This window comes from Acidithiobacillus sulfurivorans (assembly GCF_018853815.1).
Classification (GTDB): Bacteria; Pseudomonadota; Gammaproteobacteria; order Acidithiobacillales; family Acidithiobacillaceae; genus Acidithiobacillus; species Acidithiobacillus sulfurivorans.
On the sequence record NZ_JAAOMP010000033.1, the window covers coordinates 1 to 57,671 of the forward strand.

The 57,671-nt window shown below is 52.7% G+C and carries 59 protein-coding genes (1 of these 59 running past the window's edge); 12 read left to right on the top strand and 47 right to left on the bottom strand.

All coding sequences use genetic code 11. The features are described from left to right. From HAP95_RS03110 to HAP95_RS03120, 3 genes are all read left to right on the top strand, one after another. On the top strand, positions 1-1,319 hold a 1,319-nt coding region (locus HAP95_RS03110; protein WP_368356541.1), incomplete at its 5' end, for a sensor domain-containing diguanylate cyclase. 139 nt (positions 1,320-1,458) lie between these two features. After that, positions 1,459-2,034, top strand: coding sequence for a lytic transglycosylase domain-containing protein (locus HAP95_RS03115; RefSeq protein WP_215882909.1), 576 nt, complete (start codon positions 1,459-1,461; stop codon positions 2,032-2,034). 65 nt (positions 2,035-2,099) lie between these two features. After that, positions 2,100-2,378, top strand: a complete 279-nt coding sequence (locus tag HAP95_RS03120; protein ID WP_215882910.1) for a YrhK family protein — start codon at positions 2,100-2,102, stop codon at positions 2,376-2,378. An 8-nt stretch (positions 2,379-2,386) separates the two neighbouring features. Here HAP95_RS03120 and HAP95_RS03125 read toward each other — a convergent pair whose 3' ends face one another. The 3 genes from HAP95_RS03125 to HAP95_RS03135 form a co-directional block, all read right to left on the bottom strand. Next, a complete protein-coding gene (locus tag HAP95_RS03125; protein WP_215882911.1) occupies positions 2,387-2,911 on the bottom strand; it encodes a hypothetical protein in 525 nt (174 codons plus the stop codon). A 356-nt stretch (positions 2,912-3,267) separates the two neighbouring features. Next, positions 3,268-5,595, bottom strand: a complete 2,328-nt coding sequence (parC, locus tag HAP95_RS03130; RefSeq protein WP_215882912.1) for a DNA topoisomerase IV subunit A — start codon at positions 5,593-5,595, stop codon at positions 3,268-3,270. Between the two features lie 38 nt (positions 5,596-5,633). Beyond that, the gene (locus HAP95_RS03135; protein ID WP_215882913.1) at positions 5,634-7,604 is read right to left on the bottom strand and encodes a DNA topoisomerase IV subunit B; all 1,971 of its coding nucleotides are present in this window, start codon (positions 7,602-7,604) and stop codon (positions 5,634-5,636) included. 201 nt (positions 7,605-7,805) lie between these two features. Here HAP95_RS03135 and HAP95_RS03140 point away from each other — a divergent pair, with 201 nt between their 5' ends. Beyond that, positions 7,806-8,930, top strand: coding sequence for a glycosyltransferase family 4 protein (locus HAP95_RS03140; RefSeq protein WP_215882914.1), 1,125 nt, complete (start codon positions 7,806-7,808; stop codon positions 8,928-8,930). A gap of 15 nt (positions 8,931-8,945) precedes the next feature. Further along, positions 8,946-10,124 (top strand): glycosyltransferase, encoded by a 1,179-nt coding sequence (locus HAP95_RS03145; protein ID WP_215882915.1) that lies wholly within the window; start codon positions 8,946-8,948, stop codon positions 10,122-10,124. A 36-nt stretch (positions 10,125-10,160) separates the two neighbouring features. Here HAP95_RS03145 and HAP95_RS03150 read toward each other — a convergent pair whose 3' ends face one another. After that, positions 10,161-10,910 carry a PilZ domain-containing protein gene (locus HAP95_RS03150; RefSeq protein ID WP_215882916.1) on the bottom strand — a complete coding sequence of 250 codons (750 nt, stop codon included), beginning with the start codon at positions 10,908-10,910 and terminating at the stop codon, positions 10,161-10,163. Between the two features lie 5 nt (positions 10,911-10,915). Next, positions 10,916-11,860, bottom strand: a complete 945-nt coding sequence (galU, locus tag HAP95_RS03155; RefSeq protein ID WP_215882917.1) for a UTP--glucose-1-phosphate uridylyltransferase GalU — start codon at positions 11,858-11,860, stop codon at positions 10,916-10,918. Between the two features lie 346 nt (positions 11,861-12,206). Here galU and HAP95_RS03160 point away from each other — a divergent pair, with 346 nt between their 5' ends. After that, a complete protein-coding gene (locus tag HAP95_RS03160; protein WP_215882918.1) occupies positions 12,207-12,446 on the top strand; it encodes an HP1242/YdcH family protein in 240 nt (79 codons plus the stop codon). An 89-nt stretch (positions 12,447-12,535) separates the two neighbouring features. On the opposite strand, the gene HAP95_RS03165 is transcribed toward HAP95_RS03160, so the two are convergent. Then, positions 12,536-13,300 carry an HAD-IA family hydrolase gene (locus HAP95_RS03165; protein WP_215882919.1) on the bottom strand — a complete coding sequence of 255 codons (765 nt, stop codon included), beginning with the start codon at positions 13,298-13,300 and terminating at the stop codon, positions 12,536-12,538. Positions 13,301-13,420: 120 nt separating this feature from the next. Between HAP95_RS03165 and dksA the strand changes: the two genes are divergently transcribed. Continuing rightward, positions 13,421-13,885 carry an RNA polymerase-binding protein DksA gene (gene dksA / locus HAP95_RS03170; RefSeq protein WP_215882920.1) on the top strand — a complete coding sequence of 155 codons (465 nt, stop codon included), beginning with the start codon at positions 13,421-13,423 and terminating at the stop codon, positions 13,883-13,885. A gap of 6 nt (positions 13,886-13,891) precedes the next feature. Here the strand turns inward: dksA and tilS are convergent, their stop codons facing one another. From tilS to HAP95_RS03365, 39 genes are all read right to left on the bottom strand, one after another. After that, the gene (gene tilS, locus HAP95_RS03175; protein WP_226832501.1) at positions 13,892-15,235 is read right to left on the bottom strand and encodes a tRNA lysidine(34) synthetase TilS; all 1,344 of its coding nucleotides are present in this window, start codon (positions 15,233-15,235) and stop codon (positions 13,892-13,894) included. Next, positions 15,213-16,163 carry an acetyl-CoA carboxylase carboxyltransferase subunit alpha gene (locus HAP95_RS03180; RefSeq protein ID WP_215882921.1) on the bottom strand — a complete coding sequence of 317 codons (951 nt, stop codon included), beginning with the start codon at positions 16,161-16,163 and terminating at the stop codon, positions 15,213-15,215. The genes tilS and HAP95_RS03180 overlap by 23 nt, the downstream gene beginning before the upstream one ends. Positions 16,164-16,193: 30 nt before the next feature. After that, complete coding sequence (gene dnaE, locus HAP95_RS03185) at positions 16,194-19,700, bottom strand: DNA polymerase III subunit alpha (protein ID WP_215882922.1); 3,507 nt, start codon at positions 19,698-19,700, stop codon at positions 16,194-16,196. Then, the gene (gene rnhB, locus HAP95_RS03190; RefSeq protein ID WP_215882923.1) at positions 19,697-20,299 is read right to left on the bottom strand and encodes a ribonuclease HII; all 603 of its coding nucleotides are present in this window, start codon (positions 20,297-20,299) and stop codon (positions 19,697-19,699) included. Before rnhB ends, dnaE begins: the two co-directional genes overlap by 4 nt. 41 nt (positions 20,300-20,340) lie before the next feature. Then, a complete protein-coding gene (gene lpxB, locus HAP95_RS03195) occupies positions 20,341-21,459 on the bottom strand; it encodes a lipid-A-disaccharide synthase (protein ID WP_368356543.1) in 1,119 nt (372 codons plus the stop codon). Between the two features lie 13 nt (positions 21,460-21,472). Next, positions 21,473-22,582, bottom strand: coding sequence for a DegT/DnrJ/EryC1/StrS family aminotransferase (locus tag HAP95_RS03200; RefSeq protein WP_215882925.1), 1,110 nt, complete (start codon positions 22,580-22,582; stop codon positions 21,473-21,475). 48 nt (positions 22,583-22,630) lie between these two features. After that, complete coding sequence (locus tag HAP95_RS03205) at positions 22,631-23,572, bottom strand: Gfo/Idh/MocA family protein (RefSeq protein WP_215882926.1); 942 nt, start codon at positions 23,570-23,572, stop codon at positions 22,631-22,633. After that, positions 23,569-24,351, bottom strand: coding sequence for an acyl-ACP--UDP-N-acetylglucosamine O-acyltransferase (gene lpxA, locus HAP95_RS03210; RefSeq protein ID WP_215882927.1), 783 nt, complete (start codon positions 24,349-24,351; stop codon positions 23,569-23,571). The genes HAP95_RS03205 and lpxA overlap by 4 nt, the downstream gene beginning before the upstream one ends. Beyond that, positions 24,348-24,797: a 3-hydroxyacyl-ACP dehydratase FabZ gene (fabZ, locus tag HAP95_RS03215; RefSeq protein ID WP_215882928.1), complete on the bottom strand. Its 450-nt coding sequence runs from the start codon at positions 24,795-24,797 to the stop codon at positions 24,348-24,350. The genes lpxA and fabZ overlap by 4 nt, the downstream gene beginning before the upstream one ends. Next, entirely contained in the window at positions 24,787-25,851 is a 1,065-nt protein-coding gene (gene lpxD / locus HAP95_RS03220; RefSeq protein WP_215882929.1) for a UDP-3-O-(3-hydroxymyristoyl)glucosamine N-acyltransferase, read from the bottom strand. The genes fabZ and lpxD overlap by 11 nt, the downstream gene beginning before the upstream one ends. Then, positions 25,851-26,381 carry an OmpH/Skp family outer membrane protein gene (locus tag HAP95_RS03225; protein ID WP_215882930.1) on the bottom strand — a complete coding sequence of 177 codons (531 nt, stop codon included), beginning with the start codon at positions 26,379-26,381 and terminating at the stop codon, positions 25,851-25,853. Before HAP95_RS03225 ends, lpxD begins: the two co-directional genes overlap by 1 nt. 18 nt (positions 26,382-26,399) lie before the next feature. Further along, positions 26,400-28,736, bottom strand: coding sequence for an outer membrane protein assembly factor BamA (gene bamA / locus HAP95_RS03230; protein ID WP_215882931.1), 2,337 nt, complete (start codon positions 28,734-28,736; stop codon positions 26,400-26,402). Continuing rightward, positions 28,733-30,088: an RIP metalloprotease RseP gene (gene rseP, locus HAP95_RS03235; protein WP_215882932.1), complete on the bottom strand. Its 1,356-nt coding sequence runs from the start codon at positions 30,086-30,088 to the stop codon at positions 28,733-28,735. The genes bamA and rseP overlap by 4 nt, the downstream gene beginning before the upstream one ends. A gap of 12 nt (positions 30,089-30,100) precedes the next feature. Beyond that, positions 30,101-31,279, bottom strand: a complete 1,179-nt coding sequence (gene ispC, locus HAP95_RS03240) for a 1-deoxy-D-xylulose-5-phosphate reductoisomerase (RefSeq protein ID WP_215882933.1) — start codon at positions 31,277-31,279, stop codon at positions 30,101-30,103. Then, entirely contained in the window at positions 31,276-32,094 is an 819-nt protein-coding gene (locus tag HAP95_RS03245) for a phosphatidate cytidylyltransferase (RefSeq protein WP_215882934.1), read from the bottom strand. The genes ispC and HAP95_RS03245 overlap by 4 nt, the downstream gene beginning before the upstream one ends. Continuing rightward, positions 32,076-32,840 carry a polyprenyl diphosphate synthase gene (uppS, locus tag HAP95_RS03250; RefSeq protein WP_215882935.1) on the bottom strand — a complete coding sequence of 255 codons (765 nt, stop codon included), beginning with the start codon at positions 32,838-32,840 and terminating at the stop codon, positions 32,076-32,078. The genes HAP95_RS03245 and uppS overlap by 19 nt, the downstream gene beginning before the upstream one ends. A 5-nt stretch (positions 32,841-32,845) precedes the next feature. Further along, the gene (frr, locus tag HAP95_RS03255) at positions 32,846-33,406 is read right to left on the bottom strand and encodes a ribosome recycling factor (protein ID WP_215882936.1); all 561 of its coding nucleotides are present in this window, start codon (positions 33,404-33,406) and stop codon (positions 32,846-32,848) included. Continuing rightward, the gene (gene pyrH / locus HAP95_RS03260; RefSeq protein ID WP_215882937.1) at positions 33,403-34,128 is read right to left on the bottom strand and encodes a UMP kinase; all 726 of its coding nucleotides are present in this window, start codon (positions 34,126-34,128) and stop codon (positions 33,403-33,405) included. Before pyrH ends, frr begins: the two co-directional genes overlap by 4 nt. Next, complete coding sequence (gene tsf, locus HAP95_RS03265; RefSeq protein ID WP_215882938.1) at positions 34,129-35,007, bottom strand: translation elongation factor Ts; 879 nt, start codon at positions 35,005-35,007, stop codon at positions 34,129-34,131. A gap of 29 nt (positions 35,008-35,036) precedes the next feature. Next, positions 35,037-35,789, bottom strand: a complete 753-nt coding sequence (gene rpsB, locus HAP95_RS03270) for a 30S ribosomal protein S2 (protein WP_215863404.1) — start codon at positions 35,787-35,789, stop codon at positions 35,037-35,039. 193 nt (positions 35,790-35,982) lie between these two features. After that, on the bottom strand, positions 35,983-36,582 hold the full coding sequence (locus HAP95_RS03275; protein WP_226832503.1) for a DedA family protein: 600 nt from the start codon (positions 36,580-36,582) through the stop codon (positions 35,983-35,985). Positions 36,583-36,615: 33 nt separating this feature from the next. After that, a complete protein-coding gene (locus HAP95_RS03280; RefSeq protein WP_215882939.1) occupies positions 36,616-38,127 on the bottom strand; it encodes a Ppx/GppA phosphatase family protein in 1,512 nt (503 codons plus the stop codon). A 2-nt stretch (positions 38,128-38,129) separates the two neighbouring features. Next, a complete protein-coding gene (phoU, locus tag HAP95_RS03285; protein ID WP_193649941.1) occupies positions 38,130-38,843 on the bottom strand; it encodes a phosphate signaling complex protein PhoU in 714 nt (237 codons plus the stop codon). Positions 38,844-38,855: 12 nt separating this feature from the next. Then, the gene (pstB, locus tag HAP95_RS03290) at positions 38,856-39,623 is read right to left on the bottom strand and encodes a phosphate ABC transporter ATP-binding protein PstB (RefSeq protein ID WP_215882940.1); all 768 of its coding nucleotides are present in this window, start codon (positions 39,621-39,623) and stop codon (positions 38,856-38,858) included. 256 nt (positions 39,624-39,879) lie between these two features. Then, positions 39,880-41,208 carry a phosphate regulon sensor histidine kinase PhoR gene (gene phoR / locus HAP95_RS03295; protein WP_215882941.1) on the bottom strand — a complete coding sequence of 443 codons (1,329 nt, stop codon included), beginning with the start codon at positions 41,206-41,208 and terminating at the stop codon, positions 39,880-39,882. Positions 41,209-41,251: 43 nt separating this feature from the next. Further along, positions 41,252-41,968: a phosphate regulon transcriptional regulator PhoB gene (gene phoB, locus HAP95_RS03300; protein WP_215882942.1), complete on the bottom strand. Its 717-nt coding sequence runs from the start codon at positions 41,966-41,968 to the stop codon at positions 41,252-41,254. A 114-nt stretch (positions 41,969-42,082) separates the two neighbouring features. Next, positions 42,083-43,345, bottom strand: coding sequence for a DEAD/DEAH box helicase (locus HAP95_RS03305; protein WP_215882943.1), 1,263 nt, complete (start codon positions 43,343-43,345; stop codon positions 42,083-42,085). 160 nt (positions 43,346-43,505) lie between these two features. Further along, the gene (locus tag HAP95_RS03310) at positions 43,506-44,522 is read right to left on the bottom strand and encodes a potassium channel beta subunit family protein (protein ID WP_226832504.1); all 1,017 of its coding nucleotides are present in this window, start codon (positions 44,520-44,522) and stop codon (positions 43,506-43,508) included. Between the two features lie 20 nt (positions 44,523-44,542). Then, positions 44,543-45,607, bottom strand: coding sequence for a tRNA 2-thiouridine(34) synthase MnmA (gene mnmA / locus HAP95_RS03315; RefSeq protein WP_215882944.1), 1,065 nt, complete (start codon positions 45,605-45,607; stop codon positions 44,543-44,545). A 12-nt stretch (positions 45,608-45,619) separates the two neighbouring features. After that, entirely contained in the window at positions 45,620-45,814 is a 195-nt protein-coding gene (iscX, locus tag HAP95_RS03320) for a Fe-S cluster assembly protein IscX (RefSeq protein ID WP_215882945.1), read from the bottom strand. Then, a complete protein-coding gene (gene fdx, locus HAP95_RS03325) occupies positions 45,814-46,152 on the bottom strand; it encodes an ISC system 2Fe-2S type ferredoxin (RefSeq protein WP_215882946.1) in 339 nt (112 codons plus the stop codon). Before fdx ends, iscX begins: the two co-directional genes overlap by 1 nt. Then, entirely contained in the window at positions 46,153-48,018 is a 1,866-nt protein-coding gene (gene hscA / locus HAP95_RS03330; protein WP_215882947.1) for a Fe-S protein assembly chaperone HscA, read from the bottom strand. A 104-nt stretch (positions 48,019-48,122) separates the two neighbouring features. Then, positions 48,123-48,764: a Fe-S protein assembly co-chaperone HscB gene (gene hscB, locus HAP95_RS03335; protein WP_226832505.1), complete on the bottom strand. Its 642-nt coding sequence runs from the start codon at positions 48,762-48,764 to the stop codon at positions 48,123-48,125. Beyond that, the gene (gene iscA, locus HAP95_RS03340) at positions 48,740-49,063 is read right to left on the bottom strand and encodes an iron-sulfur cluster assembly protein IscA (RefSeq protein ID WP_193649934.1); all 324 of its coding nucleotides are present in this window, start codon (positions 49,061-49,063) and stop codon (positions 48,740-48,742) included. Before iscA ends, hscB begins: the two co-directional genes overlap by 25 nt. Positions 49,064-49,073: 10 nt before the next feature. Next, the gene (iscU, locus tag HAP95_RS03345; RefSeq protein ID WP_215882948.1) at positions 49,074-49,499 is read right to left on the bottom strand and encodes a Fe-S cluster assembly scaffold IscU; all 426 of its coding nucleotides are present in this window, start codon (positions 49,497-49,499) and stop codon (positions 49,074-49,076) included. Positions 49,500-49,523: 24 nt separating this feature from the next. Further along, the gene (locus HAP95_RS03350) at positions 49,524-50,789 is read right to left on the bottom strand and encodes an IscS subfamily cysteine desulfurase (RefSeq protein WP_226832507.1); all 1,266 of its coding nucleotides are present in this window, start codon (positions 50,787-50,789) and stop codon (positions 49,524-49,526) included. Between the two features lie 18 nt (positions 50,790-50,807). Continuing rightward, positions 50,808-51,299: an Rrf2 family transcriptional regulator gene (locus tag HAP95_RS03355; RefSeq protein WP_215882949.1), complete on the bottom strand. Its 492-nt coding sequence runs from the start codon at positions 51,297-51,299 to the stop codon at positions 50,808-50,810. A gap of 45 nt (positions 51,300-51,344) precedes the next feature. Next, positions 51,345-52,100, bottom strand: a complete 756-nt coding sequence (cysE, locus tag HAP95_RS03360; RefSeq protein WP_215882950.1) for a serine O-acetyltransferase — start codon at positions 52,098-52,100, stop codon at positions 51,345-51,347. Positions 52,101-52,150: 50 nt separating this feature from the next. Further along, a complete protein-coding gene (locus tag HAP95_RS03365) occupies positions 52,151-52,918 on the bottom strand; it encodes an RNA methyltransferase (protein ID WP_215882951.1) in 768 nt (255 codons plus the stop codon). 121 nt (positions 52,919-53,039) lie between these two features. Between HAP95_RS03365 and HAP95_RS03370 the strand changes: the two genes are divergently transcribed. Next, positions 53,040-53,837, top strand: coding sequence for an inositol monophosphatase family protein (locus tag HAP95_RS03370; RefSeq protein ID WP_215882952.1), 798 nt, complete (start codon positions 53,040-53,042; stop codon positions 53,835-53,837). Between the two features lie 25 nt (positions 53,838-53,862). Here HAP95_RS03370 and HAP95_RS03375 read toward each other — a convergent pair whose 3' ends face one another. Next, positions 53,863-54,726, bottom strand: coding sequence for an ATP-binding protein (locus HAP95_RS03375; protein WP_215882953.1), 864 nt, complete (start codon positions 54,724-54,726; stop codon positions 53,863-53,865). Positions 54,727-54,789: 63 nt separating this feature from the next. Here HAP95_RS03375 and HAP95_RS03380 point away from each other — a divergent pair, with 63 nt between their 5' ends. From HAP95_RS03380 to argA, 4 genes are all read left to right on the top strand, one after another. After that, positions 54,790-55,341: a septation protein A gene (locus HAP95_RS03380; protein ID WP_215882954.1), complete on the top strand. Its 552-nt coding sequence runs from the start codon at positions 54,790-54,792 to the stop codon at positions 55,339-55,341. Positions 55,342-55,392: 51 nt separating this feature from the next. After that, complete coding sequence (locus HAP95_RS03385; protein ID WP_024893514.1) at positions 55,393-55,695, top strand: YciI family protein; 303 nt, start codon at positions 55,393-55,395, stop codon at positions 55,693-55,695. Then, positions 55,692-56,003, top strand: a complete 312-nt coding sequence (locus HAP95_RS03390; protein WP_215882955.1) for a BolA family protein — start codon at positions 55,692-55,694, stop codon at positions 56,001-56,003. The genes HAP95_RS03385 and HAP95_RS03390 overlap by 4 nt, the downstream gene beginning before the upstream one ends. A gap of 67 nt (positions 56,004-56,070) precedes the next feature. Further along, positions 56,071-57,378 carry an amino-acid N-acetyltransferase gene (gene argA, locus HAP95_RS03395; RefSeq protein ID WP_215882956.1) on the top strand — a complete coding sequence of 436 codons (1,308 nt, stop codon included), beginning with the start codon at positions 56,071-56,073 and terminating at the stop codon, positions 57,376-57,378. A gap of 10 nt (positions 57,379-57,388) precedes the next feature. Here the strand turns inward: argA and HAP95_RS03400 are convergent, their stop codons facing one another. After that, a protein-coding gene (locus HAP95_RS03400; RefSeq protein ID WP_215882957.1) for a LabA-like NYN domain-containing protein crosses the window boundary here: on the bottom strand, positions 57,389-57,671 show its final stretch. It continues 674 nt past the right edge of the window; only the last 283 of its 957 coding nucleotides appear in the window; the start codon falls outside the window, past its right edge — the gene reads right to left on this strand; it ends in the stop codon at positions 57,389-57,391.

Here is a 57,671-nt window from a genome sequence, read left to right on the forward strand (position 1 = left end):
GACCATCAGCTAACTCCAATTCAGGGCACGACCGCTCCACAGCATTCTACCCCCTACCCACTCAATCTGACGAAGAGCCAAAAAGTTTCCCCGCATTGGAGTTATTACAGCAACATCCGGCACCTCATGCATTAACACACAACAGAAAGTTACTATTTGTCAATAAATCTGCTGTTAAACTTTTTGATGGAGATAATCCAGATTATTTTTTGGGTAAAGATATCACTTCATTCATACACCCCCTAGATCATGGGCGCATACTTAATCGTCTTGAGGTACTAAACGATGAAAATCCTAAAAATAATCCTACAGAAGCCCGTGTTTACACACTCAATGGCAAAATTAAACACATTATATCCGTCAGCACCTTAATAGAAATCGCAGGATATTCGCTGATTATGTCGACCGCTACCGAGCTCAGCGAAGAAATGGGGCATGAAATCAGCCAATCTGAGCAGAATTTTCAGCGCCTTTTTGAAAATATGCTTGACGTTTTCTATCGGACTGACAGTGAGCAAAACCTGACCTTGGTGGGTCCTGCAGCCTTAGGTCTTTTAGGTTATTTACCTGAAGAAGTTATTGGCCTTCCTGCCTCCAGCTTCTATTGTGATCCGGAAGCACGGGCAAATATCGTAACCGCCATTAAGAAACATGGGAAAGTTCAAAACTTCCCGGCACGCTTGAAACATAAAGATGGACATATTGTGGACGTCGAAATTACCAGCAGCGCAATTTATAGTGAGGATAAGCAATTTCTGGGTATGGAAGGCCTGTTCAGAGATGTGAGCGAACAGGTCAGCATTAAAGAAAAGCTGCATCGCCTCGCTACTATGGATGAATTGACCGGCATATTGAACCGTCGGGCCTTTCTGGAAAAAGCCAATCATCTGATCAAGCATTTGCGTAGACAGCCAGAATATAGCCTGCTCGCCGTGATTGATCTCGATAAATTCAAACCCATTAACGACCGCTATGGACACTTGAGCGGGGATCGCGTTTTGAAAGTTTTTGTATCACTCTTTAAGGAGACCCTTCGGGAAACAGACGTTTTTGGTCGCCTGGGTGGTGATGAATTCGCGATCATTTTCAGGAAATGTACGATGTCAGAAGGCTTGGAAATTCTGGAACGAATCCAGGAAAAAATGCAGAAAATCAGCATTAGACTCTGCGATAACGAAGTTTCCATCTCAGCCAGCATCGGCTTGACCGAGTTGCGTGAAGAAGACCTACCATTTTCTCTGGCACTGGCTAGGGCAGACCGGGCTCTTTATCAGGTCAAACAGAATGGAGGCGCCCATGTCGCGATGCTTTTATCATGAACAAGATAATGAAAACGCAACGGACTGGCCGGGCTTGATAATCGGATACGCCCAAGCATATTAGCATCGGCTAAAACTTGCACCCGCTAAAAAAAACCTGTATAAACTATAGCCCTTGCAGCTATGTGGTTATTTTGATTTGAAAAAACTTTTTGTGGCCGCAGTGACGGCCGGAATCAGCTTCTTGTTCATTATCGCGCCGCAACCTTTGCAGCGCAGTATCTCCGGACTCCCTGCGAATATTTCGCTGTTGAAACCAACGGTCACATCAGCAAGATCCAAATCCAACATAACAGCGCAACCCGCTACTGCAATGGTGAATCCTCTTTCGGGACGTGCATGGCAGAAGCTCGCTGGCATATACAGTAAAGATGTGCTGTATGCTTCCAATCAAACCGGAGTTTCCCGCAAATTGTTGGCCGCCGTGATTCATGTCGAAAGTCGTGCAAGTAATGTCGTCAGCTATGCCGGAGCCGTTGGTCCCATGCAGCTCATGCCCAGCACCGCCTGGCGCATCCTCCATGTCAATCCCTGGAAGCCTCGTCAGAATATCGTGGGTGGCGCTCGCTATTTGCGTCGTCTGCTCGCAATTTTTCATGGACATCTTCGCCTGGCGCTGGAAGCCTATAATGCTGGACCAACCACAGTGGCCCAAGGCGTAATTCCCATACCGGCAAAAGTTTATGCGCGTCAGGTGATGGCGCTGGCGGCTTGAGATCGGCCTGAATGCCAGTCTGTGTTAACATTAAAGTCTATTGTTAACATGATCAGGAGAAGGCATTGTCAGAAAACAGTCCGTCAAACAACAATTTCACTATCTGCATGGGTCACGATGAATTATTGATTCGTAACCGCTACGAAACCATCAGCATCGCCAATGATTTCATGATCGGCATATTATTTCTGGTAGGCAGTTTCTTTTTTTTCTATCCCTCCATGGAAACGGCTGGCGTCTGGCTTTTTGTGATTGGTAGCGCCGAACTGTTAATAAGACCAGTTATCCGTCTCGCCCGCCATATTCACCTACAGAAATTACCCAGTGGCAGTTGGGATATGTAACTGCCCGGTCAGCGAGCGGGCCGCAAATATCGCGCGATGCTTTGCCGCGCAGTGGCTTGCGCGATCAGCTCGTCGTAATTCTCAACCCGATCTCGCGCCCATGCGTTGGCATGCTGATCCGTCTGCTGAATCGTATTTCGCGCGTATAAGCCTCTAAACTGCCAGATAGCCAACCAGAAACATACGGTGGCTATTCCTGCATCGACCAGCCTGGGCATCATTGCCAGGGGAACCTGCATGAGCACAACATCCAGAACCACACAGAGAAGAAAAGCTGCAACCCCCAAACGCCATCTTCTGCTGCGCTTGGGAGCTGTAGCACGCCCCAGTTCCCTGGCCAGGAGTGCCCACCGCCACTCCGGGGGCTGTTGCGCCAGCGCCGGAGATAAAAATACCGATCCGGTAATGGGGTCGTGCAAAGCACTCTCATTATCCGCCAGCGAGCTGTAAAAAACCGGGGTATGCCTATCCCCCAAACCATCGCGCAAGACGTACAACTGGGGATCACGGCGCAGCAAATCTTTTATAGACATTATCGACTCCTGATTCAGCAAAAAAACCTGCCGTTGATAGTCGGCATGCTGATGCCTTTGCAAGAAGCATTCCAGACGGGACCAAGCGCATTTCCAGCGTCGTATTCCATTGAGTTGATCCTGAAAATGGCGATTGGCCAGGAGGCTTTGCCACGACTTTGGCCCGCGCCGTGGTTGTTCTTGGCGAAATCCTGCGCCCGTCAGGAGAGCTGTCTGAGCCCAAAGGGCGAGTTCTCTCCTGACAGCAGGATGAGCCTTAGAACAACAGGCAAGGAACGTTGGAGCAAAAAGCCTCCCGGCAAATTGCACCATCTTAATGCAAATGCACCATATAGGTGCATTTGGCTTGCCCTCCATTAGCGCAATGAACGACCCTTGCCGGCCCGCTTACCACGACAAATCTCCAGGCGATTTTTACGAATAGTGCGCGGCAAAGTCTGTCCCTCGGGATGAATATAAAGGCTTTGCAAATGAGCTTGGGGGGCCAGCGTCATCAATTTGACCCCCTTCCCTTTCGGCAGGCTTTTGATTTCTGCCAGCGAAAATATCAATCCCGCATAATCTGAAGAGACGCACAATATTTCTGCAGACAGATCAGGCACAGGAAGCAGCGGCAAAGGATATTCATCTTTATCCAGAGACAGGAAAGCCTTCCCGGCACGATTACGCCCGGTCATGTTTTCCAGCACGGTGACAAAGCCGTAAGCAGCGCTACTCGCTACCAGCCACAAACTGTCGCCCGGACCACAAGCTGCCGCCTGAAGGGAAGCTCCGGCCTGAAAATCTACCTGACTGGAGGCGGGGACCCCGTCCCCACGGCCACCGGGAATCTGACCGACCGGAACAGAATAAGCACGACCTGTTTGATCCAGCAATACCAGATGGTCCACAGAACGCACTTCAAAAACCTGCAGGAGTTGATCGCCTTCCTTGAAGTTCAGACTCTCCGTGGCAATACCGTGTCCCGTTCGACTGCGTAACCAGCCTTTGCGAGACACAATGACCGTCACCGACTCGTCGGTCACAGCGGCCACAATAGTCTGAGCAGCCTTGCTGGTGATGGCCACATCCGCCTGCAACAAGGTGCGTCGATCATCTCCAAACTTCTGGGCATCGGCGTTGATTTCCTCAACCAGCAAGGCTCTCAGGCGTTCTTCGTGCGCCAGCAGGCCGGTCAGATAATCGGCCACATCCCGCTTATCCTTGAGTTCTTTTTCCAGTTCAATGCCAGCCAGTCTGGCCAATTGACGTAAACGGATTTCAAGAATGTCTTCGGCCTGAATTTCTGTCAGATCAAAGTGCTCGATGAGGTCTATTTTGGGATCATCGGACTCCCGAATGACCCGGATGATGGCATCTATATCCAGAAGAACCCGGAGTCGTCCTTCGAGAATATGGATACGCGCCAAAGTCTTATCCAGACGAAACTGGCTACGGCGGCGAACCGTGCGCAAACGGTAAGTCACCCACTGCCGCAAAATGGCCGTCAGCGGCAGACAGGGTGCGCGGCCTTCCAGGTCCAGCACGGTCAAATTGACGGACTGATTGGATTCCAGAGAAGTGCGCGCCAATAAATAGGTCATCAGTTGCTGGGGGTCCTGATTCCGAGAACGGGGCTCTACCACAATGCGTACTGCGTGATCCTTGCCGGACTCATCGCGCACCGTTTCAATCTGGGAAAGCATGGCCGTTTTAGTGGACTGCTGCTCAGGCGTCAGGGCTTTTTTCTTGCCCTCACCCCTCGGCTGAGGATTGGAGAGATTTTCTATTTCCGAAAGCACCTGTGCCGTGGAAACGCCCGGAGGCAATTCATGAATACTGATGCGCCACTCACCCCGCGCCAGCTTTTCCACTTCCCAGCGGGCCCGTACCCGAATACTGCCCCGCCCCGACAGATAAGCTTCACGAATTTGTTCGGGGGTTGAAATAACCTGTCCTCCCCCAGGGAAATCCGGGCCGGGTATCTGCTCAAGAATAGCGTCATCCGACGTCTCCGGATTTGCTGCCAACTGCGCGCAAACGGCTGCCAGTTCGCGCAGATTATGGGGCGGAATTTCTGTAGCCATGCCGACGGCAATGCCGGAGGCACCATTCATCAACAAAAATGGCAGGCGCGCAGGGAGAGTCACCGGTTCTTCCAGCGTACCATCATAATTACTGCGGAAATCGACCGTACCCTCGTCAATTTCACCCAGCAACAACTCGGAGATAGGGGTCAGATTGGCTTCGGTGTAACGCATGGCTGCAGCAGAATCCCCATCCAGAGAACCAAAATTACCCTGTCCATCCACCACGGGATAACGCAAGGTAAAATGCTGCGCCATGCGCACCATGGCATCATACACAGAACTGTCCCCATGGGGATGCCACTTGCCAATGACCTCACCCACCACCCGGGCAGATTTGACGTGCTTGGGAGAACGCTGCAGGCCCATATCGCGCATGGCATATAAGATTCGTCTTTGCACCGGCTTTTGTCCATCGGCAAGCGCCGGAATGGCGCGCCCGGTCACCACGCTCATCGCATAGGCCAGATAGGCTTTGGCGGCATATTCCGCAAGAGGCGGAGAAGGGTCCTCGGGATTACTCCCCTCTGCGGTCGGCGGCGGGGGCGGGGGCTCGTTTGGAGGACTGGACGCCCGTTCAGGACTCAAACTATCGAACAAGTCCAGTGTATTACTCATGCAGGATTCCTTTCTGAACATTCACCACAGTTATCTCCTCAAATATCCAGATCAGCCGTCCAGCCATCTCTTTCCATCCATTCCCGACGCCCGCCCGCCGACTGTTTGCTCATGAGCAGACTGAAGCGCTCATGGAGAGCAGCCTGATCAGATAGCGACATGGTCAAGGGTACCAGGGAGCGGGTGTCGGGACACATGGCCGTTTCCCAAAGCTGATCCGGATTCATCTCTCCCAGGCCCTTGAAACGCTGAACCGAAATAGCCGACTCCTTGACGCCTTCAGCGCGAAGACGATCAACGGCCACATCCCGCTCTGCTTCGGCTTCACAATAGATTTTGCGGGCCTTGCCGCGCCAAGTGGCATCTACCCGATACAAGGGCGGCTTCACCACAAATACATGACCACGTCTGAGCAGTGCCGGAAAATGGCGCAGAAACAGGGTTAAAATCAGCACCTGAATATGACTCCCATCTACATCGGCATCGGAGAGAATCATGACTTTGCCGTAGCGCAATCCCGTCAGCACCTGCTCAGGATCCGCCGCCACACCATGCGGCTCAATACCAAGTGCTACTGCCATATTGTGTACTTCCTGATTTTTGAAAATCAGGTCCGCATCCACCTCCCAGGTATTCAGCACCTTGCCCCGGAGCGGCAAAAGCGCCTGATATTCTTTATCACGAGCCGCCTTGGCTGACCCCCCCGCAGAATCTCCTTCCACCAGAAACAGTTCATTGCGTTGAATATCCTCACTTTCGCAATCGGTCAGCTTGCCCGGCAAGGTCGCCAAACCCGAGCCCTTCTTGCGTTCCACCTTTTGCGCCGCGCGACTGCGCAGCTGCGCAGTCTGAATAGCCTGCTCGACAATGGCCCTGCCCGCCTCGGGATGGCTGTTCAGCCACAAATCCAGAGGGTCGCGGATGGTTTGCACCATTAACTTATAGGCTTCGCGACTGGTGAGTTTGTCCTTGGTCTGCCCCTGAAACTGGGGATCAAGAATCCGCCCGGAAAGCACCAAAGCCATTTTGCCGGTGACATCATCCTGCACCAGCTTCACCTTGGCCGGCACCAGACTGTGGTGCTCCATAAAACTCCGGACGGCTTCAAAAACACCGGCGCGGAACCCCGACTCATGGGTTCCACCATCGAGCGTGGGAATCAGATTAACGTAGGTTTCCGGGCGTGGATTACCCTGGGCACTCCAGCACAATGCCCAACTCGCTCCCTCTCCCTGAGCGAAACCATTACTATCATCGTTTTGATACATTTCACCCGCAAAAATCGGGGTGATGGGCTCTGCTTCCGCAAGCATTTCTTCCAGATACTCCGCCAGACCAGAATCATACTGCCAGACCAGCGCCTCCTGCTCCGGTAAATTCAAAATCACCTGCAAACCGGGCAGCAAAATAGCCTTGGCACGCAGCAAATGAGTCAACTCCCGGGTGTTGACTCGAGGTGAATCAAAATACCGGGGATCCGGCCAAACCTGAACCCGAGTCCCATGACGACGGGCCTGACTGTTTTCCACGCGGGTCAATGATTCCTGAAGGACACTGTCCACAAAGCTCAAACGATAACGACCATACCCACCCCCTTGAGGATCCCGGGTATGAATTTCCACCAGCAACCGACTGGACAGTGCATTGGTGACTGCCACACCTACCCCATGCAAACCGCCCGAAAAGCGGTAAGCCGAAGACTTGTCAGTCTTGTCGAATTTTCCCCCTGCATGCAGGGTTGTAAAAGCCAATTCTGCTGCAGGGCGCGTCTCACCGGGGGGAATCCCTACCGGAATCCCCCGACCATTGTCTTCGACGGCGACCGACCCATCACTGTGTACTGTTACTTCAATACGGGTCGCATGTCCGGCCAGTGCTTCATCCGCAGAGTTATCAATGAGCTCCTGAACCATATGCGTCGGACAGGTGGTACGCGTGTACATGCCCGGGCGCAAACGCACAGGCTCCAGGCCCTTAAGGACGGTGAATTGTTCAGCACTATAGTTCAAAACAGTAGGGTTCCTTATTCATCGTGTCCCAAATTCAGTTCGGGCTGGCTACCCGGCCCATCATAAACGGAATAGCTTGATTGAGCAGCATGTCACCAGGATTCATCAAATTGTCATATTTCTCCGTTATCATCATGACGAGGCCAGGGGAAAAGCTGCAGAGCAGCTTCGCCCTGTAAGTCATTCAGCAAACGGTAAGGCATGATAACAGGCAAACTCAGAATCGCTCTGATCACCGAGACTTACCCTCCAGAAATCAATGGAGTAGCTCTTACCTTAGGGAAGGCTGTCGAAGAACTCCGGGCACGCGGTCACGAAGTTCAGGTCATTCGACCGCGCCAACCTGACGAGGCTGCTCAGGAAGGGCTGGTAAAAGCATTTCCTCTGTTTTTTTATCCCCAGGTCAAATTAGGCTGGGCCAATCCGGGCTATCTGACTGGCTGCTTGCAGGCCTGGCGGAGTGAGGTGGTACACATTGCTACTGAAGGACCTTTGGGTTATTCGGCACTCATCGCTGCGCGCAAACTGGGTTTGCCCGTTGTGACCAGCTTCCACACCAATTTCGACCAATACTTTTCGTTTTATGGGATTCCTGCCCTACGCCACATAGCGCGTCTCTATTTACGTCATTTTCATAATGCGACCCGGCAAACGCTGGTACCCAGTCAGGGTACTCTGCAGCGACTCCATCACCAGGGATTTCTGCATTTGCAGCAATGGGGGCGCGGGGTAGATACGCAGCGCTTCAATCCGCAATGGCGTGATGAAAATATTCGTAAGGATTTGGAACTGGGCGATGAAGATTTATTACTGCTGTATGTTGGGCGTCTGGCGCGGGAAAAAAACCTGCCGCCCCTGCTCGCAGCCTTTCGCAAACTGAGCAGGAACTACCCCCGGGCTATCCTCGTTCTGGTCGGTGATGGCCCGCTACGCAGTGAAATCGACCATTACGCCAACAAACGGATTTATTGTGCGGGCATGCAAAACGGCATGAATCTCGCTCGCTGGTACGCCAGCGCCGATTTGTTCTGCTTTCCATCCTGTAGTGAAACCTTCGGTAATGTGGTACTTGAAGCACAAGCCAGCGCCTTACCCATCATTGCCTATGACTGTCCAGGCGTCTGCGAACAAGTCATTGATGGCGAACATGGCCTGCTGCTTCCGCGTGATAGCGATCTGGAAACAGCTATGCAAACACTCTATAGCAATCCCGCTGAACGCCAGCGTTTGGGCAAGGCCGGACGCCTGCGTGCGGAATCACAAAGCTGGACACGCAGCTTTGACATTCTCGAAGCCACCTATCAACAACAACTTTCAACCCGCTGAATTTTTGGATATTCCATGCGCATTCTCATGATTTCTGATACTTATTTTCCACGCATCAGCGGTGTGGCCACTTCCATTCGCAGCTTTCGCCAAGGATTGGAATTGCTGGGACACAAGGTAGATTTACTGATTCCGGATTATGGCTCCTGCACTGCGGAAGAGCGCGGAATTTACCGTATTCCGGCACGGAGTATTCCTTTTTTCCCTGAAGAACGACTGATGCAACCCCGCGCCTTGTTAAACATAAAATCTGATCTCAAAGCTCGCCACTACGATCTCCTGCATATCCAGACCCCCTTTGTCGCTCACTATCTGGGAAATCATCTGGCACGAAGTTTGAAATTGCCAGCCATCAGCTCCTACCATACCTATTTTGAAGCGTATCTCGGCCACTACTACGGAAAAATTCCCGGTCCGCTACGTAAAGCTATGGCGCGTATTCCATCGCGCCAGCAATGTGCAGCCGTAAACGGATTAATTGTTCCGTCCCAAGCTATGGCTGAAGTCCTCTGGAATTATGGTATCCGTACAGCAACAAGAGTGATTCCAACCGGCATTCGCATAAATCATCAGACCCGTAACATCAGTGATCGCCAGGATTTTAGGCGGCGCTATAATCTGGACCAAAATTGCCCTGTCTTGCTGTACGCAGGACGCATGGCTCCAGAAAAAAATATCGGGCTGATTCTGTCCATGTTAAAGCAGCTCAGGCAACAATTCCCCGATATTCTGCTGCTACTCGTTGGTGATGGGCCAGCCAGATCTCACCTGGAAAACGAGGTGCAATCAAGCCAGTTAACGCAGAACGTCCGCTTTTTGGGTTACCTTGATCATGTTACTGAATTACCCCAGGCGTATGCGGCCGCAGACCTGCTGGTTTTCGCATCGGAAACGGAAACACAGGGTATGGTATTACTGGAAGCTCTGGCTGCTGGATTACCTATTGTTGCCGTTCCGGCCATGGGTGCGGCAGATGTTCTCCGCAGCGGTTTAGGCACCCGATCAGCGCCTGCCGAAGCCAATGCGTTTGCCCGAACTTGCGCGGAACTTCTCGCCGATGAAAATTTACGTCAGCAATTATCCAATGAGGCCCGAAAGCTCGCCCAGAATTGGTCGGAAATCGCCATGGTCGCAATACTGGCAGAATTTTACCGAGAGACCATTAGCGAAAACAGAACTACACAAAAATTATGATATCTGCACATTCATTTAACATGCACTTAAAGTGCTTCAGTATCGCAATTGAGCGCTACCCGATTGCACCTTGCGGCAACACCAATACATATATTCCATTTTATTCTTCATCATCTTAGTCAGCAACATACGCACAGCTACCTGACTGCGCGTACCGGAAGTAAGCCTTTGACTGCGAGTCACCTGAACAAGCGTCTCGCAAGCCCCGCAATCACCCGATGCAAATTCAACTAACATGGTATCTCGTTTCATAACTTTGATAGTTGGCATAATAAAACGTATCCCAGTAGGACTAAAATCAGCCATTTCACCATCAAACCGCAGACCATCTTTACAAGATATTTTAAGCGGCTCTATTATATTAATTCGCGAATATTTTCGCACTGATCGCTTATAAACAGCCAATGGGGCGGTAACTATCGCGATGTTATCAGAATAGTATAAAAATTTCGCGAAAAAAGCATAAATGTTGTTACCAGATCCAATAATTACCATAATTTTTTCATTATTAGTAACATGAATTAGCCTCTGTAAAGCACTAAATTTTAGAGAAATAGTACTTGAACTCACACTATAAAGACTACACAACTGCCCTGAATCAACTTCAGCAGATGAAAATACTATTACTTCATGAGTTAACATAGCGCTGAGAAGAGTAGCTGGGTTTTTTTGTACCACCTCTTGAAAAATTTTTTCAATTACTTGCAGATACTCTCTAAATGTTTGTCCGGCACGGGGAGGTAAAATGAGACTCAGATTATTTGTAGCGCTTTCAGAGTTAGCCATATGCTTCATCCAACACAAGTGACTTTGGCAACCGACTTGCTCTTTTTCCCTGCCTGAATCATTCTTTTATCGAGATAACCTTTGAACTCTTTACCAAATTCAGGGTGTCTGAGTGCAAACTCGACAATGGCTTGTAGGTAACCAAACTTATCGCCACAATCAAAGCGCTGTCCTTCAAATTCATAACCAAGCACCTGACGCTCAAGAGCCAAACGGGCAATGGCATCCGTTAGTTGAATCTCACCTCCAGCGCCCGAGGGCAATTCTTCCAGAAGGTCAAAGATCCTTGCAGGAAGCACATAGCGGCCCACCACCCCTAAATTGGAAGGCGCTGACTCAGGCGATGGTTTTTCGACAATACCGCCGACACGCACAATCTGTTCTTCCTGACCCAATGAAGCAATTATTCCATAACGACTACATTCTTCCCTAAGAACCTGTTGAATTGCCAGTATAGCTGTCTGATAACGGCTATACTGTTCTTTCATCTGTAAAAGCACCGGCTTTTCTGAAAGAATCAGGTCATCCGCCAAGAGCACCGCAAAGGGATTATCGCCAACCACATCGCGCGCCATAAGCACCGCATGACCAAGGCCTAAAGCCCGAGGCTGGCGAATAAATGTCGTGGTCACACCGCGCGGTACAATATTCTGAATTTCCTTCAGTAGAGCTGTTTTACCGCGTTTTTCAAGTTCTGTTTCCAGCTCATAGGCGACATCAAAATGATCTGCAATAGCACGCTTCCCCCGCCCGGTAATGAAAACCAGACGATCACAACCTGCTGCCAATGCCTCTTCAACGGCATATTGAATCAGCGGCTTATCCACTACGGGCATCATTTCCTTAGGCGTTGCCTTTGTTGCAGGAAGAAAACGGGTACCCATGCCTGCCACCGGAAAGACTGCAGTTCGAACAGATTTTTTTGCCATCTCTGGAACAGATTTTTGCATGACACACCTCGTTATTGCCTAACCAAAATTTCAGATATCCAGCACAAGCAATTTTTATACCATGTAATACAAATAGAGCTCTTCACCGTCCCTCACTCTAAAAATCATCCATAGACAAAAGCCAGACGTAAAACATGTGATACATATTTACTCTCAGAAAAATATTTTTTATTAAAACCAAAACAGTAAAAAAACCTAACCTTTAACAAAATTGGAACACGCTATCCCTGTGGAACACGTTTTGTCTGCTTTTCGTGCACAAAACGGCAGGCTATACTGGTCACAGAAGGCGTGTCCTGTTGCCACTCGACCAGCCAGTGGATCCAATCACTACCGGAGAATACATATGATTACTGAACATCAAGACTTGAAAGCAGAGTTTCCTGAACTAGCTGGACGCATGGACCAACTCCTGGCAGAACAGGGACATTTCACCAGGCGCTATGAAGAGTTCAATGATCTGACCGCACAAATTGAACACATTGAGCGCAATGATGCGGCTACCGGTTCACAAAGTCTGGAAGAAATGAAGAAAAAACGCCTGCTTCTGAAAGATGAAATATACCGGATGCTCACGTCGGATTGAGCCTGCACATACCCGAAGAAAGAACACCCATCATCTTCGGGTGTTTTTTGGTGGATTAATCCTGAAAACGGCCAACGGCCGTATTCAGGTTAATGCTGCGTTTTATCTTCCCACCACTGGGACAGCACATCCACATCAACCACAATGCGTGCACCCGCTTCCCGTCCCCGCAAAATCTGTGCGGGAGCCTGGGGCTCGCCGAGTTGATCCAGCACCCGCAGAGCCGATGAAAAATCCTGGTTTTGCGTATATTCCGTTTGCGTAATCACCGTAACCAGACCGGCAGAGACGGCTGAACGCAAGCCATTTTCCGAGTCCTCCAGAGCCAGACAGTCCGAGGCCGGAAAACCCAATTGCTTCATTACATACAAGTAGATATCCGGGGCAGGCTTTTTGTGCGGCACAATATCGCCGGCGCCAATGGTCAGGAATCGGCTTGGTCCATCTTTACCCAGGGTGCTTTTCAGCAAGGACTCCACATTGGCCGGGGTGGTCGTGGTCGCTATGGCTATGGGTAGCCCGACCTCTCTGGCAGCATTCAGCAGGCGTTCCACGCCGGGGCGCAAGGGTAAAAGGCCCGCTTCCATCATCTCGACATAAAAAGCCGTTTTCTGCTTGTGGATTCGGGCAATATCCGCATCACCAAGCTGCGGATAATCAGGATGGTCATTCAAAAAACTGCGCAAACGCTCCTTGCCACCGGTCACCTTCAAATAATGTCCATAGGTAGGCACATCCCAGTCAAAGGGGAGGTCTGCAGCGGCAAATGCCTGGTTGAAAGCCACACGGTGAGCATCCCGCTCGGTATCGGCAAGAGTTCCGTCCACATCAAAAATCAGGGCGCGCAAGGGCATAGGCTTTATTCCTGGTACAGAGTTGAAGGTGCTGGCATTGTAAACATAAGCCGCAAGATTGCCAAAATGGCTGATCTCTGTTAAACGTAAGCGGATTTATTACAAGGACAGGAAGATCACATGGCAGACAAAGCCTCTCAAACTGCTGGCATCAGCCCCAAAAATGTTCAGCAATATACCGCATTTGTTCCTTACGAACCAAAGCCTGACGAAGAATACATGAACGACGCGCAAATCGCTCACTTCCAGAAAATCCTGGAAGACTGGCGCGGCGAACTCATGGCTGAGGTCGATCGTACTGTGCAACACATGCAAATGGAAAACGTCAACTACTCGGATCCCAATGATCGTGCCAGTCTCGAAACCGACATGGGTCTGGAATTACGGGCAAGGGACCGGGAACGCAAACTGATTCGCAAAATTACTCAGGCTCTGGGTCGCATCAAGGAAAATGAATACGGCTATTGCGAATCCTGTGGCGTGGAAATTGGCCTGCGGCGTCTTGAAGCCAGACCAACGGCCACGCTTTGCATTGATTGCAAAACACTTGAAGAAAAACGCGAAAAACAAATGGCGCAAGACTGAAAAGTTTTATTTTCGGAGCAAGCAGAGCGCAGCGCCCCCCAACGGGGCGCGAACCCACGGGGCCTGATAATAACCGGGAATGCACAACAAATGCCCGGCTTCATCCCACAGCAGGGGAATATCCGCTCGCCACTCGGGCGGTATGCCAGCCTCCAGCATGATATTTTTTACCGTTCGATGCTGCCCGTTAGCCATCCGTGATCGCTCACCGTTTTGACGGCGCCGCCAATATAAATTGACCTGGGCACACTCCGCGAGCAAAGCATGACTGACGCCTTCTACAGGCCCTTGCGCCAGTAACCGGCATTCCCAGCCGCGAAAAGGAAGGGGCCGGGAAATCTCCCAGTTGCCCTCTTGCCAATTATCATCAAACTCCGGGGCACGACTTAAATAAAGTACTTTCCCCTGAATCCTGCAGGCACCCCCTTCCCACTGAATACTTTTAGCTTTAGCGGTCTTCAGTGCGTCCTGAAGGACCTCCAGACGCGCCCGGGAAGGTAATGGACACTGAAGACGTTGCAGCCAGCCCCGCAAAAACATCCTTTGCCGGGCTGGAGACAACTGCTGCAAAAAGCTTAAGGACAAGGCGTCTTCTTTCAACCCGGGGTGTTCTGACTGGTGCTGGTCACAATACATGGCAAACCAGTCATCGACGAGTTCGTGAACATCGCCCAGATTTTCTGCCGTTCGGGCCACGGTAGCCACAGCGTGGGGCCAACCGAGGTTTTCGAGCAGTGGTAACAGCTGCTCGCGGACACGGGTCCGGTCATAACGAGGATCCTGATTCGCAGGATCGGAAATATAGGGGATTCTCTTTTCCTGGAGGTAGTCCAGCAGTTCCTGTTTGGGAACCTGCAAAAAAGGACGAAGCAACACCCCTGCTCCCAAGGGTTTTTGCTGGGGCATGGCAGAGAGTCCGGCAATACCGGTACCCCGCAATAACTGCAGGAAAAAAGTCTCGGCCTGATCTTGCTGATGTTGAGCGGTCAGCAAATAGTCCCCGGCCTGAAGCTGTGCCGCCAATAACGCATAGCGACCGCGACGCGCCCGATCTTCCGGGCCTTCTCCTGAAGTTTCCGGAGGTAAATGCAGTACGGTACAGGAGACACCCAAGGCGCTGGCCTGCTCGACGCAGAAACGCGCCCAGTCCGGGCTCTCGGCGTGCCAGCAATGATCTACATGCAAAGCACGCACAGGACAACCCAAGACTACAAGAGCGACCAGCAAAGCGGTCGAATCTGATCCGCCACTATAGGCCACAAAAAACGGGCGCTCCCGAGGCAGAAGCTCCCATTTTTGGAGAACATTCTGGAGCCTCAGCTCCAGATCAGGCCGCGCCGACCACTCCATAGTGCATCAGGCGTTCATAACGGGTGGTCAGTAATTTACTGGTATCCATCGCTTTCAGTTCGTCCAGATGCTGGGCGAAACGCTCCCGGACCAAAGTGAAAACGGCTTCCGGATCACGATGAGCACCACCCAGAGGTTCAACCAGGACTTCATCTACCAGTCCGAGAGACTGTAAACGGCGAGCAGTAATGCCGAGGGTTTCTGCCGCTTCCGCCGCCATTCCTGCATCTTTCCAGAGAATAGACGCACAGCCTTCCGGTGAAATAACGGAATAAACACTGTATTCCAGCATCAGCATCCGATCACCGACGCCAATGGCGAGCGCACCGCCAGAGCCACCTTCGCCAATGACGGTACAAATGATGGGAACGGCGAGATCGGACATGACGGCCAGATTCCGGGCAATGGCTTCACTTTGGCCGCGTTCTTCTGCACCGATTCCAGGATAGGCACCGGGCGTATCAATAAAAGTGAACACCGGCAATTGAAAGCGTTCGGCCAAACGCAAGAGGCGCAGCGCCTTGCGATACCCCTCAGGGCGCGGCATACCAAAATTACGCTGGATTTTTTCCTTGGTATCGCGCCCTTTTTGATGTCCCATCCAGACAATAGGCTGATCATTGAAGCGGGCCAAACCGCCAATGATAGCCTGATCATCAGCAAAAGCGCGGTCTCCGGCCAGAATTTGCACTTCACTGAACAGGGCCTGCACATAATCGAGGGTATAGGGGCGCTGGGGATGCCGCGCCACCTGTACGGTCTGCCAGGCACCCAGCTTACTGTATATGCGCTGCAGCTCCTTGCGGGCCTTCACTTCGAGGCGTTTGATTTCATCGGCAATACCGGGCTGATTCAGAGCATGCAGCTCTTCTACCTTGGCTTCCAGCTCCGCTACACCCTGTTCAAAATCCAGATAACTGATTTTCATAGGTACTCCTGAACAATCTGAAAACTTACCTCAGGCGGGACGCCGGGTCTTGCGCTGTCCACGTTCCAGAGGAATCACATTATTTACCAGCGAATTAGCGGCACGGTACGTCCACTGCCATTGATAATCCTGGGGCATACATGCCTGCAGTGTCGCCAGGGCCTCTGCACTCGCCACAAAACTTAAGGTTTCCGGCACTTTTAACAGTACCTGCAGGTCATTGTCCACCGGTAAACGCAGGAGCAGACGCACAGAGCCCGGATATTGCTGAAGCCAGTCACGCAAAAGCTCGGGAGCCAGCGGCTCACCCTGAGGAATCTCCACTATCAATTGTGTTGCCAACTCTTCGCGAACCCGCTGGCGATCCAGCACCCGCAGGGCGCTGAGCCGCAGGCCACCGGAATAACTATCTTCGCCGACCTCACCCAGGACCAGCACAGGTTCTTCCCCTTCCCCGATTTTTCCCGCCTGAGCCCAGACTTCGGCAAATACCACCACCTCCAGACGCCCTTCGCCATCATCCAGAGTCAGAAAATAAATACGATCGCCCCTTTTGGTACGGGTACTGCGCCGCGCCACTACTAATCCGGCAACCAACACAACGGTTCCCACCACAATGTTACTCAAAGGCTGCACACCCAGCTCGGCAAGTTCCGTACGGAGATCATCCATGGGATGACCGCTGAAATAAAAGCCCAGGGTTTCCCGTTCCTGACGCAGTATTTCTGTGGATGTCCATAGCTCAGCATGACGAATAGGGGGCGCGACAGGCAAAGATTCCAGTCCGTCAAAAAGGGACTCCTGCAGACTGGCCTGGCTTTGCTGAAATTGGGCGGCTGCTTCAATGGCGCTTTCCAGAGAAGCCATCAGATCTGCTCTGGACACCTGCCAGTCATCCATGGCGCCGGCACGAATCAAGGCCTCCAGCGCGCGGCGATTGATTTTTTGGCTCTCTACCCGACAAAGCAGGTCAAAGAGGCTCTGGAAAGGACCTTCCCTACGCGCTTCCAGAATACTTTGAATCGCTGCCCGTCCCAGGCCCTTGATCGCTCCCAGACCAAAACGGATATCCTGCTTGCCTTCGGGTTTAAACTCCAGACCACTGCATTGCACGCTGGGCGGGGCAATGCGCAGACCCATGTGCTGGCATTCGGCAATCATCGCTACGACCTTGTCGGTATGGTCCATATCCGCAGTCAGTACCGCCGCCATAAAAAACTGGGGATAATGCGCCTTGAGATAAGCCGTCTGATAGGAAACCAGAGCATAGGCGGCAGAATGGGATTTGTTGAAACCATATTCCGCAAATTTTTCCATCAGGTCGAAGATAGCTCCTGCCTGATCAGGATGCAGGCCATTTTTATGTGCGCCCTCCAGAAAAACACTGCGTTGTTTGGCCATTTCTTCGGGTTTTTTCTTGCCCATGGCCCGGCGCAGCAAATCGGCACCCCCCAGGGAATAGCCCGCCAGGACCTGAGCCGATTGCATGACCTGCTCCTGATAAACAATGACGCCGTAAGTTTCCTTGAGAATGGGTTCGAGATTGGCGTGCAAATAACTGACCTGGGCCTTGCCATGTTTGCGGGCAATAAAATCGTCCACCATGCCCGACTGCAAAGGACCGGGACGAAACAGGGCGACCAGGGCCACAATATCCTCAAAAGTATCGGGTTGCAGACGCCGCACCAAATCACGCATGCCCGATGATTCCAGCTGAAACACGGCCACGGTTTCCGTGGATTTCAGCAGTGCAAAAGTCTCTGGATCATCCAGCGGGAGTTGCTGAATATCCAGGCGCGCACGGCCCGCCGTGACGGCAGCGGCATTAATCAGTTTCACCGCCATGTCAATAATGGTCAGGGTTCGCAAACCTAAAAAGTCGAATTTGACCAGACCCATTTTTTCGACATCATCCTTGTCCAGCTGGGTCACATTACCACCGCCCCCGGAGCTATCCGTAAATAGCGGCAAACGATCCGCCAGCGGCTCTGGAGAGATGACAACACCCCCCGCATGGGTGGAAGCATGGCGAGGCAACCCCTCCAGACGCAAGGCAATATCCAGAAGATCACGGACGTCGTCTTCTTCGGTCTGGCGACGCCGCAACTCTTCGGATTCTTCCAGGGCTTTGGCCAGGGTCATGCCCAAATCACCGGGCACCAGCTTGGCGAGCTGATCCACAAACCCGTAGGGCAGTCCCAGCACCCGGCCGACGTCCCGGACTACCGCCCGCGCTTTCATGGTTCCAAAGGTGATGATCTGACCGACCCGTTCGCGGCCATATTTTTCGGCGACATACTGAATGACCCGATCGCGCTGATCCATACAGAAATCCACGTCGAAATCGGGCATGGAGACCCGTTCCGGATTCAGAAAGCGTTCAAAGAGCAGGCCATTGCTGATAGGATCGAGATCGGTAATCCCCAGGGCATAGGCCACCAGAGAACCGGCTCCCGAACCACGTCCGGGTCCGACTGGAACCCCGTTATTCTTGGCCCATTGGATGAAGTCCGCCACAATCAGAAAATAACCGGGAAAACCCATTTGTTGAATAACCCCTACTTCACGCAGCAGGCGTTCATGGTAGGGGAGGCTATCCTGGGCACGAATATGCAGAGCATCCAGACGCGTCTGCAGCCCTTTCTGAGCGGCATCATGCAGATATTCATCTATAGATTGCCCCTCAGGAATCGGATAATCAGGCAAGGCGTATTGGCCCAGCACCAACTCCAGATTACAGCGTTTGGCAATTTCTACCGTGTTGTCACAAGCTTCGGGTAAATCCGCAAAAAGTGTCCGCATTTCCTCTGGATCCGGCAAACGATGCGCGGCGGTGAAGCGTCTTGGCCGACGTGGGTCATCCAGTGTCAGCCCTGCAGAAATACATTGACGGGCATCAAAAGCGGCAAAATCGGCAGCATCCAGAAAATGGGCATTATTGGTAGCCACCACCGGCAAATTCAGCTTTTCGGCCAGCCCGAGGGTTGCTTGCAGCAGACTTTCCTGATCTTTTTCGCCATTCCGTTGCAGTTCCAGATAGAAGCGTTCAGGAAACCAGTCTGCATAGCGTTTTGCCAACAGTTCAGCCTGCGCATGATCGCGGCGCAGCAAAGCCCGACCAATTTCACCCTGCCCTGCGGCGGACAGGGCAATTAATCCTTCACTGGCATGCTGCAACCATTCGGCGGCAATTTGCGGGCGGCCCTGCTGATGTCCTTCCAGATAAGCGCGACTCAACAGACGGCTGAGATTGGCGTAACCGGTTTTGTTCATGCACAACAAAATCAGGCTGGCGGGGCGATCGGCATCTGCTCCATCGTGAACCCAGATTTCACTACCGATCAGCGGCTTCACGCCCTGACTGCGGGCGGCAGTATAAAACTTCACCAGCGCAAAAAGGTTACCGTGATCCGTAATCGCCACTGCCGGCATATTTTTTTCGGCACAGCGCTTGGCCAGCGCCTTGACCGGAATAATGCCATCCTCCAGGGAGTATTCGGAATGCACATGAAGATGGACAAAAGTCGGTTCACTCACTGCTTTGCCTCCCAGGCTCGATCCACCGGACCAAAACCACGTCGATGCAGCGGACAAGGTCCATATCGCTGTAATGCCTGCCTATGGACTGCGGTTCCATAACCCATGTGCCGGGCCAAACCATAGTGCGGATAATAAGCATCCAACGCCTGCATGGTCTGATCTCTGGCCACCTTGGCGAGAATACTGGCCGCTGCAATGGCATCTACCCGACCATCGCCGCCCACCAGGGTCTCAACCTGCCAGCCCGGCGGTGACTGATTACCATCCACAACCACACGCTCAGGACGCACTGGCAGGGCAGCAATAGCCCGAGACATGGCCCGTAACGAAGCCTGTAAAATATTGTAGCGCTCAATTTCCCACACTGCAGCCCAGCTCAACGACCAGGCCAGCGCTTCCTGCCGAATTCTGGCAGCCCATTGCAAGCGGGCTTTGGCGGTCATTTTCTTGGAGTCGTTAAGACCGTAAAGAGGTTCACGCAAAATCACCGCTGCCGCAATGACCGGCCCCGCCAGCGGACCACGACCGGCTTCATCCACACCCGCGCAAGCGGGGCCCCAGTGCTCCAAAACCGGAGATCTTTTTGCTGTGCTCATCCTGGCTTATTCATGCCAATGGCCATTTTTGGATTTACCCGTCATGAAAGCATTTTCCGCAAAACCTCTTGCAGCGCCTCCGGGGAATCCCCCTGCAACAAGTCACGTATCTGCTTCAGGCGCTGAACTTGTTGATGCCCAGCCTCGGCAAATAAGGGTAACAGAGCTGCAGCAACTTGTCCGGGTATAAAGGCATCCTGCAAAAACTCCGGATAAACAGACTCCTTGAGTAAAATATTGGGCATAGCCACAAAAGGGGTTTTAACCAGGCGCCGTGCAAAAGCGTAGGTCAGGGGATTCAGGGCATAAACCACTACCGCCGGGCGTTCCATCAGTGCGGTTTCGAGGGTCGCCGTTCCGGAAGCCACCAGTACCACATTAGCAGCTGACAGTACCGTGCGGGTTTGGGCAATAACCACCAGAGCATCACCGGGGCCGGCTCCCTGTTCCCACTGGCGGTTCCAGGCGGATGCCAGTTCATCACGAGCCAGAGCCACGACAATTTTCAACCGGGGCATTTGCGCTCGCAGCAAACTCGCGGTTTGCGCATAACGGCGGGAAAGTTTTTCCAGCTCACCACGCCGACTGCCGGGCAGCAAGGCGAGCACCTGATCATCCGCTGTGAGCCCCAGAGCCGTCCGGGCAGTCAAACGATCGGGTGCAGCAGTAGTCTGTGCCAACAAGGGATGCGCCAGAACCTGCACCGGAACACCGGCTTCGGCATAAATGGGAACCTCGAAGGGAAAAAGCACCAGCATTTGATCAACAATCTGCTTGATCTGGTGAATGCGCTGCCCGCGCCAGGCCCAAATCTGCGGCCCCACCACATAAAGGACGCGAATGCCCAGTGCCTTGGCTGCCTTGGCAATACGCAGATTAAATGCCGGGTGATCAATCAGAATGACACAAGTGGGCCTTTCTTTTTTCAGGTGCGATACCACCTGATGATACAGTCGGCGGAGTGCCCCATAATGGCGCAGCACCTCAACCAGACCGATGATGGCAAGAGTTTCCCCGTCGGCAATATTTTCAACGCCAGCGGCCTGCAAACGCGAACCCACTACTCCAGACCAATGTAAATCCAGGCCTGCCGCAGTCGCACTTTCCATGATCTCCAGTCCGAGATTTTCCCCGGACCGCTCTACAGCAAGGATAAACACCTTGCCCAATGCTTTAATCCTTCAGAGTGCGGCGAATCACCTCTGCCACCCGGGCAACCTGCACCTCTTGCAGCTCGGGAAACATGGGCAAGGACAAAACCCGCTCGGCCAGCTGGTCCGCTACCGGACAATGACCTTGAGGCTGATCACCAAACATTTTCTGGCGATGACCGGGAATGGGGTAGTAAATGGCACTGGCAATGTGCTCAGCCTGTAAGGCGGCCTTTACCGCATCCCGTGACTCCAGCTGAATCGTATATTGGTGATATACATGCTGATAACCTTCTGGTGCATGGGGCAACTGCAGATCCAGACCCGCCAGATGCCCGGCATACCAGGCAGCAGCCTGCTGACGACCCGCATTAAAAGTAGAAAGATGCGGAAATTCCGTGCGCAAAATCAATGCCTGCATTTCATCCAGACGACTGTTATAACCCAGCACATCATGATGATAAGTCTGCCAAGAACCATGATTGCGCAAGCCCCGTAATTGTTTTTCCAGTTCCGGATCATTGGTCACCACCATGCCGCCATCACCGGCACCGCCAAGATTTTTGCTGGGGAAAAAGGAAAAACAGCCGATATCACCAAAGCTTCCCACCGCACGCCCATGAATACTGGCCCCAATAGCCTGGGCACAATCTTCAATGACCTTCAGATGATACTGCTGCGCCAAAGACATGATCGCGGGCATATCGGCAGGCAGGCCATAAAGATGAACGGGAATAATGGCTTTGGTGCGGGTTGTGATGGCCGCTTCAATGAGTGGCACGGTCAGCACATAATTTTGCGGGTCCACGTCTACAAAGACCGGTTTGGCGCCTACGTAAAGGACCGCTTCTGCCGTAGCAATAAAGGTGAAGGTAGGCACAATGACCTCATCCCCCGGCCCAATCTCCAAAGCACGCAGCGCCAGCAACAACGCATCTGTTCCCGACGCACAGCCCACCCCGTGTGCTACCCCACAGAGTTGGGCCACATCCTGTTCCAGAGCACGACCGTGTTCTCCGAGGATAAAACCCGCCTGATCCAGAATTTTTCCCAATCCGGCAAGAATTTCTTCACGCAGTGGCTGAAAATGGGCGCGCAAATCGACCATGGGAATGGCTGTACTATGACTCATGTATTGATATCCTGTTTAAAAATCCATTCACTGGGTCTGGTCCATCCCTCATCGGGAAAGAAAACCATCCACCGCCTTGCGTACTTGCAGCGCTGCCGCCAATACCCGGCGACCCGCCGTACCATCACAAAATACCGGAGATTGATGAAGCACCGCACCCAGAAAATCTTCAATTTCTGCGGCCAGGGCATCGGTTTTGCCCAAGCTGACGGCTTCATCCCGAACACCAGGAATACCCGGCACGGCCCCTTCTCCGCGATGGTAAATGTGCAGGGTATTCTGGATAAAATCCACAGAAGCATAACGGTCCTGCCAGAAAATCCGCAAGCGCCGGGCCGGTTCGCGAACCACCCGGGAGGCCGCAAGGTTCGCCACGGTACCATTACTGAGAGTGATCCAGGCATTAGCCATGTCGGCCTTGTCGGTCACCGCAGCAACGCCTACCGCGCGCACATCAACAGGTTCGGCCTCGGTCAGCAGTAAGGTCAGATCAAGATCATGAATCATGAGATCCATGATGACATCAATATCCAGAGAACGGGGTTTGAACGGTGCCAAACGCTCTGCCTCCAGGTAACGAGGGGTGCCATAACCCGCCTGACGCAAATAGCGAATAGCTGGATGCACTCTTTTGATATGACCCACAGCCAGAACCAGTTGACGTTCCTGAGCCAGGGCAATCAGGGCATCTGCTTCCGGAATATCCAGTGTGAACGGCTTTTCAACCAGACAATGCACTCCCGCACGCAGGGCTTCTTCAGCCACCGCATGATGGGTTGAAGTTGGAGTCGCTATGGATATGGCCTCTACTGAAGCCAGCAGCTCAGAAATACTGTCAAAAGCCCGACAACCCAATTCCTGGGCCACTTCAGCAGCACGATCGGGATTGGCGTCATAAACGCCTTGCAGATCGGACAAATTTGCATATTTCTGGGCATGAAAGCGGCCTAAATGACCCACACCGATCACGGCTGTTTTGAGATTTTTCATGGTCGGGTAATTCCTCGCTTACTGTTCTGGATGAAATCCAGTAAATGGGCGATTTCCGGGGCATCAAGACCACGCTGGCGCAGCTCTTCCATAGCATCATCCAGGCGCTGTCCAGAGCGGAACAAAATTCTGTAAGCGCGTTTGATTTGCAAAATAGTCTCGCGGGAAATGCCACGCCGGGCCAGACCACGCACATTAATACCATGAAGACTGGCATGGTTTCCGGCAGCCATCATATAGGGTGGAATATCCAGGGGCGCCATAGTCCCTCCACCCAAAATAGCGTGCGAACCAATGCGTGCAAATTGATGGACGGCAGAAAGGCCACCCAGAATAGCATGATCTTCAATGCATACATGTCCGGCCAGAGTCGCTGCATTGGCCATCACCACCTGATCGCCGATGCGGCAGTCATGGGCCACATGACAATAGGCCATGAGCAGATTGTGGCTACCAATTCGCGTCATACCGCCACCCTTCACCGTGCCGCGATTAACCGTCACGAATTCCCGCAAGGTATTGTGCGACCCGATTTCCAGTGACGTAGGCTCGCCCTTGTACCCTAAATCCTGTGGGGCTGTCCCCACCGAAGCGAACTGAAAAATATGATTTTGACTACCGATCCTGGTCGGACCTTCCAGTACCGCATGCGCACCAATCTGACAGTGATCGCCCAGCTCCACATTGGCACCTATCACTGCGTAAGGACCAATTTTACAACCGGAACCAACAATGGCACTTGGATCGACAATGGCCGTAGGGTGAATATCCACACTCATGAAGCGGTTTCCCTAAGCGTTGCCAGCAACAGGGCCGAAGCCACCTCATGACCATCCACCAATGCCTGGGTTTCCATTTGCCACATTCCTGAGCGACGCCGACTGACATTAGCCAGAAGTTCCAGGCGATCGCCTGGAGTGACCGGTTTGCGGAAGCGGGCCTTATCAATACCGGCAAAATACACGGCGGCATTTTCACCATATTTGTCTTCCGAAACAAAAGCCAGCAGAGCAGCGGCCTGGGCCAGGGACTCAATAATCAAAACCCCTGGCATGACGGGCATGGCCGGAAAATGCCCCTGGAAAAAGGGCTCATTCATGGTGACATTTTTAACTGCCCGCAACGACTTTCCGATCTCCAGATGAAGCACGCGATCCACCAGCAAAAAAGGATAGCGATGCGGTAATCGCTTCATAATATCCTGAATATTCAGTTCATTCCCCATGAAATGGCTCTCCGTCAAATGATGCATGGTGCGCAGATTTTTTCTCCAGAGTTTTTACCCGCCGGAACAAGGTGTCCAGCCCGTCAAAGCGGGCAACAATGCGCCGCCAACGCGTAATTTCATGGGCTGGGACCACTCCCGAATAAACCCCCGGACTGCGCAAGGAATGGGTAATAGCACTTTGTCCGGCAATCACGCAGTTATCTGCTAAATCAACATGTCCGGTAACGCCAACCTGCCCGCCAATCCGGCAATGACTGCCAATACGGGTACTGCCCGCTATGCCCGTTTGGCCGGCAATAACGGTATGCGCGCCTATTTGCACATTGTGACCGATTTGCACCAGATTATCGATCTTGACCCCGTCGGCAAGGACCGTGTCGGTCAGAACACCACGATCAATACAGGTATTGGCACCTATCTCCACATCATTGCCAATCAACACCCCGCCTATCTGGGGAATTTTCAGATATTTTCCGTTTTCTTCCGCAAACCCAAAGCCATCGGCACCAATGACCGCACCCGCGTGGAGAACACAACGTTCGCCAATGCGGCAACCAGAATAGATTTTCGCACCCGGATAAACATGGGTTCCTGCCCCTATCTGAACGTCAGCGCCCACAAATACGCCTGCCTCCAACCAAACTCCCGCCGCGATCTGCGCCCCCGAATCCACCTTGACGAAAGCATCCATGCGTACCTCAGGATGGATCTGCACATTCCGATCCAGTTGAGCGCTGTGATGAATACCCGGTTCATGCCGGGCTACAGGAAACAGGTACTGCATGATTTTAGCGAAAGCCGCATAGGGATTTTTGACAACAATGCAGTTCCCAGAAAAATCATCGGCAGATTCAGGGCTGAGAATAACGGCACCAGCCTGACTGGACTGCAAACAGCTACGCAAGCTGCTCGCCTGGAAAAAAGTAATATCCCCGGCCTCGGCGGTATCAAGAGGGGCTATGCCGGTAATCAGGTATTCCGCATCGCCGCGCACTTCTCCAGCGATGTGTTGTGCAAGTTCCTGGAGACGATGCGTGCTGGCTGCTCTCATTATTTTTTACCTGCGGACTTTGCCGCACTCATCGTGCTGTTCATCGCTGCTACCACCTGCCCGGTCAAATCAATGGCACCACTGACATACAACACTGACTTATCATTGAGGATGACCGTATAATGCCCGGCACGACCAATTTGACTGACCACCTTGACCAGTTGGGTCTGAATATTCTTGAGGATCTGATTGCGCTGATAGTTGAGCGTATCCTGAGCCTGGCGCTGAAATTGCTGAAGACTGAGAATCATACTTTGCAATTGTGCTTCGCGATCCTGTCGCTGGGCGTTATTCAAATGCGGAAAATCTTTTTCCAGCGATTTCTGAAAAGCATCTATCTGTTGGCGCTTTGCTTCAATTTCCTTTTGCTTCGCCTCCACCTGCTTATTGAGGTTCGCCGCGCCGACTTGCGCTTCTGGAAGCTCACGCAAGGCTTTATCAAGATCGACAAAGCCAATTTTCATGGGGTCCGCAAAGGCTATCCCGGCAAACAGCAACAAACCTAGACCCAGAAGTAACTGACGCATCATACCCATATCACCGGGGCATCAGAAGTTGTTACCCACAGTGAACTGTAGGGGTTGGGTAAGATCTCCCGGCTTCTTGTCCAGGGGAATCGCCAGGGACAGGCGCAGAGGCCCGAGAGGACTGATCCACAGAAAGCCCACGCCAGCCGTTGTGCGCATCTCACCCAGACTGGGGAAATAATTGGTACTGTTTGCACCACCGAGGTAGGACTGCACCCCATAAACCCAACCACTGGCGGCAAAGAGAGACATCCGGAAATTATGATTATCTGCCAGGCCTGGTAACGGAAAGTACAAACTGGCGTTAAACAATAACTCCCGTGTACCTCCGACGGGATAACCATCAATTTGTTCGCCCAGGGAATATGTCTGGTAACCCGGCAAGGTCGTGGGCCCACCCAAATAATAGTTATTAAAGAAGGGAACTGGCTTGCCACCATAACCGTTTATGAAACCATATCGCCCACTGAGCCCGCCGGTTAACCAGGAGGTAATAGGATGATAATAGTCAGCCTTGACTTCGGCCTTGTACCACTTCAATTTTCCTGGAGGAACAGCCGCTTTCAGATCTAAGCTGCCATAAAACCCCTTGGTCGGGAATATGGGCGAGTTGCGACTGTCATAAACGAGGCTGTTGCCTACAGTGACAGCGGTGGCCGTATTTCCGAAAGTATTTACGTAAGAATTATAAATTTGCGAACTGTCTGAAGTCAGATTAATGGTCGTATTACTATAGCCCAAGGACATATAGTCATAGACATACTGCATGATGGGTATGCCCAGCGTGCCCGTGGCACCATAGTCAATTTCCTGATAGGGCGCGACAGCAAGACTGGAAAGATTGGTATCATTCCGATAAAGATTAACACCCAGACTGATACCATCCGGAGTAAAATAAGGATCAGTATAAGACAGGTTGAATGCTGTGCCCAATCCGCCCACGTTGGCCGAAAAAGACAGCGCATTTCCGGTACCCATAAAATTGTTCTGGCTGATGGAACCATTAAACAAAATACCCTGCGCATTGGAGTAACCTACACCCAGGCTGAAACTGCCCGTTGGCCGCTCGCTGACATGCACATCCAGATTCATCTGATCAGGATGCCCGGGAACCGGAACCGTTTTAGTGTCGATTTTGTCGTAAAAACCGGTCTGCTGGAGGCGCTCCTTGGAACGCCTGATTTGCGCGCCATTATAAAGAGATCCTTCCATCTGCCTGAACTGGCGCCGGACTACATAGTCCCGACTGCGATCATTGCCGGTAATTTCAATGCGGCGAATGTATACTTTGCGCCCTGGGTCCACTTCAAAATTCAGAGCCACTTCACGGGTTTTTTCATCTACCGTCGGCACCGGCGTGGTATTGGCAAAAGCATAACCCAGATCACCCAGCTTGTTGGCGATAGCACTATTGGTGTCATTGATTTTTGCCCGGGAAAATACTTCACCTGGATGAATTTCCACCAGTTTTTCCAGCTCCGGCTTGGGAATCACCAGATTACCTGTCAAATTCACCGACTTCACATGATAAACCGGTCCTTCATGCACATTAACCGTAATATAGACAAAACGACGATCTGGTGTGACCTGTACCTGATTGGATTCAATATCAAAATTCAGATAGCCGCGATCCAGGTAGAAATTGTGCAGGGCTTCCAGGCCCTTCATCAATTTCTCCTGAGAATAACGATCATTTTTGGTAAAAAATGAGAAGGCGTCAGGGGCACCAATATCGAAAAGCCCACGCAGCCGACTTTCACTGAAAGCGTGATTACCGACTATGGTCACCTGCTTGATGGTAGCCTGCTCTCCCTCGTTGGCATCCAGATAAATGGCTACGCGGTTACGTGGCAGTTTCTCCACCTTGGCATGAATTTTCGCATTGTAATAACCCATACCTTCATACTGCTGCTGCAGTCCATGTACGACCTCGTCAAGAAGGGACTGATTGAAAATATGACGGTCAACCAAACCGATGCCTTTCAGGGTTCCTTCCACTTCTTTTTTGGAAAAAGCCTTGATGCCGTGCGTCTTGATGCTGGCAATGATCGGACGTTCCTGGACGACCACCAACAAATTGTCATCCGAACGGGCAATGGTCACATCTTTGAAAAAACCAGTAGAGTAAAGATCTTTAATCGCCTGCTGCGCTTTCTGGTCATCTACTTCTTCACCGATATGAATGGGCAGGTAGTTATAGACCGTCCCGGGAGCAATGTGCTGCAGTCCTCTTATCTCTATGTTTTTCACAGTGAAGGGTGTAAATGCCCAGGCTGGAGCTGTCCAAACGGCCGCTAAACAGGCAATACCCGAGGCAAGAACCAGAGGCGAAGGTGAAGTCAGGCTGAATTTTTTCACGGAGTCATCAATCTCGTAATATCGTTGTAAAAAGCGAAGGACATCAGCATCAGAAGCAGCACTATACCGATCTGTTGGGCTTTTTGCACCACCGCCGGCGAAAGCGGCTTACCCCGTACCATTTCCAGGGCGTAAAACACCAGATGACCACCATCCAGTATGGGAATAGGGAGCAAATTGAGGATACCCAAACTGATGCTGACCAAAGCCAGAAAAGACAGAAATGGCGCCATGCCAGCCTGCGCCGACTGCCCCGCAAATTCGGCAATGCTAATAGGCCCGCTGATATTATCCGGCGAAACAAAACCTTGCACCATCCGAACGATCATCTCCACCGTCATCCAGGACATCTGCCAGGTACTGCGCGCACCATAGATCAATCCCTCAAGCGGTCCCCGCTGGCGTATAACGATGAGATCCTTGGGCAGGGGCGCCATGACAATACCGATCCTGCCAATCGCCTTTCCCGCCTTGTCGAGAAACAATTGTGGTTTGATCTGAATGGTTTTGCTGATCCCCGCAGTCGTCCGGTAGGTCATCTCCACCGTTTTGTCTGGATGCGCTTCAATGTGACGGGCCAGACTCTCCCAGCTCGGGACAGGATGATGATCAATGCCGGTAATACGATCGCCAGCAACCAGTCCGGCCTGGGCGGCCGGACTTTTGGCTTCGACCGCTCCCACAGTTGCTGGCAGGTAAGGCTCCATTCCGATGATCTTGCCAACAAAGTCCGGCCCCACAGAATCTGCCTTCAGGCTTTGTAAAGGCAGAGTATGGGTTGTCAATCTGCCCTGCTTGGTAGTCTCAAGATGTGCTGGCACCCGGGCAATGGCGGCCGACAACAAACCCATGCGCATGTCTTCCCAGGTGTATACCTGCTGCCCATTCAGGGAGGTAATGCGTTGCCCCGGCTGCAAATGGGCCTGAGCAGCCAGGGAATGATCATTCACCAGTCCAATAATGGGGGCCAGCCCGGGAATACCAATCCAGGCAACCCCGGCATAAGCAATGATCGCAAACAGGAGATTGGCTGCAGGACCGGCCAGGGCAATGAGAAAGCGTTTGCCGGGGGCCAGTTGCTCAAAAGTCCGTGAACGGTCTTCAGGCATTACTTCTTCACCGGCCTGTTCACCGAGCATTTTGACGTAACCACCCAAAGGTAACGCGGCGATGACATATTCGGTGCGATCCTTGCCCCAACGCCGACTGATCAGAGCAGGACCAAAGCCGATGCTGAATTTCAGCACCTTCACGCCCATGAATTTGGCGACCCAGAAATGTCCGGATTCATGAATCAGCACCAAAATGCCAATTGCAAGAATAAAAGCGCCTATGGTTTCGAGTATGTGCACAGTAACCCGAAATCAGGCCAAAGCGGATTCAGCATAACGGCGCAGATGCTTACTGGCTATCACTCTGGCCTGCTGATCAATAGCCAGAACGGCATCCAGTTCATCGGGTGCTGCAGGTTGCAATTCGGCCAGGGTATTTTCCACAACGGCAGCAATCCGGGCAAAAGGTAAAACCTCATCCAGAAAAGCCTGAACCGCTACTTCATTGGCGGCATTGAGAACGGTAGCTGCAGCACCACCCGCTTTAAGTGCTGAAAAAGCTAAAGCCAGACAAGGGAAACGTTGCAGGTCAGGGGTTTCAAATTGCAAATCTGCGGTCTTGGCCAGATCCAGCGAGGACACCCCACTTTCAATGCGCTCCGGGTAAGCCAGGGCATGGGCAATGGGCGTACGCATGTCCGGATTACCCAGTTGGGCCAACACCGAACCGTCTACGTATTCCACCATGGAATGAATAATACTTTGGGGGTGGATGAGCACATCAATTTGTTCTGCAGGAAGATTAAACAGCCAATGGGCTTCAATCACTTCCAGCCCCTTGTTCATCATCGTCGCTGAATCTACAGAAATTTTCCGGCCCATCACCCAGTTGGGGTGTGCACAGGCCTGATCCGGAGTCACTCCCGCGAGACGCTCCAAAGGCCAGGTCCGGAAAGGACCGCCAGAAGCCGTCAAGAGGATGCGGCGCACCCCTCGCCCATCGGCAAAGCACTGGAAAACGGCATTATGCTCACTATCAATAGGCAGCAGGGTCACCTGACACGCCCGCACCCGGTCCATAAACAGCTTGCCCGCCATCACCAGACATTCCTTGTTGGCCAGGTACACCTTTTTGCCGGCTTCCACTGCAGCTAGAGTGGGCAAAAGGCCAGCTGCTCCGACAATTGCGGCCATTACCTCGTCAATACCGTCCATTCCGGCAACAGCTGTCAATGCCTCGGGACCACTTTCTACGTTTATCTGTTTAAGACCGGCATCACGTAACAGCACCCGCAATTGTTGTGCGGCATCAGGCGCCACCATCACGACCTGTTCGGGTTGATGGATTTTGCAGAGTGCCAGCATCTCCGCAACACGCTGATTACCCGTTAAGGCCACCACCCGGAATACATCAGAATGACGTGAAAGCACATCCAGGGTGCTTTTTCCAATGGAGCCCGTGGCTCCGAGTATGCAGATGCCTCTTGTCATTTCCACCAACCCAGATAGTAAAGCCCGGCTACAAAAACCGGGATACCCGCGCTGATACTATCCAGACGGTCAAGCAAACCACCGTGTCCTGGCAGTAATTGCCCACTATCCTTACGATCTGCGCGGCGTTTAAGATAACTTTCTGCCAGGTCACCAATGACTGCAAATATTGCTGTCACCACTCCCAGCAAAGCCCCTGAGCATAATACGAGAGGGTGAGCCCCCAGCCAGATCCATGCGCCCAGTGTGCCCACAATGGCGCTGGCAAGCAAGCCACCCAACAGGCCTTCCCAGGTTTTACCCGGGCTGACCTGCGGGATCAGCCGCCGCCGTCCCCACAATTTCCCAAAAGTCATGGCGCCAACATCTCCTGCGCTGATCATCAAAATCACCCACAAAAGTTGATGGGGGGCCTGACGCTGAAGTTGCAAGGCAAACCAGAAAGCCGGCAAAAAAGCCGGCAACAGCAGGAAACCCGTAAGCGGACGCTGCCAAAGTGAAGCTCTGTGTAGCATGCTGGGTGACACAGCAAGCATCAGCACCGCCCATAATAGCCAAGCTACCACCGAAATATCCGCCAACAGGGGGCCGATCAGGTTTTTTAACCAAAGCGGCAGCAGCAAAAGCAGCGCAAGCGACAGCCCCAGAAGCAGGGCAAAGGGCTTGGAGAATAAGCTTAGACGACCCCATTCCTGTCCGGCAAACAAGGCGAGCAGCATTAAAAAAGCCAGGAAAATTTGAGAGGAAGCCTGAAAAATCAGGACAAAAACCAGCAGCAACAAAAAGGCGGCGGTGATCAGTCGCTGACGGAGCAATCGCCCTCCAGGATCTGATCACCAGTACGTCCAAAACGCCTTTGACGATGCGCAAAAGAATGCAGTGCATGTTCCAGAGAAGCGCGATCAAAATCCGGCCAGAGCGTGTCGGTAAAATAGAACTCTGTATACGCCAGTTGCCAGACCAGAAAATTACTGATGCGTTCTTCCCCACCCGTACGAATCAACAAATCCGGCTCGGGGCCATCGGCCAGACTCAAATGTTGGGCAATATCCTGCTCGCCGAGATCCTGCAGATTCAAATCTGCAGACTGAAACGCAGCAATTGCAGCGCGTGTAGCCTGGACAACATCCCAACGTCCACCGTAATTTACTGCGAGGTTGAGTTGCAAACGGGTATTATTCCGGGTGAGATTTTCAGCCTCTTCAATCAACTGACGGATATCCCGTTCCAGCGCGCTGCGATCACCGATAATCCGTAAGCGCACCCCATTTTCATGCAACTTACGGGCTTCACGCTTCAGGAGCAAGCGGAATAGATTCATGAGCAGACGCACTTCCAGAGGAGGCCGCCGCCAATTTTCAGTGCTAAACGCAAAGAGAGTGAGATGGGGAATACCCAGGTCTACACAGGATTGAACCATCTCCCGGACCACTTCAGCCCCTCGTCGATGACCGGCCACACGGGGTAAATGCTGACGATACGCCCAGCGGCCATTACCATCCATAATGACCGCAACATGGCGAGGGAACTTGGGGGCTTCTGATCCAGGCAGTACAGCCATAATACTCAGACCTCCATGAGATCAGCTTCCTTGGCCTCCACCACGGCATCTACTTCATCCACAAAGCGATCAGTCAGCTTCTGAAAAGCCTCTTCTGCCTGACGTTCTTCGTCTTCGGAAATGAGTTTTTGCTTATGAAGGTCCTTGACCTGAGAAATACTGTCACGACGAATATTACGAATGGCCACTCGGGCACCTTCGCCCTCCTGCCTGACCACTTTCACCATTTCCTTGCGCCGCTCTTCAGAAAGTGCTGGCAGAGGTACACGAATATTGTCCGAACTGGCTACCGGATTCAGCCCCAGTCCAGCATCGCGAATGGCTTTATCAATTTTAGGGATGAGGTTTTTTTCCCAGGGTGTCACTACCAGAGAGCGGGCATCGGCTACGGAAACCGAGGCCACCTGGGCCAGTGGGGTGGGAGCATTGTAATAATCAATCATCACATGATCCAGCAAGCCAGCACTGGCGCGACCAGTACGCAAACGCGTCAACTCCCCCTTGAGGGATTCGATGCTTTTTTTCATCCGGGTTTCGGCGTCTTTTTTGATTTCCTGAATACTCATGGAACCTCTCTACGCACCGAGGTGCCTTCCTCTTCACCCAGCATTACCCGCATCAATGCGCCGGATTTGTTAATGGAAAAAACGATGATGGGCATGTCATTATCACGACAAAGGGTAATCGCTGTCGCATCCATCACCTGAAGATTCTGCTCCAGAACCTGATTGTAAGACAGTTCACGGTAACGCATGGCCTCGGGGTGAGTGACCGGATCATCCGTATACACGCCATCCACCTTGGTGCCTTTCAGAACCAACTCGGCATTGATTTCAACAGCCCGCAAACTGGCGGCTGTATCCGTGGTAAAAAAAGGATTACCCGTGCCAGCGCCAAAAATCACTACCCGACCTTTTTCCAGATGGCGTATGGCACGCCTACGGATATAAGGTTCCGCGACCTGCTCTATATGCAGGGCGGAAAGCACCCGCGTCGGCAGGCCCAAATGCTCCAGAGCATCCTGAACCGCCAGAGCATTCATTACCGTCGCCAGCATCCCCATATAGTCAGCAGTGGCACGGTCCATACCCTCGGCAGCCTTGGCCATCCCCCGGAAAATATTGCCACCACCAATGACAATGGCGACCTGCACACCAGAAGAGACCACCTCCTTGATTTCACGAGCCATACGGCGTACGACCTCGCGGTCGACGCCATACTGCCCATCCCCCATCAAGGCCTCCCCACTGAGCTTCAGGAGAACACGTGAGTACAGGGGAGTGGTCATTCAGGACCCCCGGACTTGGGCCATCACTTCACTGGCAAAGTCAGCCGTAGGCGCTTTTTCGATCCCTTCACCCACCTCAAAACGGATGAATTCGACGACTTCCACTCCCGAAAAACCCTTGACCAACTGCCCCACGCTTTTATCCTGATCTTTCACAAAGGGCTGTCCGGTCAGCGCAATTTCGTTGACCAGCTTGTTAAGCCGACCGGATATCATTTTTTCAACAATATCAGCTGGCTTGCCACTATCAGCGGCCTGGGCGACCAGAATATCCTTTTCTCGTGCCAGACGTTCTGCAGATACCTGATCAGGACGAACCACTTCCGGACGGGCTGCAGCCACATGCATGGCCACATCCTTACCGAGTTCTTCCGTAGCCGCCTGACCTTCCAGCGCCACTATCACCCCGATACGACTGCCATGTATATAGGCTCCAACCACGCCTTCCTTAACCTGCAAGTGCTGCAAACGCCGCAAACTGATATTTTCGCCGAGCTTGCTGACCAGGGTCTTGCGTCGCTCTTCAATAGACGCATCCGCCACCAGCGCCTCTATTTGTTTCAGGCCCTGTTGAAGAGCCTGCCCGGCACAATCCTTGGCCAAGGCCAGAAAATCATCATTCTTGGCCACAAAATCGGTCTCGCAGTTCACTTCCAGAACCACGCCCTGCTTCTGGTCTGCACTCAGCGCAGTAACAATGACGCCCTCCGCCGCCACCCGGCTGGCCTTCTTATCGGCCTTGGCCAAACCACGGGTGCGCAGCAAATCAATAGCCGCTTCCATATCACCGTCCGCTTCCGTGAGAACGGTTTTGCATTCCATCATGCCGGCGCCGGTGCGCTCACGCAGTTCTTTAACCTGTTGTGCACTAATAGCCATGTAAACTCCTTGGTTATGTGGTGAATGCGTTAATCGGCGTCAATTTCAATGGTTTCCTCGTCCACTTCGACGAATTCATCGAGCAAATCCGCTTCACCACCCTGCCGACCGGCCAAAATGGCATCGGCCACCAGCGAAGCGTAAAGACGGATAGCACGGGTGGCATCATCGTTACCTGGAATGGGGTAATCAATCAGCAACGGGTCACAGTTGCTATCGACCACGCCGATAACCGGAATACCCAACTTGCGCGCTTCCAGCACCGCAATATTTTCATGACCCACATCAATCACAAAAATGGCATCGGGCAGACCATTCATTTCCTTGATACCGCCAAGACTGCGTTCCAGTTTGTCACGCTCACGCGACAGGGTAAGGCCTTCTTTTTTTGTCAGCTTTTCGAGAGTGCCATCGGCTGTCATCTGGTCTAGCTCGTCCAGACGACGAATAGACTGACGAATGGTTTTAAAGTTGGTCAGGGTACCGCCAAGCCAGCGTTGGTTCACAAAAAAAGCGCCGCAACGACGGGCTTCCTGCTCTACAGCCTCACGCGCCTGGCGTTTGGTACCCACAAAAAGAACACGACCGTGTTTGCGCGACACCTGCTCAATAAAAGCCAGCGCACTACGGAGCATGGGCAAAGTATGTTCAAGATTGATAATATGAATGCGATTGCGCTCACCAAAAAGGTAAGGGGCCATTTTGGGATGCCAGTAACGGGCTTGATGACCAAAGTGCACGCCGGCTTCCAGCAGGGCACGCATGCTTACATTGCTGCTCATAGAGATTTCTCCAGTTTTCATAGGGTTAAGATCCACCACGCGGCCGAGGATTCCATCCTTGCGGACACCCGGAAATCCTCTCAGGCTACGTGTGCGTATTAGGGCAAAGCCCAGCGCGTTTTATCACAAGTTGCCCCACCAGAGCAAGACTGGATCCTGCACTCGGGCCTTGGTCGGCAGCAAAGCAGCCATGCTAACTACCGGTTTTGGATTTATTCCAGCGATGCCAAAACCAGTAAAGCAGAGCACCCACGAACAGCAGCAGCAACAAAATGATTTGCACCTGGCGTACACCATTCAGCAGGCTTTGCAAAGAAGCCCCGAGAACATAACCGATACCGGCGATGACGCCCGCCCAGACAGCAGCAGCCAGTGGATTCATGACCAGATAGCGTCGGGGTGGATAATGATGAACACCCAGGAGTATCGGGGTGATGGTTCGGGTCCCGTAAATAAAGCGAAACAACAGCGTCACCCAATCACCAAAGCGTCTAATTAATCCCTCTGCCCGGGTAACATGGCGCTTGAGAAAATTGGGTAGCCAGTCAAGAATCCGTTCTCCATAGCGCGAACCTACCTGATACAAAACCTGATCATTAATCGTGCTTCCCAGCCAGGAAACGGCAATGACCACGGGTAAATCCAGCACGCCGGCATGGGCAAGCGCCCCGGCAATAATGACTACCGCCTCGCCTTCCAGCAAGGTCCCGATAAATAGTATCCAATACCCATACTGGCGGAGAAATTCCTTGATAACGCTCAGAGTAATCGGTTGCAGATGCAGCCAGTGCAACAGCGGGTTCAGGAATTCGATGGAGGTATCCTCTTACCAATGCAGATGGAAATCAGGGGCCATATTTTCCTGTTCCTGCTCAATATCCGCAAAAAGCAGGGGCATTTCATCCATGTAATGCTCTGGAAGGGATAGACGCAGGTCTTTGTCATTCACTTGCAAGGCGGGTGCAGTCCCCGAAATTTGCGCGCCGCGATGGAAAACAATAGCGAGACGCAGTAACACCGCCAGACGCTGAACAGCGAGCAGATCTTCAGCCGCAACACCCAAGGTAGAATAGAACTGCAGATGCGGAAGCCGCTTGCGCTGGGTTCGCAGCAATGCTGCCACAACGCCCTGCTCCCTGCGGGAAAACCCCGCCAAATCGGCATTTCGCCAGATATATTCGCCGTGCTTGTGGAAGCCGGAATGGGCAATATCCAGCCCAATATCATGGGTTAACGCCGCCCACTGCAGCCATTGCCGATGAGCACCATGCAAAGACCATCTCGCCATCGCTGCCGCAAAAAACTGGTCAGCCCAGGCAGCCACCCCACGATTGCGCGCGGTTTGACTGTGAAAGCGCTCCTGGAGACTGTGAATACTGAGTTCGCGGGTGTCTTCCTGGTGAATCCGGCCGAGCAGGTCATAAATGGCACCTTCCCGCAACGCACCCTCTGAAAAGCGCATTTCCTGAATATTCAAGGCCTCAAACAAGGCGAAAAGAATCATGAATCCACCCGCAAATACAGCGGCACGATCCGACTTCAAACCTTTCAGACGGGACAAGGCCCGCACCGATCCCAACTGCAGAATTTGCTCGCGTAACCAGTACATACCGTTGCGGGTAATACGGCTACCCTGACCATTCTCGACCAGAATCCGGTTTATGGCTTTGACTGTCCCTGAAGAACCTACTGCCTGATCCCAGCCATGGCCGGTAAATTCATCCAGCATCGGCTCTACGGCCATACGCACCTTTTTTTCAAGGCGTTCACAGGACGCAGTGGTAATCAGCTCATCCGGGAAAAAAGCGCGGCTGGAGCCTACACAACCAAAATGAAGACTCTCACGATTATTCGGAACAAATCCCTGACCCACAATGACTTCGGTACTGCCCCCACCGATGTCCACCACCAGACGTCGTTCATCCGCATCTACCGCCAGGCTGTGCGCGACCCCCAGATAGACCAGTCGTGCCTCTTCACGACCGGCAACAATTTCCAGAGGAAAACCCAGAGTGGTTTCAATAGCCTGCACAAAACCCTCGGCAGCACTCGCCTGGCGCAATGTGTTGGTACCAATGATGCGTACCCGCTCGGGACGAATACCACGAAGGCGCTGACCAAAACGTGCCAGACAATCCAGCGCCCGTTTTTCGATAAGCGGATCCAGCGTCGCATCCTCCCGCAATCCTTCGGCAAGACGCACGCCTTCCCGCAGGCGGTCAAGCAAACGAATTTCTGAACCCAGCTCTTCCGCCACCACCATATGAAAAGAATTGGAACCCAGATCCACTGCTGCCAAATAATTTTCCAATACTGCAGTGGTCATGGGTTCCGACATGATTATTTCCCCTGGAGGCTTTGCTCTACCTGATCCAAGGGAAGATGCCGGACATTTTTGCCCTTGGCAAGATAAATCACATATTCACAAATATTGCGGGCATGGTCGCCAATACGCTCTATGGCCTTGGCAATAAACAGGGCATCAATAGCTGGAGTAATGGTGCGTGGATCTTCCATCATGTAGGTAATCAGACGACGTAGGGCAGACCGGTATTCCTGATTGAGGACCTCGTCCCCCTTGGCAATGGCAATAGCCTGTTCAGCGTCTGCCCGAGCCAGGGCATCCATGGCACGGCGCAGCATATTCAGCGCATAATCTGCCATGACGCCCACATCGCGCATGAAGGCCGGGTTGGAATTGCGCGTCCCATGCCCCATGGCCAACACCATATCCGCAATCTTGCTGGCTTTATCGCCCATGCGCTCGAGATCAGCAATACTTTTGATGAGCGTCATGACCAGACGTAAGTCCGAGGCCGCCGGTTGGCGCATTGCGAGGATATTGATACATTCTTCCTCAATCCGTACTTCATAACCATTGACCTCATGATCCCGGGCTACCACTTCCCGGGCCAGGTCATTATCCCCGGTCTGCAACGCGCGAATGGCATTGCTGATTTGTTCTTCAACGACGCCACCCATCGCCAGAACCAGCTCATGTACTTCGTTCAAATCATCATTGAAACGTTGGGAAATATGCTGATCTTTATCCATGTTCAGTTCTCCTTAACCATAACGACCCGTGATGTAATCTTCCGTCTGCTTCTTGGCCGGATTGGTAAATAATTGGTTAGTCTGGCCAAACTCTACCATTTCACCAATATACATAAAGGCCGTGTAATCAGACACGCGCGCGGCCTGCTGCATATTGTGGGTCACAATGAGAATGGTGAACTGATTGCGCAATTCACTGACCAGTTCTTCAATTTTCAGGGTAGCTATCGGGTCGAGAGCGGAAGTGGGCTCATCCAGCAAAATCACTTCCGGTTTTACCGCAACAGCGCGGGCAATACACAGACGTTGCTGTTGCCCCCCGGAAAGACCCAAACCACTGGTCTTGAGTTTATCCTTGACCTCATCCCAGAGAGCGGCCTGACGCAGCGCTTGCTCTACCCGCTCATCCATTTCCACCTTGCGGAGTTTTTCGTAGAGTTTAATGCCGAAGGCTATATTATCGTAAATCGACATCGGGAAAGGCGTCGGCTTTTGAAACACCATGCCGATTTTGGCGCGCAACATATTGACGTCCATACTGGGGGAAAGAATATTTTCCCCATCCAGCAATACCTCACCGGTAGCGCGTTGCCCGGGATAAAGTGAATACATCCGGTTAAATACCCGTAGCAAGGTCGACTTGCCACAACCCGAAGGACCGATGAAAGCAGTAACCTTTTTTTCCGGCATCTCCAGATTGATATCCTTGAGAGATTTATTACTGCCGTAGTAAAAATCCAGGTGGCGAACAGCAATTTTGGTATTTTGAAGTTCCGACATTAACGCGGGCTCCTGTCTTTAATAAGAAAACGTGATCCAAGGCTCAAAACAAACACGGCGAGGGTGGCCATTAACGCGCCCGCCCAGGCAAGATTTTGCCACTCATCGCAGGACTCATGGCAAACTGAAATATTTTCGGCAGCACACTGACACCGACGAGTATTGTATTCATTTTTAATTTTCAAATTGATACGCAACCTTCCGTGGTGAAGCCTACTGCATAGACAGTCTACAATAGCAGGGTTTTATTACCGTTTTATGACAGATCTACACCGCTGGCACCACTACGCGCCAGAGACAAGGGAAACTGTGCGGTAAATACCGTTCCCTGGCCAATTTCACTATGTACTTCCAAATGGCCTTGGTAACGCTCTACAGCATGACGAACAATCGCAAGTCCCAGACCTGTCCCCCCCATCCGCCGGGATCTTCCCTTGTCCACCCGATAAAAACGTTCCGTAATCCTTTGCAGATGCTCTGCAGCAATACCATCTCCCGTATCCTGCACCATCAGCCTGAGCATATCAGGACCACGGCCCCAGCTGATGCTGATGCTGCGCCCGGCGGGGGTGTACTTGATAGCATTTTCAAGGAGATTACGGATAATACTGGTCAAGTCTACCTGCTCCGCAAAAATAGCCAGAGTCTCGTCCAGCTGCGTGTGAATTTTCAGTCTTTTTTCGGATATATTGGGCTTGAGCGTGTCCAGCACACCCTCAATCAGCGCACTGAAAATGACAGTATCACAGCACTCTGGTTCGGCTTCAGCCGCCTCCATACGCGCCAGTGAAAGCAAATCCTCAACCAGGGATTGCATCCGCAGGGTTTGCTGCTCCATCAAATGCAACTGGCTGCCGACTTCTTCGTCTTCGGCCAGCGGACCATCCAGCAAGTTTTCAAGGAAGCCCCGCACAACAGTCAACGGACTGCGCAGTTCATGGGAGACGTTGGCCACAAAATCCTGGCGCACCAGCTCCAGTTGGCGAATGCGGGTCACATCCCGAAAAATCACCAACGCTCCGGCATCAGCCAAAGGATAACGGACCCCCTCCAAAAGCAACTGGGCATCTGATGGCGCAGCCAGTTGCAAACTCGAAGGACCCTCACCGCTTAAAAATGCCCGCAGATTGGGAGTACGCAACCAGAAAGCCAGGGGTTTGCCAACATCATCCGGCCATTGCAATTGCAAGAGGCGAATACCTGAAGGATTAACCCAAACCAACTGGCCGCGCTCATCCATGAGGACTACCACGTCTGGCATTGCCTGGAGTGCGTCGCGTAGCTGAAGAATCTGGGCACTTAACTGACGTTGTCGGGCCTCCTGGTCCCGCCGCCAGTGATAACCGTCGGCAAAGGTTTCCTCCCAGAGGCCTCCAGCGAGGGGGGGAAGATGGGTATCGGGATTACGGAACCAGGCACTGAAACTCTGGGATTGTTGCCGATGCCAGGCAACCCAGATCGCCAGAATCAAGGCGATGATCACAGGAGGTAAATAAGACCAGGCACGTAAACTGTCTGCGGCCAGAAAAAGAGGAATCAGTGCCCATATGGCCAGCGGATAAAACCAGGCGCGTAAAGTTTTCACAAAAACAAAGGGGGATAGTTCAGAATCTTATGTGGTGCCATGTTCATACGCCACCGACCACTGCACTACATCGATAACCCTCACCACGAACCGTCTCAATCAAGGGCGCGTGGCCGTATTCATCAAGAACCCGTCGCAAACGGCGGATGTGGACATCGACAGTGCGCTCTTCGATAAAACTTTGTCGGCCCCAAATCTGATCCAACAACATGTCGCGAGAAAAAACCCGATCTGGATTGGTGACAAACAAGCGCAGCAAACGAAATTCTGTGGGGCCCAGATGCAACTGGACATCTTTGACGTAAACCCGATGCGCGCGCAGGTCAACATGCAACTCACCCAGCTTCACCACACCGGCAGCATTATTACCATAACTGCGGCGCAACAAGGCGTTGACGCGGGCCACCAGCTCACGCGGTGAAAAGGGCTTGGCCAGATAATCATCTGCCCCCGATTCCAGGCCATGCACCCTATCCCCTTCCTCACCTCGGGCAGTCAGAAGAATGATCGGCAGTTTTTGAGTTTCTTCACAACGCCGCAAGGCCCGACACCAGGCAAGACCGTTTTCACCCGGTAGCATCCAGTCCAGAATAACGAGCTGAGGCGCCCAACTCTGTAGTGCTGGCTCAGCGGATTCAACACTGCCTTCGCAACGCACCTCAAAACCCTGACGCTTCAGGGCAACCCGCAACAATTCCTGAATACCCTCTTCATCCTCAACGACCAGAATGCGTGCAGAGGAAATCTTCTCTTCTTCCATGTCTGCCTTTTCTCGGATTGACGCCCCTTCCCTGGGCATTGTGACTGATCAGCGGGGGGTCTGCCAAGCCGAAAAACCGGACAGATACTGTCCAGCAACAGTTGTTAGCAGATTTTATCTATCCCGAAACCGATTCCCGCCACCAGCCGGACGTGAAGGTGCTCGGCGCTGAGCGCCGGGCGCGGCCGGACGGCGCTCATGCGGCGCATGCGAGTGGCTGGAAAAGTTTTGCTTGGGCTCGAATCCCACAATGGTTTCCTTGGTAAAAGAACGTTTCAAAAGCTTTTCTACGTCCGATAACTGTTTACGTTCATCGACGCTGACCAGAGAAACTGCCTGACCATTATTACCGGCACGGCCGGTACGCCCAATACGGTGCACATAGTCCTCCGGCACATGCGGCAGTTCAAAGTTCACCACATGAGGTAATTCATTGATATCAATACCACGGGCTGCAATATCCGTAGCCACCAACACCCGCACCTTACCTTCCTTGAATTCAGCCAGCGCACGAGTACGGGCACCCTGGCTTTTATCACCATGAATGGCCATGGCCTGCATCCCTCCCTGAGAAAGATGCTTTGCCAGACGATCCGCACCATGCTTGGTCCGTGTAAACACCAGCACCTGATGCCATTGATGTTCACCAATAAGATGGGTCAGGAGTTCTCTTTTACGCTCCTGATCTACCGCCAAAAAGCGCTGGGAGACCGTATCGGCAGTGGCGTTACGACTGGCTACTTCGACACTGACCGGATTATTCAGGAGGCCGTCAGCCAGTGTTCTGATTTCCGGCGAAAAAGTCGCAGAAAACAACAAGTTCTGACGTTTTTTGGGCAACACCGCAAGAATACGGCGAATATCCCGGATAAAACCCATATCCAGCATACGATCTGCTTCATCCAGAACCAGAATCTCGACATGGGACAAGTCCACGCTGCGTTGCTGAATATGATCCAGAAGGCGCCCTGGTGTGGCCACCAGAACGTCCACACTGCGTCGCAACTTCTGCATTTGTGGATTGATTTTGACGCCACCAATCAGAATCAGGGAGCGCAAAGACAAATTCCTTCCGTAAAGCTGCACACTTTCTTCTACCTGGGCAGCCAATTCCCGGGTAGGGACCAACACCAGGGCCCGGACGCTGGAGGGACCATGAAACGCAGTTTCCGACGTGGCGGCCAGTTTGTGGAGAATCGGCATGGCAAAAGCAGCAGTTTTACCTGTGCCGGTTTGTGCGCCAGCCAGCAAATCCACGCCTGACATGACCACCGGTATGGCTTGTTCCTGAATAGGTGTGGGGGTGGTATAACCGCGTTCCGCTGCGGCACGCCAAATGGGCTCGGAAAGACCGAGAGATGCAAAATCAGACGACATGGGATTTACTCCAAAAAAACACCGGCCTCGCCGCTAGGGCGTCAGTCTGGGCAGACGCTTCTCAAGGTGGGGACCAATGCAAAGGACCATCATATAGACTGTATCATGACGGCAAGCGAACTTTATCAGAATATAAACATAAATACGAGAATAAAATGAGTTAATCGGCAAATTTCGCCGTCAAACCTTCGATCTTATCTACCGTTTCCGGATTAAGCTTCTTCAGAACATCCAGTGCAGCCAGATTTTCTTGTAATTGTTCAGGACGAGATGCTCCAAGAATAACCGTGCTGACTCTGGGATTATGAGCCACCCAGGCTAAAGCCAATTGTGCGACACTACAATCCAATGAGTGAGCAATTTCCTGCAATTGAGCCACGGCATGATTTTTTTGCTGATCCAGTAATTCTTCCTGTAGAAATGCCATATTTTGCATGGCACCACGACTACCATCAGGAATTCCTTCAACATATTTACCCGTCAAAAGCCCTGAGGCCAGCGGGCTCCAGGTGGTCAAACCAAGACCTATGTCGTTATACAATCTGGCATATTCCTTTTCTACACGCTGACGATGGAACAAATGGTACTGTGGCTGCTCCATCACCGGTTTATGCAAATGATGGCGCTCGGCAATTTCCCAGGCAGCACGAATTTCATCAGCACTCCACTCACTGGTTCCCCAGTAAAGCGCCTTGCCCTGTTCGATAATGTTATGCATCGCCCAAACCGTTTCCTCAACAGGGGTATGCGGATCAGCGCGATGACAGAATATAAGATCCAGATAATCCAGTTTGAGACGCTGCAGACTGCCATCAATAGCCTGCATTAAATATTTCCGGTTGAGGGTATTTTGACTGTTGATCCTGGACTGTTTGCCACCAACCGGTTTCAACCCCCAAAAAAACTTACTGGAAATCACATAATCAAGACGATTCCAGGCTAGCTCTTTCAGAGCCTTGCCCATTAACAGCTCACTTTCACCGTTAGCATATACTTCTGCGTTATCGAAAAAATTGACCCCGGCATCCCAGGCCATCGCCATCATTTCCCGAACGCCTGAAGCATCTACCTGGTTATGGAAGGTGACCCAGGAGCCCAAAGAAAAGAGACTAACCTGTAAACCGCTTCGGCCGAGATGACGATAAATCATCGAATTGGTTTTTGAATCTGCAGACATATATTGATTCTCCTTAACAATCAAACACCATGGGCGCTACTGATCCAGCCACCGCCGATCAGATGCTCGCCCTGATAACACACCGCCGCCTGACCGGGGGTAATGGCCCGTTGTGCTTCATGAAAGCGAATTTCGGCATGACCATCTTCCTTCAGGAGCAACAGCCCCGGCTCCGGGGGCGAGCGATACCGCAACTTGACGGTCACAGGGTGTTCATCTGACGCAGACAGGGGCGTCAGCCAGTTGCAGTCCTGCAAATAGGCCTGAGGCTGATACAATTCATTTTCGCTACCGACTCGCACCTGATTACGAACCGGATCCAGGGCCAGCACGTAGCGCGGCTGACCACTGCCGCCACCCAGACCTTTGCGCTGTCCTACGGTAAAATTCAGGGTTCCGGAATGATGCCCGATCACTTGACCGCTGCTATCGACCATCTCCCCTTCCTGCTCCATATCAAGGCCGGCATAATCCGCCAGGAAACGCCGATAGTCTCCGTCGGGAACAAAACAGATATCCTGAGAGTCCTGCTTGGCCGCCACCGGCAAACCGTGCCGCCGGGCTATGGCCCGAACTGCGTCCTTATTCATTTCACCCACCGGAAAACGCAACTGTGGCAGCAGACCCGCATTCAGAGCAAACAGAAAATAGGACTGATCTTTTGCTGCGTCCTCACCCCGCAGTAAAGCCATCCCGGAAGGTGTTTCCTGAAGACGGGCATAATGACCCGTACCCAGAATCGTGGCACCCAGCTTTTTACCTTCTTCCAACAGGGCATCGAACTTGAGAAACTGATTGCAGCGGGCACAAGGATTGGGCGTTCGCCCCGCCTGATATTCTGCCACAAACACGTCCACAACCTGCTGGCGAAAAGCCTCGCGGTAATCCAGAACCTGATAGGGGATATTGAGTTGCGCACAGACTTCGGCTGCGTCTTCAATATCTTTTTCGTCACAACAACGACTTTTCGGCCACAGGCGCATGGTGACGCCGATCAGGTCATAGCCTTGTTCCTGCATGAGAATCGCAGCTACCGCTGAGTCCACACCGCCGGAAAGTGCCACCAATGCCTTGGGCGCCGCCATGTTAATCTGTCCTTAGTCCCGCTCTGCCAGCCAGGCCATCTGGATGGCTTCGAGAACCCCTTCGCTGGACTTTTCAGGATCATCATCAAAATCTGTAAGTTCCACAATCCAGCGATGCAAATCCGTGAACCGGAGCAATTGCACATCCGCATCGGGATGTGCTTCATCCAGCGCGAAAACAATATCCATGGTATCGCCCCAATGCATCAGTGCCGCTCCTTTTCCAGATTGATGGTGTACTTGGGTATTTCAATGACCAGAGGGGTTTCCGCCACTTTGGCCTGACAACTCAGGCGCGAAGTAGGCTCCAGACCCCAGGCCTTATCGAGAAGATCTTCCTCTTTTTCTTCGGCTTCTTCGAGACTGTCAAAACCTTCCCGCAAAATGACATGACAGGTCGTACAGGCACAGGACATTTCACAGGCATGCTCAATCGCTATATGGTTGCGCATGGCCGCAGCAATAATGGTTTCCCCCGGCTCCGCCTCAAACTCTGCCCCTTCGGGGCAAAGTTCAGCATTGGGTAGTACTTGTATTTTAGTCATTCACTCTCCCAGATCATCTATGGAACGGCCGGCAATAGCCCGCCGCAAGGCACTATCCATGCGTCGCTGCACCAGAGGTTCGGCGGCAGCTTCCACAGCCTCAGCGGCTTTACTGATGGCATCTGCATCACTGCCTGCCAGGCACCGCTCTAAATGCTGACTGGCAACATCCAATTGGGCTTTTTCATCGGCTTGCAGCAAGGCAGCATCAACCGATAAGGCACTTTGCAAGGCTTCGCGCACCCTTTCCCCTTCCACCCGCGCTTCAGAAAGACGCCGATGCGCTACGTCATCAGCCCCATGCGCAAAAGAATCCAGGAGCATGCGGGCAATTTCCTCGTCATTCAGGCCAAAACTGGGTTTAACCAGCACTTCAGAACGCACTCCCGTACTAGTTTCTTCTGCCGACACCGTCAACAAGCCATCGGCATCAACCTGAAAAGTAACCCGAATTCGGGCAGCCCCAGCCACCATAGGGGGGATCCCCCGCAAACTGAAACGCGCCAGAGAACGACAATCCTGCACCAGATCCCGCTCCCCCTGGAGCACATGAATACTCATGGCCGTCTGACCATCCTTGAAAGTCGTGAACTCCTGGGCTTTGGCAGCGGGGATAGGCGTATTCCGGGGAATAATTTTTTCCACCAACCCGCCCATGGTTTCCAGACCCAATGAAAGGGGCAGAACATCCATCAACAGTAAATCTTCGCGTTGATTGCCCACCAACGCATCGGCCTGGATGGCCGCACCCAAAGCCACAACCTGATCAGGGTCAATATCGGTCAATACGGGCTGCTGAAAAAATTCGGCCACCAGACTACGCAGGGCTGGAACTCGGGTTGCCCCTCCCACCAGCACTACACCATCTACATCCGCCACTTTCAGACCCGCATCACGAAGGGCGCGCCGACAGGCCGGAAGGGTGCGCTGCAGAACAGGCTGAATGAGGGTTTCAAGCTGCACCCGGCTCAGACTGATGACTTGGGAGACACCCTGCGCAGAATCCAGCGCAATTTGAACCTGCTCCTGATCTGTCAGTGCTTCTTTGCCCTGCCGCGCCTGCTGCAGAACTTGTCGACGCCAGAGTGGATCATCGAGCTGCGTGCCACATTCCGTCATCAGCCATTCGGCAATGGCATGATCCATGTCATCGCCACCCAGGGCCGTATCGCCGGCAGTTGCCAGCACTTCAAACACCCCCGCCTGCAGGCGTAAAATGGAGATATCAAAAGTGCCGCCGCCGAGATCATAAATAGCAAAAAGACCTTCACTTTTTTTATCGAGTCCATAAGCCACCGCCGCCGCCGTAGGCTCGGCCAGCAGGCGCAAAACATTCAAACCGGCGAGACGGGCAGCATCTTTGGTCGCCTGCCGCTGCGCCTCGTCAAAATAGGCAGGTACGGTGATGACGGCACCCTCGGGCTCAGACCCCAGCGTTTCCACTGCCAGCTCTTTCAGCACCTTAAGAATTTCTGCAGAAACCTCAACGGGGGACTTTTCACCCGCACGCGTGCGCAGACGAATCATACCTTCAGCGGGGACCAGATCGTAGGGTAGATGCCCGGCCAGGAGTGGAACGTCTTTATGACCACGCCCCATAAAACGCTTGACCGAAGCAATGGTGTTATGGGGATCCTGCCCCGCCGCTGCCTGTGCCGGATAACCCACAACCACCTTGTCGTCTTCGCAGTAACGCACCACCGAGGGTAACAAATATTGCCCGTCATGATTACGCATGACCGTTGGCAGCGCAGACAAAACGGAAGCTACCAGAGAATGGGTAGTTCCCAGATCAATCCCGATAGCCAGCCGCCGCTGATGCGGATCAGCAGTCATGCCAGGTTCTGCAATTTGCATTAAAGCCATGCTATAGCACCTTGTTTGTTCATGATAAAAAAACTCTGGGTATGGTCCCTGCAAAGCATCTACGCCAGGCTTTATCTTAAAAGTTCGTGTGACGCATCCAAAAATTACAGGTTTTGCAAAGATTCTTCGCCACGATCAATTTCACCCAGGAGTTTGTCCAGAAACTGCAACTCACGCAGTACAGATCCAGCCTCGACAACCTGTTCACAGGGCAGTTTTTTCAAGAGGATGTGAAGCTTATTTACTGCTTTGGATGAAGCGTCTTCCACTTCTCCGCGCAAATTGTCCAGCCCGTTCTGATCCTTGGCTGCAAGCAAATCTTCCAGACGCTCACGATACATCATCTGAGTCATCAGCAGTGACGGATCAGCCACCTTGACCTGTTCTCCAAGGGCATCAATTCCCTGACGTTGCAACAAATAGTCCGCACGCTTCAGGGGATCACGCAGTACCGCCAACGCTTCATTCAGCCGGGTACTCCACTCCAGAGAAAACCGCCGGGTCGTCGCTTCTGCCTGGGCAAAGCGGTCGGGATGCAGGATTTTCTGCAACTGCAATACCTGACTTCGTAATTCCTGCAAATCCAGATCATAGCTTTCTGGCAACCCGACCACATCGAACAGGGACAACTCCGCACGAAAAGGCTGAATGGCTCCACAAGAATGACAAAGTGCGGGGGGAGCATTGAGCTCCGCCCCGCACTGGATGCATACCCCTGCCATCAGGTCGTGAAGCTCTCGCCGCAACCGCAGGAGTCCTTCACATTAGGGTTATTGAAGCGAAACCCTTCATTCAGGCCTTCACGGGTAAAATCCAGCTCCGTCCCATCCAGATAAATAAGGCTTTTCGGATCCACGAACAAACTCACATCATCATGGGGAAAAACCATATCTTCCGGGTTAGGGGCATCCACAAATTCCATTACGTAGGATAAGCCGGAGCAGCCGCTGGTTTTAACACCAATACGGATTCCCAAGCCCTTACCACGTTTGGCAATGCTTTTGCGTACCTGCTGGACCGCGCTTTCCGATAAAGTCAAAGCCATGACCGTATCCTTAATGTGCCACCAGGGCGGCAGCCACTTCAGCTTGACTGTGCCCGGCACCCCGCTTGCTGCGATAGTCTTCCACAGCCGCCTTGATGGCATCTTCTGCCAACACAGAGCAGTGGATTTTGACGGGCGGCAGTTCCAGCTCTTCAGCAATATGACTGTTTTTGATAGTCATAGCCTCGTCCAGAGTTTTACCCTTGACCCACTCGGTAACCAGTGAGCTGGAGGCAATGGCCGAACCGCAACCATAGGTCTTGAACTTGGCATCTTCGATAATGCCTTGCTCGTTCACCTTGATCTGCAGACGCATGACGTCTCCACATGCGGGCGCGCCCACCATGCCGGTGCCAACCCCGCTATCATCCTTGTCCATCGCCCCAACATTCCGGGGATTTTCATAATGATCAATCACTTTTTCGCTGTATGCCATGACTATTCTCCTTGCTTGAGAGCCTTAATGTGCGGCCCACTGAATACTGTTAAGATCTATGCCTTCCAGATGCATTTCCCAAAGCGGTGACAACTCCCGCAATTTGCCCACTTTGCCCGCAATCAACTCGATGGTGGCATCAATTTCTGCCTCGGTCGTGAAGCGCCCAATACCGAAACGAATGGAACTATGGGCTAATTCGTCGGATTTACCCAATGCCCGGAGCACGTAAGACGGCTCCAAACTGGCTGAAGTACAGGCTGAACCGCTGGAAACCGCAATTTCCTTCAGAGCCATGATCAGAGATTCGCCTTCGACAAAGGCAAAACTGATATTCAGGTTATGCGGAACCCGATGTTCCATACTGCCATTAATATAGGTTTCCTCAACACGATCCTGAATACCTTTGAGCAGACGATCGCGCAATTTACCAATTCTTTGAGCATCAGCATCCATCAACTGAACGGCCAGTTCGGCAGCTGCCCCCATACCGACAATCTGGTGCGTGGGCAAAGTGCCTGAACGCATACCCCGTTCGTGACCACCACCATGTACCTGGGCTTCCACGCGCACCCGGGGCTTGCGCCGGACATACAGGGCACCGATTCCTTTGGGACCATAAATCTTGTGACCGGACACGCTCATCATGTCCGCCTGAATGGCTTCCACATCTACCGGCACCTTACCCAGCGCCTGCACCGCATCCACATGAAAAAGCACCTTGTGTGCCCGCAAAATCCGGCCAATTTCTTCCATGGGCTGGATGACACCGATTTCATTATTCACGAACAGCACCGAGGCGATGATGGTATCCGGGCGAATGGCAGCTTCGAAAGCCTTCAGATCGACCAGACCATCTTCCCGAACCTCCAGATAAGTGACCTCAAAACCTTCCCGCTCCAACTGACGACAGGTGTCCAGAGTCGCTTTATGCTCGGTGCGCAGGGTAATAATGTGCTTGCCCTTACCGGAATAAAAATGCGCCGCGCCTTTCAAGGCCAGATTAGTGGCCTCTGTTGCGCCTGAGGTCCAGACAATTTCCCGGGGATCCGCATGCAGCGCATCCGCTACCTGCTGACGGGCTTTTTCGACGGCCTTTTCTGCTGTCCAGCCGTAAGCATGGGAACGGCTCGCCGCATTGCCAAAATCATGGGTCAAATAAGGCAGCATCTGTTCCAACACCTGTGGATCTACCGGCGTAGTCGCCTGGTAATCCAGATAAATGGGACGATCCGGGTCAATCAGCAAGGGTTTCTTGCTCTCCAGGTCGATAATTTGGGGTTGATTCATTTTCTGCACCTCACGGTATCAAGCGGTATCATGCGTTGCCGCACGCAACACATGGCGATTTTGCATACGAACCGGAACACCTTGCGCCGATTCTTTTTGTAAATGTCGGGCAACCAGATCACCCAAGGTGATATTCCCGAGAAAACTGGCAATGTGATCGCCCAATTCTTCCCACAAATCATGGGTCAGGCATTGCTGACCATCACCCTTGCAGCAGTTTTGCGGTTCGCCACCACATTGGGTTGTACTGATGGATTCATTAACTGCCTCGACAATCATGGTCAGGGGAATTTCCGAATCCGACACAGCCAGCCGATAACCTCCACCTGGCCCACGTACACTTTCAATCAGTCCAAAGCGCCGCATACGTCCAAACAACTGCTCCAGATAAGCCACCGATATTTGCTGACGTTGGGAAACATCCGCTACCGTCACCACGCCGTCACTCTGGTGCAGAGCCAAATCCAGCATGGCTGTTACGGCATAGCGGCCTTTCGTTGTCAATTTCATATCAGGTAACCTCTGCTGCACATCCTACTATCTGTACTAAATTAGTCAAGTATTCTGTTTTGAAGTTCCCTGTCCGGCAGAATCCGACTCTACTTCCAGAGAACAAGCGATTTCCTCGACCGGCATCAAGGCTTCACGCGGCTGTAATTGTTGCAATCCGGACCTGATCTGGGTGATCTCGGCATCCTGACGATGCATGTGTTCGAGCATGCATTCTATCGCTCGCGCTACCGGGTCAGGCATCTGCCCAGTCAGTCCATAGGCTTCAAAATTATCCGGATGTTGCTCCCCTTTATTCACTACCCGGCCGGGAATACCCACTACCGTCGCCCCTGCCGGAACCGATTTGACCACGACAGCGTTGGAACCAATCCGAGCCTGATCGCCAACCATAATGGGTCCCAGCACTTTGGCCCCCGCGCCTACAATCACGCCATTACCCAATGTGGGATGACGCTTGCCCGGTTGCCAGGACGTTCCACCCAGGGTAACACCATGATAAAGCGTACAATCATCGCCAATTTCTGCCGTCTCACCGATCACTACACCCATGCCATGATCAATAAAAAAGCGTTGTCCAATGCAGGCACCAGGATGAATTTCAATGCCCGTCCAGAAACGGGAAAAAGCCGCGAGACTCCGGGCCAGCAAGCGCCAGCGCCGCCTCCAGAGTCCGTGGGCCAAGCGGTGCATAAACAGGGCATGTACACCAGGATAGGTCAGCAAAACCTCAAGACGATTGCGGGCGGCAGGATCACGGGCAAATACGGCATCGAGGTCAGCACGCCAATGACCAGCCATTCGTTATGTTCCTCCCGCTTTTACGCACCCTTGTCAGCCCGCATTAAAGACTATCCCGACCCTTTTTGTCTACTATTCGTCGCCCAGCGCTGTATTTCGGTGAGAATACCGCGCAGAATATTGACTTCATTAGCCGTAGGCCGCGCCCGGTCATATAGACGGCGCAAACGACGCATCATCCGGATGGCACGAATTTCCTGCAAAAAACCACTTTGCCACAAAACCTGCTCCAGATGACCATAAAAACCTTCCATGTCTTCCATAGGCGCTGCTACTTCAATGCTTGTGGCATCAGGATCAGAACGCAGTTCGGCAGTGCTGCAAAGTGTCGCCATGTGCAGCTCATAAGCCAGGACCTGCACTGCCTGACCAAGATTCAGGGAATGATATAATTCCGCCGTGGGAATATTGACCAGAACCTGACAGTGATCCAGCTCCTCATTACTGAGACCTGTGCGTTCGCGGCCGAAAACCAGCGCACAATTTCCGGCAGCAAGCTCCGCAACCATTTCCACAGCCGCCTCACGGGCATCCAGCACGGGCCACTGAATGCGGCGATCTCGGGCGCTGGTCCCATAGACCTTGTGGCAGCCCTGCAAGGCTGAAGCCAGATCTGCTGTGACTTGCGCCCTTTCAAGAATATCCTCGGCACCTGATGCCAGTGCTGTCGCCTCAGGATGGGGAAAAAAACGCGGATTCACCAGGACCAGATGTTGCAGTCCCATAACTTTCATGGCGCGGGCAGTAGCGCCAATATTGCCCGGATGACTGGTTTCCACCAGAACCACCCGCAGCCCCTCCAGAAATTTTGTACTCAAGCTTAGTTACCCCTGATCACGCACTGTTGAGTTTAATCGTTAGTTTGTTCGCAGCGCCATTCGTGCGGTCATTGCCGTTCTCCTTTATAATGGACCCAATTTGTTTTTCCATAGGATACCCATGCAGCATCCCATACTAGTTACCGCTATCCGTGCCGCCCGCAAAGCTGGCGATATCATCAATCGCAGTTTTGCCCGGGTCAATGAAATCACCATCACAAGCAAAGCGCACAATGACTTTGTGACCGACGTGGATCAACGCGCCGAGGCGGCCATCGTCGAAATCATCCGCCGCGCCTACCCGGATCATGGCATTCTGGCCGAAGAAGGCAACCGGATTCCCGACAAGGACTTCGAATGGATTATTGATCCTCTCGACGGCACCACCAATTTCATTCACGGCATGCCACAGCTCTGTGTTTCCATTGGCATTAAACATTTTGACCGACTGGAGCATGCAGTTATTTACAATCCCATCCACGATGAGCTGTTTACCGCCACGCGCGGCGGCGGCGCCCATCTGAATGATCGCCGCCTGCGCATTGCCCAACGCAAGGATCTGGATGGCGCGCTTCTGGGTACCGGGTTTCCTTTTCGGGATTTTTCCTATCTGGATACCTATCTCGCCACCTTCAAGGCCTTCATGCTGAAAACAGCAGGTATTCGGCGCCCGGGTTCTGCCGCTCTGGATCTGGCTTATGTGGCTGCCGGCCGTTATGACGGATTCTGGGAATTCAACCTCAAACCCTGGGATCTGGCAGCAGGAGCACTGCTGGTTCAGGAGGCTGGCGGGGTAGCCACCGACTTCACGGGGGACCAGGGATTTCTGGAAAATGGCAACATTGTGGCGGGCAATCTGCGCGTACATGCGCAGATGCTCCACATCATCAGCCAGGAAATCAACAAGCCCAAGACCTGAAAACCCGCAGCTCGAGCGCGGTGCTTTACTGTCCTGCCAGTGACCTTGATCCGGCCCAGTGCCGGGCAAACTGGCGGGCCACCCGCCCACTGCGGGAACCACGCTGCAGTGCCCAGCGCAAGGCTTCCTCCTGCCATTGCTCAGGATCTGCCGGCATATTCAGACGCCGCAAATGGATGGCACAAATATCCAGATACATGGCCTGATCAAAGGGATAAAAACCCAGCCACAATCCAAAACGCTCCGATAAACTGATTTTTTCCTCAGCGGTTTCGCCCGCAATAATCTCATCGCCATGACGGTGATATTCTTCATTGTCGGAAAAATGCCGGGGCATGAGATGGCGCCGGTTACTGGTGGCATACAAAAGCACATTATCGGGCCGCGCCTCCACACCGCCATCCAGCAGTGATTTGAGGGCCTTATAGCCAGGGTCATCAGAACCAAAAGACAAATCATCACAAAACAGGGCAAAGTGATAACACTGTTCGGGATCAGCAGCCTGCAGGGCGGCCAATATCTCCGGTAAATCCAGAATGCCATCCGCATCTATTTCAACAAGACGCAAGCCCTGATCCGCATAACGCCGCAGCAAGGCTTTGACCAGGGACGACTTTCCCGTTCCCCTTCCGCCCCAGAGCAGTGCGTCATTGGCCGGGAATCCGGCCACAAACTGCCGGGTATTCAATTCCAGGGCCGCCTTGGTTTCGTCAATACCCAACAACTCATCCATATCCGGCAAATCCACCCGGCTGACGGCCTCCAGACGCCCACCCAGGGGCAAATGTCGCCAGCGCGCAGCCTTGATGCTGGCGAAATCCGGCAAGGGATGATCACTGCCATCCCCCAGCAGCGCCGCTAAACTTTGAAGCAAATGCTGACGTTCCACTGTCCATAAACTCCTTTCTGTGATTAGATAGCTGCGTTCCACTCTATATTACTGCGTCCCGTCATGAAACTGCTTACCGACTTTCTACCCATCATCCTCTTTTTTGTAGCGTATAAGATTCATGGTATTTATACGGCTACAGAAGTGCTGATTGTTGCCGCCATTGTGCTTATGGCCTGGCAATGGTGGCGGCGTGGTCGCATTGAGACAATGACCTGGGTCTCCACTCTGCTGATCCTGATTTTCGGTGGCCTGACTCTCTATTTTCATAATGACACCTTCATCAAGGTCAAACCCAGCATCCTCTATCTGCTTTTTGCCGGAGTCCTGTTGTTCACCCATTGGCGGGAACAGCCCCTGCTCGAACGCCTGATGGGTAGTCAACTGCCAGCTACTTTGCCGCAGTCGTTCTGGAGACGCCTCAATATCTACTGGATCACGTTTTTTATTTTTGGCGCGATCCTGAACCTGGTGGTGGCCTACAGTTTTTCGACGGGTATCTGGGTAGACTTCAAGCTTTTCGGTATGCTCGGCATTACCATCATTTTTGTGCTGTTCCAGGCCGTGGTCATTTCCCGGGCACTTCCCCAGGAAATCAAAGACAGTGACTCGTGAACGCCGATGCTGAAAACGCGCATACCGCTCATTCATTGACAGGACATGCTTATGTATTACTGTATCATTGGCACCGATAATCCGAATTCCCTGAGCAAGCGCCAAAACGCCCGGGGTGATCATCTGGCGCGCCTGCATCAGTTACAATCCGAAGGGCGACTGCTGACGGCCGGCCCTTTCCCGGCTGCTGATACGGAAGAACCCGGCGAAGCAGGATTTACCGGCAGCCTGATAATCGCCCGTTTTAATTCTCTGGAAGAAGCCCATGCCTGGGCGGCTGCCGAACCCTATCTCAGTGCTGGCGTCTATGCAGATGTCAGTGTTCGTCCCTACAAAGGAGTGTTTTTACCATGAACAAGCAAGTACTTGAACAACTCATTAAAGATGCCCTTCATCCCGAGCTTCTGGAAATCAAGGATCGTAGTAAGGCCCACAGCTCGCACGAGCAGTCCGACGGTGGTGGTCACTACGAGTTGCGCATTGTCTGCACACAGTTCGAAGGCATGGCCCCCCTCGCCCGTCACCGGCTGGTCAACGCGGCGACGGAGTCAGTACAGGAAAAAATTCATGCCTTGGCCGTCAAGGCTTATACCCCCGAAGAATTTGCCGCGCTGAACAAACCCAAAACCCAGCGCCCGAGCATCTCACTGAATACCCAGTAAAGCATCGGACAGCCATCATTGCTGACTGACAATAACTGCTTTGCGCTCGATATTGCAGGGACAAAACATGCCTGCTGATAGTTTTGTCCGCAGTTTTCGCGAGTCTTCTCCCTATATCCACCGCTTCAGGGGACAGACTTTTGTCATCAATTTTGGTGGCGATGCCATTGCCGATGGCAGTATTCGCGGTCTGGCCCATGACATTGCCCTGCTCAACAGCCTGGGTATTAACGTGGTGCTGGTTCATGGCGCCGGACCGCAAATCGATGCGGCTCTGCAGGTTCATGGCTTGCAAACGCAGCGCGTCAATGGTAAGCGCATTACCAGCCCCGAAGCCATGCAGGTACTGCGGGAAGCGGTGGGCGGCGCGCGCCTGGTGGTGGAAGCAGCATTGTCCGAAGGACAAATGGGCTCGCCCATGGCGCATGCCGGCCTTCAGGTGGTCAGCGGTAATTTCATCATTGCCCAGCCTTTGGGTATACTCGACGGGGTGGATTATCAAAGTACCGGACAAGTACGGCGGGTGGCCAATGAGGCCATGGAACGACATCTGGCCGCTGACGAAATTATCCTGCTTTCACCCATCGGCGTTTCCCCTACCGGAACCCTGTTCAATATCCGTGCTGAAGAAGTAGCCGTCGCTGCAGCCATTGCTTTGGGTGCGGCAAAACTGGTTTTTTATATGGACGAAGACGGCGTTCTGGATGGAGATGGACAGATCCTGCGGCAACTGACCTCTTCAGAAATCCCCAGCTTGCTGGACCGTCAAAATATTTCGGCCGATGCCCGTGAGCATCTGCTGAGTGCCGGAGCAGCCTGTGCGCGGGGAGTAGAACGGGTTCATCTGATTTCCCGGCATGTGGATGGTGCTCTACTCCGCGAACTGTTTACCCGCGATGGCCTGGGCACTCTGATATCCAGGGATTCCTTTGAGCATATGCGGATGGCCACTGTCGCCGACATTCCCGGCATTCTCGCTCTGATCCGGCCTCTGGAAGAAAAAGGGATTCTGGTGAAACGCAGTCGTGAGCGGCTGGAAATGGAAGCGGATCATTTTGTAGTGATGGAACGGGACGGCAAGATTATTGGCTGCGCGGCCGTCTATCCTTATCCCGATCAGGGCATGGCGGAGGTCGCCTGTCTGGCGGTGGACAGCCGTTATCGTCGTCAGGGACGCGGTGAGCGGCTGATGGCGTTTTGTGAGAACTGGGCCAGGGAACGGCAATTGTCACAGATTTTTGTATTGAGCACCCAAACAACCCACTGGTTTCTGGAGCGTAAATTCCGCCAGGGAACCCTGGAGGAACTTCCTGTTCCACGGCAGCAACTCTTTAATTTCCAACGTCGTAGTCAGGTTTTTTTTCAGATTCTCTGAAAAAACTGATTTAAGGCGTGGTCTCCTCCAGAACCTCCCCCTTCTCAGCTTCTGGAGCATCTCCAAAAGGTTGTTCTTCACCGCGATCCAAACCCGGACGTTCAGGTTGTTTGCTCATGCCGCCGCTACGTCCATCATAACGATTGACCACCGTACAACGTCGGGCAATGAATCCGCCTTTTTCGGTTTCACTGGGCTCAATGTCAAATTCCAGAATAATATCCCGACTGGGGAGTTCGTCCGTATCCAGCTCACGGGGCAAGTCGGAAATATGCACAAAAGCCGATTCGTAG

Excerpts from the sequence above, each read along its gene's own strand:
- HAP95_RS03160 (WP_215882918.1), top strand. The coding sequence starts at position 12,207 with ATGATTACTGAACATCAAGACTTGAAAGCAGAGTTTCCTGAACTAGCT.
- lpxA (WP_215882927.1), bottom strand. The coding sequence starts at position 24,351 with ATGAGTGTGGATATTCACCCTACGGCCATTGTCGATCCAAGTGCCATT.
- tilS (WP_226832501.1), bottom strand. The coding sequence starts at position 15,235 with ATGGAGTGGTCGGCGCGGCCTGATCTGGAGCTGAGGCTCCAGAATGTT.
- cysE (WP_215882950.1), bottom strand. The coding sequence starts at position 52,100 with ATGGCTGGTCATTGGCGTGCTGACCTCGATGCCGTATTTGCCCGTGAT.
- pstB (WP_215882940.1), bottom strand. The coding sequence starts at position 39,623 with ATGTCGGAACTTCAAAATACCAAAATTGCTGTTCGCCACCTGGATTTT.
- HAP95_RS03150 (WP_215882916.1), bottom strand. The coding sequence starts at position 10,910 with ATGGCTAACTCTGAAAGCGCTACAAATAATCTGAGTCTCATTTTACCT.
- HAP95_RS03350 (WP_226832507.1), bottom strand. The coding sequence starts at position 50,789 with ATGAATCAACCCCAAATTATCGACCTGGAGAGCAAGAAACCCTTGCTG.
- hscA (WP_215882947.1), bottom strand. The coding sequence starts at position 48,018 with ATGGCTTTAATGCAAATTGCAGAACCTGGCATGACTGCTGATCCGCAT.
- argA (WP_215882956.1), top strand. The coding sequence starts at position 56,071 with ATGCCTGCTGATAGTTTTGTCCGCAGTTTTCGCGAGTCTTCTCCCTAT.
- HAP95_RS03370 (WP_215882952.1), top strand. The coding sequence starts at position 53,040 with ATGCAGCATCCCATACTAGTTACCGCTATCCGTGCCGCCCGCAAAGCT.
- HAP95_RS03165 (WP_215882919.1), bottom strand. The coding sequence starts at position 13,300 with ATGCCCTTGCGCGCCCTGATTTTTGATGTGGACGGAACTCTTGCCGAT.
- HAP95_RS03200 (WP_215882925.1), bottom strand. The coding sequence starts at position 22,582 with ATGAGTCATAGTACAGCCATTCCCATGGTCGATTTGCGCGCCCATTTT.
- HAP95_RS03145 (WP_215882915.1), top strand. The coding sequence starts at position 8,946 with ATGCGCATTCTCATGATTTCTGATACTTATTTTCCACGCATCAGCGGT.
- phoU (WP_193649941.1), bottom strand. The coding sequence starts at position 38,843 with ATGGATAAAGATCAGCATATTTCCCAACGTTTCAATGATGATTTGAAC.
- HAP95_RS03225 (WP_215882930.1), bottom strand. The coding sequence starts at position 26,381 with ATGATGCGTCAGTTACTTCTGGGTCTAGGTTTGTTGCTGTTTGCCGGG.
- HAP95_RS03280 (WP_215882939.1), bottom strand. The coding sequence starts at position 38,127 with ATGTCGGAACCCATGACCACTGCAGTATTGGAAAATTATTTGGCAGCA.
- parC (WP_215882912.1), bottom strand. The coding sequence starts at position 5,595 with ATGAGTAATACACTGGACTTGTTCGATAGTTTGAGTCCTGAACGGGCG.
- pyrH (WP_215882937.1), bottom strand. The coding sequence starts at position 34,128 with ATGACCACTCCCCTGTACTCACGTGTTCTCCTGAAGCTCAGTGGGGAG.
- iscA (WP_193649934.1), bottom strand. The coding sequence starts at position 49,063 with ATGGCTTTGACTTTATCGGAAAGCGCGGTCCAGCAGGTACGCAAAAGC.
- HAP95_RS03140 (WP_215882914.1), top strand. The coding sequence starts at position 7,806 with ATGATAACAGGCAAACTCAGAATCGCTCTGATCACCGAGACTTACCCT.
- rnhB (WP_215882923.1), bottom strand. The coding sequence starts at position 20,299 with ATGAGCACAGCAAAAAGATCTCCGGTTTTGGAGCACTGGGGCCCCGCT.
- HAP95_RS03310 (WP_226832504.1), bottom strand. The coding sequence starts at position 44,522 with ATGTCTGCAGATTCAAAAACCAATTCGATGATTTATCGTCATCTCGGC.
- ispC (WP_215882933.1), bottom strand. The coding sequence starts at position 31,279 with ATGACAAGAGGCATCTGCATACTCGGAGCCACGGGCTCCATTGGAAAA.
- HAP95_RS03355 (WP_215882949.1), bottom strand. The coding sequence starts at position 51,299 with ATGAAATTGACAACGAAAGGCCGCTATGCCGTAACAGCCATGCTGGAT.
- fdx (WP_215882946.1), bottom strand. The coding sequence starts at position 46,152 with ATGACTAAAATACAAGTACTACCCAATGCTGAACTTTGCCCCGAAGGG.
- HAP95_RS03385 (WP_024893514.1), top strand. The coding sequence starts at position 55,393 with ATGTATTACTGTATCATTGGCACCGATAATCCGAATTCCCTGAGCAAG.
- iscU (WP_215882948.1), bottom strand. The coding sequence starts at position 49,499 with ATGGCATACAGCGAAAAAGTGATTGATCATTATGAAAATCCCCGGAAT.
- HAP95_RS03205 (WP_215882926.1), bottom strand. The coding sequence starts at position 23,572 with ATGAAAAATCTCAAAACAGCCGTGATCGGTGTGGGTCATTTAGGCCGC.
- frr (WP_215882936.1), bottom strand. The coding sequence starts at position 33,406 with ATGAGTATTCAGGAAATCAAAAAAGACGCCGAAACCCGGATGAAAAAA.
- phoB (WP_215882942.1), bottom strand. The coding sequence starts at position 41,968 with ATGGAAGAAGAGAAGATTTCCTCTGCACGCATTCTGGTCGTTGAGGAT.
- rpsB (WP_215863404.1), bottom strand. The coding sequence starts at position 35,789 with ATGAGCAGCAATGTAAGCATGCGTGCCCTGCTGGAAGCCGGCGTGCAC.
- iscX (WP_215882945.1), bottom strand. The coding sequence starts at position 45,814 with ATGCATTGGGGCGATACCATGGATATTGTTTTCGCGCTGGATGAAGCA.
- fabZ (WP_215882928.1), bottom strand. The coding sequence starts at position 24,797 with ATGGGGAATGAACTGAATATTCAGGATATTATGAAGCGATTACCGCAT.
- mnmA (WP_215882944.1), bottom strand. The coding sequence starts at position 45,607 with ATGGCGGCGCCCAAGGCATTGGTGGCACTTTCCGGCGGTGTGGACTCA.
- dksA (WP_215882920.1), top strand. The coding sequence starts at position 13,421 with ATGGCAGACAAAGCCTCTCAAACTGCTGGCATCAGCCCCAAAAATGTT.
- tsf (WP_215882938.1), bottom strand. The coding sequence starts at position 35,007 with ATGGCTATTAGTGCACAACAGGTTAAAGAACTGCGTGAGCGCACCGGC.
- uppS (WP_215882935.1), bottom strand. The coding sequence starts at position 32,840 with ATGGCTGTACTGCCTGGATCAGAAGCCCCCAAGTTCCCTCGCCATGTT.
- HAP95_RS03305 (WP_215882943.1), bottom strand. The coding sequence starts at position 43,345 with ATGTCGTCTGATTTTGCATCTCTCGGTCTTTCCGAGCCCATTTGGCGT.
- HAP95_RS03180 (WP_215882921.1), bottom strand. The coding sequence starts at position 16,163 with ATGAAAATCAGTTATCTGGATTTTGAACAGGGTGTAGCGGAGCTGGAA.
- lpxD (WP_215882929.1), bottom strand. The coding sequence starts at position 25,851 with ATGAGAGCAGCCAGCACGCATCGTCTCCAGGAACTTGCACAACACATC.
- galU (WP_215882917.1), bottom strand. The coding sequence starts at position 11,860 with ATGCAAAAATCTGTTCCAGAGATGGCAAAAAAATCTGTTCGAACTGCA.
- HAP95_RS03390 (WP_215882955.1), top strand. The coding sequence starts at position 55,692 with ATGAACAAGCAAGTACTTGAACAACTCATTAAAGATGCCCTTCATCCC.
- HAP95_RS03380 (WP_215882954.1), top strand. The coding sequence starts at position 54,790 with ATGAAACTGCTTACCGACTTTCTACCCATCATCCTCTTTTTTGTAGCG.
- HAP95_RS03125 (WP_215882911.1), bottom strand. The coding sequence starts at position 2,911 with ATGTCTATAAAAGATTTGCTGCGCCGTGATCCCCAGTTGTACGTCTTG.